Raw genomic sequence first — 57,671 nt, 5'->3', positions numbered from 1 at the left:
CATTTTAGGTACAGGTGATTTTGCCTTACAAATTGGCAACTTTAACTTGGGTGGTATTGGTACTGCTACGTTTGCAGCGTTGTTCTTAAACTGGTTCTTCAGCTTAGGGCAAAAAGATTAATCTATCTGATATTTTGATTATCCATTGTTGATCGCAGCCTTCGGGCTGCTTTTTTTGGTCTAATGCTCTGACTCCTATTACACCTAAAGGTATGTCTCAAAACGCAAAAAGGACTAAGATAAAGCAACATTTTCCGCTTTTACCCTGCCATGCGCCTTGATTTTTTTGATCTGCAATTGTTTATCAATATCCTGAATACAGGCAGTCTGACCAAAGGTGCAGGACGTTCCGCCATTTCTTTACAGGCCGCCAGTGAACGGATTAAAAAATTAGAACAGCATTTTGAAGTCAGTTTATTTACCCGCCATGCAACCGGGGTAAAAGCGACCCTTGCTGGGCAAACCTTTGCGGAACATGCGCAGCACTTACTGCAACAACAGCAGCAATTACGACAGGCCATGTTGTCCTTTGCCCACAGTGCAACGAGCAACATTATATTGTGGTGCAACTCATCGGCACAGAGTGAGTACTTACCGCATTTATTGCCGCAGTATTTAATGGAAAATCCGAAGATTCATATTGAATTAAAAGAAGCCGAAACCAATGACATCATTCAGGCCCTTAGTACAGGTACGGCGCAGTTGGGCCTGATCTCTGGTTTTTTTGATGCAGGGCAGCTTGAAACTCAAAAGTTTGCTGAAGACCCATTGGTACTGATCTGCCCAAGCCAACACCCACTTGCCACTGCGGCTCAACTGGAGCTGGGTGAATTATTGCAACATCCGTTTGTGGGCCTCATGCAATATCACTCCTTACAACAGTCAATAGAAGCTCAAGCCAAACGCTTAGGCTGTGACATCCACTATCGTCTACGGGTGCCGAACTTTGCCGCGATCGCCCAAGTCGTTGCCAATGGCGTCGGCATTGCGATTATTCCCAAACGGGCAGCCCTACGTTTAAAAGTACAGTATGATTTTCAGCAGGTTGAACTCTTAGGCAAATGGGCCAACCGCAAGTTGCTATTAGCGGCACGGTGTTTTGATCAGCTCGCAGTAGATTACCAACGCTTTAGTCAATTCCTCTTGAGCCAACATGACCAACTCATTGCGCATTAAAGCCAGCCCAGTTGATGTAAAACCATATAACTGCCAAATAGCACTAGGCCCACAAAGAACACCTTACGAAAGGCTTGTTCAGGGATGCGGTAGCGAATTTTAGTGCCCAACCACATTCCGAGCAATGCAGGAAGCAGAGCGATCAACGACAGTTGATAGTCAATGGGAGTGTCTTCAACAGGATTTAGATGTAAATACACAGCAAGACATAAAGTTGAAACGGTAAAGGCAAGGCCGAGCGATTGTACCAAATCATCCCGTTTCAAATGCAAGGACTGCAAATATGGCACCACAGGAATCACCACCACTCCAGTCGCCACCGTCAAAGCACCACCCAAATAGCCCATGATCGGTGATAAATATTTTTCATACGGGGCTAAGTTGGGCATGTTTTTGGCAAACAAACCATATAGACCATAAATGGCCAACATCCCGCCCAACAGCGCTTCACTTTGAAATTCGCCATGTCCAAGTGTAGGAAAAACACTCCAAACTGAACCAATGATCATGCCCACCAGCAACGGCCAAAAGCGTTGTACCAATCGCAGTACACGTCCTTCTGCAAACAATTGCCAGAAGTTCGTGACCATGGAAGGGATAATCAGCAAAGTTGCCGCTTGAAATGGACTAATCACCAAAGATAAAAGTCCCATCGACACGGCGGGCAAACCCAGACCAATGGTACCCTTAATCATGCCTGCGACAGCAAAAACAAAAATAACAAAAGCAAGCATGACGCTTCTCTCTAAACACTTAGCGCCATGCTATAAAATTTAAATCTGGGCTCATATCACTGTTTTTAGAAGTAAGCCTCAACCAAAGATTGAGGCTTACTGGAAAGAATGGTCTGGACTCAACTGTTATTGAATCCAGATGTGATGCAGTGTGCTTCTGCTTAGTATTTAAAATTTAAGCTGAAGCGGAAAGTACGTGGATCGCCCCAATTCACCAATTGCGCATTTGGCGTGGTGCCGACTAGATACTCTTTATCAAACAGGTTTTTTACACTGAACTTTGCGCCCCAATTTTTAGCTTCATAGCCAGCACTGACGTCGTACAGCGTATAGCTCGATAGCGGTACATAAGAAGTCCCTCGTTGTGCTGTACGCTCGCCCTGATAATTCGCACTGGCACCAATATTCCAGCCCAGTGGCTCATCAGCAAAGAAGTATTGGGTTGATAAAGAGGCTGCATTTTTAGGCACATGGTTAATCCGCTTACCAATATCACTGCTGGTGGTACTTTCTGTCGTTTCCGCGGTAGGAATATAACTATAGGTTGCAGTCAGGTTCCATTGATCCGTCAATGCAGCGGATAATTCCGTTTCAAAACCTTTGGTTTTTTGTTCACCGATTTGCACAGAATAACCGAGGGTAGAATCCGACTCAGTCACGTTCTGACGGGTTAAATCATAATAAGCCACATAACCTTGCAGTCTTTGATTCAGCCCTTGGAACTTAACCCCAACCTCAAACTGTTCTCCCTCTTCAGGGTCCAATAGTGTTCCGCCAGCGCCAGTGTCGCTCACAGGAAAGAATGAGGTTGCATAACTCACATAGGGCGCAAACTTATCATTGATTTGATACATCAAAGATGCATTACCCGTGAAAGCATTGTCCGAGTTTTTCAGCATCGTATCATTGAAAAGGTCATCGACTTCGACCTGTGTCCAGTCATGACGACCCGATAAGCCTAAGATCCAATGATCATCAATTTTAAAATTATTACGCAGATATACGCCCATATATTGGGTATCTGTTATTTGATGCGATTTGGTCGTGGTCGCCTTTGCGATAGGCGTATAGATCGGATTATTGGCATTAAAGGATGACAAGCTGTTACTACGGCGCTCATAGTCACTGCGCTCATGCATCATGTCCAAACCAACCATCAAATCATATTGGGTTTTGCCCCAATCAAAATGACGCGACAAATTATGATCCAGCGCAAAATTCACATCGTCTTTAATCTGTCTTTCCACCGTCCGTTTGATGGTCGGTAATGTGTTATTACTCCCCGCCAATACCGGATTGTTATCTGCATCGGTTTTGGTGACCGCAAAATTTTGTTTAAAGGTCCAGCCATTATCAAAATAATGCGCATAGTTCGACCCTAAGCGCAAAACATCGACCGTATTACTTAGATTCGGCGCACCAAAAAATAAGGTCTGTGAATAGTTTTTATAAGCGCCATTGCTATAGGGAATCCCCTGCTGGCGAATAAAATCCCGATACTGATAGCTGGCAATCACAGACAGTTCGTCTTTTTCACCTAAGTCAAAATTATAAGACGGTGCAATATAATAATTTTTATAATAAACATAATCAGTTGGATCATCTTGGTCAGAGGCATGACCCACCACACGAAACGCCCCTTTTTCGCTATCATTTGGCGCATAGTTGATATCAAATGTGCCATCCACAAAGGCATTGCTGCCATAGCTCACACTGCCCCGAGAAAAAGTTTCAGCTTCAGGACGTTTGGTGGTTAAGTTAACTAAGCCGCCCGGCAAGGCAAAGCCAAAACCAGTCGATGTCGGCCCTTTGACAACCTCAATTGACTGTAAACCACTGATGTCTTCTGAACGTAGGGCATTATCAGAAGTTTGAATACGCAAGCCATCGACATAGGTCTGTGCGCTGGAAACCTGACCACGAATAATAAAGTCATCCCAACCACGGCGACCATACTGCCCTGCGGTGACCCCCGCTACACCCTGCAAGGCTTCAGACAGTGTTTTTGCTTGTTTCTGTTCCAGTTGTTTTTCACTAATCACGCTGATCGATTGTGCGGTTTCAAAAAGTGGGGCATCTGAACGCAAAACAGCTGATGCTGTTTTTGCTGCATATGCCGCTTTGTCATCAGCACCTTGGGCTTCAAATTGCAAAGTCGGTAAAACTTGGGATGATGCTGTTTCTTGTGTCTCGCCCTGAGCAAACGCTGCTGTAGTCATCACGGCCAGAATGGATAAGCTCAAAGAAGAAATATGAAAACGCATAACATCGATCAACAGACAGAAAGAATGCCAATTATAATCATTTTCATTTGGAAGCCTATTTATTAATAAAATTTAACAATAAATTTAATTGTTAAACCTCATTAACACTATTAATAAGCACTTTAATAACTCAGCCAAAAAACACCATCGGCTTTAGGTTTCATATGTTATTGGACTGTTTTGATCAATAAGAGATATACAAAACTCAGCCTTCGCTTTCATCCACAGGGTCGGTTTTATATTGATCTTCCAGCACATTACTGAAAATACTTTCAATCATCCAGACGCGATACAGACTATTAAAGACATAGCTCTGCCCATCCACGCGCAGTTCAATCACGGGGAAATCAGGCTGGGATTTCATTTCACAGAGCATGTCATTTTCTTGAAGCTTGGCTTCCACATCTTCGGTGATCAATGCTGTGATTTCCAATTCTTGCATCAGTTGATCAAAATGCGATTTAAAGGATAAATCTTTGCCTTGGGTCCAAACGGCTTTCAAAATCCGATACATGGCATCAATACGCTGCTCTTCAGGCACGCTATAAAATAACTGCGCCATCGCCAAAGTGGCTGCTTGCGTCGGACGGCAAAACGGTGTGAATTTGATTTCTGTCCGTTTAGATAAGCGCGTTGCCAAACTCCAATCAAACCCATCTCGACCGTGATAGCTGAGCGGGTAGACATTGAGCTGAATATTATAATAATCAGCCAGTTCTTCTTTAATATAGGCCAATAACAACCATGAAATTGGATCTTCTAGCGCAACGTATAGATCTAACTCTGGATCGAGCGCCTGAATTTCATTTAACTCTTCAGCATCGCTAATCAAATGCTCACGCCAATCAATATGATTGATCAAGAAAATTGGGTTATCGGTAAATAATTTTTGTTGTTTTAACCGGCGCGTTAAACGTAGCAGATCATCGACCGCATGATACTGACGGTCACCGAGTTGGAAGTAACTGGCTAGTACCGCATCATCATTAAAAATACGTTCTGGAAAGTTTTGCTCTTGATGGTGACGGCTGGCCATCGCATATAAGGTGCGCAGCTTACCTTCTTGTTTTTGCCACAGCATGTGAAATACGTCTTCCAGCAAATACAAAAAGTCCTGCCCTCGCAGCGGCGTATGCCGCAAGATGGTTTCCGCTTGGCTCAGCGCCTCAGGACTGGGTTGTTCTGGCGTTTCATGAAAGCTAAAACGATGTTGACGCGACAGAATTTTGGCATCATTTAAACAATAAGTTTGCCACTCCAAAGCCGACATTTGATTCGGGGGGGCAGCAGCCTGACTGGAAATGACCACCTTCAATGGTTTCAGTTCGTCCGCTAAAATTTCTTCAATTTGTGGTAACTGCTGAACCGCTAAATAGCTATATACATCGTCGAGGCGTAAATGAATACTCAAGCCTTGTTCAGTAGATACGACCGTTTGACGAATCGGTTTTTGGTAAAACCAACGCGATCGAATCGGATCGAACCATCGACGCAACAGTGACATGAGCAAAGCCTCTAAATTAAACCCTTGAAAGTACTACAAGGGTTTATATCAATTCACAGCAAAATGATCAATTAGACATCTAAATTTAGATCAGTTACCGCGCCTTTTTCCGCACCAGTGGTCAGTTTTGCAAACTTGGCCAAAGCCCCATAACGATAATTCGGTTGCGGTTTCACCCACGCGGCTTGACGCGCTGCGATCTCTTCTGCCGAAACATGCCATGTCATTTCGCGAGTTTCTGCATCAATCGAGATTTTATCGCCATTTTGCACTAAACCAATTGGCCCCCCTTCATAGGCTTCTGGGGTCACATGACCAATGACAAAGCCATGACTGCCACCAGAAAAACGACCATCGGTGATTAAAGCCACAGATTTACCCAAACCTTTACCAATAATCGCTGAAGTCGGTTTCAGCATTTCTGGCATACCCGGCCCACCTTTAGGCCCTTCACCACGAATCACCACTACCTCACCTGCTTGAACTTCGCCATCTAAAATGCCACGCATTGCGCCGATTTCACCTTCAAAGACACGTGCTGGCCCTTCAAAGTAAAGGCCTTCTTTGCCGGTAATTTTAGCTACAGCACCTGTTGGAGATAGGTTACCCTTGAGCACCACCAAGTGAGAGTCTTTTTTAATTGGCGCGTCGAACGGTAAAATAATCTGCTGACCTTCTGGATAGTCTTCAACCTCTGCCAAATTTTCCGCCAAAGTCTTTCCAGTGACCGTTAAACATGAACCATCCAGCATGCCAGCATCCAGCATGCGCTTCATCAGCGGTTGAATACCCCCAATCGCAATCAGCTCAGACATCAAATATTTGCCAGATGGGCGCACATCAGCCACCACGGGAATATCTTGCCCGATACGGACAAAATCATCCAAACTCAGTTCAACTCCAGCGGTATGTGCCATCGCCAGTAAGTGCAGCACACCATTGGTCGAACCACCCAAGGCAATCAGCACTTTAATTGAGTTTTCAAATGCAGCTTTGGTCATAATGTCGCGCGGCTTTAGGTCTAAGCGCAGCAAATTCATCACCGCTTCACCTGCTTTTTGACAGTCGATCCGCTTGTCATCCGAAACCGCCTCTTGTGCAGAGGAGCCCGGCAAACTCATGCCCAAAGCTTCAATCGCAGAAGCCATCGAGTTTGCAGTGTACATGCCACCACATGAACCCGGCCCCGGCAACGCCACTTCTTCAATCTGTTTGACCTGAATGGCACTGATTTCACCTTTGGCGTGCTGACCCACAGCTTCAAAGACAGAAATCATGTCGGTATGCCCTGCGCCCGGCTTAATTGTACCGCCATAGACAAACAACCCCGGACGGTTTAAACGGGCCAAGCCCATGATGCAACCCGGCATGTTTTTGTCACAGCCACCAATCGCGATCACCCCATCATAGGCTTGGCATCCCACCACCGCTTCTATCGAATCCGCAATAATTTCACGGCTCAACAAAGAATACTTCATACCTTCGGTGCCGTTAGAAATACCATCTGAAATGGTGATGGTATTAAAAATAATACCTTTACCACCTGCTTGATTGACCCCTTTTTCGGCCTCACGTGCCAGTTCATTAATATGCATATTACACGGCGTGACATTGGCCCACGTCGAAGCAATACCGACAAAGGGACGAGTAAAGTCTGAATCTTTAAAGCCTGTGGCACGCATCATGGAACGTGCGGGTGCATTTTCAATTCCTTCATAAACAGGAGCTGAATGTTCGCGGATATTGTCTTTACTCATTGTATTTGTCCTTAGCGATGGCTGCGTATTGCTCTACAGTCTGGGCAATTTTTTCTGTTTTTATTGTATAGAAAGCAGGCTAGACATAAAAGTACAATGAGACTTTTGAGTCAATCCCAATCAAGCTCTTCACGGTCTTAACATATTGATCTTGAATCCATCAGGTTGTCTGATACACGGAAACGTCGTCCGCAACCTGCGTAGCCGATTCAATGGGCGGTTTTTTTCAAGGCATTCTTTTAGATGCAGAAAATAAACAGGTTTTGCGGACGATCAATGGTTTTGCCTACTTTTGCCGAAACAAAAGTAGGTCGAACCGAAGGATATCAACTGCAATTTGAGAAACCTATTTTAAGACTCCATTGTGCTGAACCAATGACTTTTAAATAAAAAGCACCCCAAATGGAGTGCTTTTTCTAACCGGTAAAAAACTACCAATTAAATTTCACGTACTGCACCTTTAGACGCACTCGTGGTATGCATCGCATAAGCTTTTAAGGCTTTAGACACTTTACGTGGACGTTGTTCAGCAGGTTGCCAGCCTTTGGCTTCTTGCACTTCACGGCGCGCAGCCATCGTTGCTTCATCCACGGCTAAGTGAATGCTACGGTTTGGAATATCGATTTCGATACGGTCGCCATCTTCCACCAAACCAATTGCACCGCCTTCAGCCGCTTCAGGCGACACGTGACCAATCGATAGACCTGATGAACCGCCAGAGAAACGCCCATCGGTGAGTAAAGCACAGTCTTTACCAAGGCCTTTCGATTTTAAGTAACTGGTTGGATACAACATTTCTTGCATACCCGGACCACCACGCGGACCTTCGTAACGAATCACCACCACATCACCAGCAGTGATTTTTCCACCTAGAATCGCCTCTACCGCTGCATCTTGGCTTTCAAACACACGTGCCGTGCCGTTGAATTTCAAGATGGAATCATCCACACCCGCTGTTTTCACAATACAGCCTTCAAGTGCGATGTTGCCGTACAGCACAGCCAAACCACCATCTTGAGAGAAGGCATGTGCAGCATTACGAATGACGCCATTGTCACGGTCACCATCCAATCGTGAATAATAACGGTCTTGTGAAAATGCGGTTTGCGTCGGTACACCGCCCGGTGCTGAGCGGAAGAATTGATACACTTCTTCGTCTTCCGTACGAATGATATCCCATTTGTCCAAAGCATCTTTTAAGGTTTTTTCATGCACAGTCGGTACAGACGTATCCAATAAACCGGCACGGTCTAACTCACCCAAGATCGACATGATGCCACCCGCACGATGGACATCTTCCATGTGTACATCTTGCTTTGCAGGGGCAACTTTACACAGTACAGGCACTTTACGTGACAAACGGTCAATATCCGTCATAGTAAAGTCAACTTCTGCTTCATGCGCCGCTGCCAACAAGTGTAGAACGGTATTGGTTGAACCGCCCATTGAAATATCAAGCGTCATGGCATTTTCAAAGGCTGCTTTGGTGGCAATTGAGCGTGGCAACAAACTGTAATCATTTTGTTCGTAATGGCGTTTGGTGATTTCAACAATCAACTGACCAGCGCGCTCGAATAGTTTTTTACGATTCGCATGTGTCGCTAAGGTTGAACCATTGCCTGGAAGGGATAGACCCAACGCTTCGGTTAAACAGTTCATTGAGTTTGCTGTAAACATGCCTGAACATGAACCACAGGTTGGACAAGCTGAACGTTCGTATTCAGCCACTTCTTCATCAGTGAAGCTGTCATCTGCTGCGACAATCATGGCATCGACAAGGTCAATCGCGTGTTCATTGCCACGAATTTTCACTTTACCCGCTTCCATCGGCCCGCCAGAGACAAACACCACTGGAATATTCAAGCGCATAGACGCCATCAACATGCCCGGGGTAATTTTGTCACAGTTTGAAATACACACCATCGCATCTGCACAGTGTGCATTGACCATGTATTCCACCGAGTCTGCGATGAGGTCACGTGAAGGCAATGAATACAGCATGCCATCGTGGCCCATCGCAATACCATCATCAACGGCAATGGTATTAAATTCTTTAGCTACGCCACCTGCTTTCTCAATTTGACGTGCTACAAGTTGACCTAAGTCTTTTAAATGAACGTGACCTGGTACAAATTGAGTGAATGAGTTGACTACCGCAATAATCGGCTTACCAAAGTCTTCATCTTTCATCCCCGTAGCGCGCCATAAGCCACGCGCACCCGCCATATTTCTTCCGTGTGTTGATGTTTTTGAACGATAGTCAGGCATTGTACTTTTCCAACATAGTTGTGCTTGAGATGAATGTCTACATTCACTCTGGCTAAAATCTGAGTTCTGAGAGTGTCAAACTGTCAAAAATTTAAACATAGCATATTCGCATTCTGCGTGAATCTCGTTTTGAGGCATCTCGACCTAAATTACCGAAGGCAGTAAGTTTGCGCGCTACATTTTAACCGATGAGCTGACATTCAATTGCATGTGGAAACTACTATAACCCGTTCAATCGCCTTGCAATACAAAACTTCTATGAATAATTTTTAAATTTTGCATGAGTTTTATTTATATGAAATACAAATTTTGAGCGATAAGCTATGCGCTATTTTTTGAATAAAACTCTCTTACATAATTCAGTTAGAACCGCTCTATCGGCTTTTTATGCAGGATAAATCTGTAGCTGCTCGAGTTTTGCTATAATTGTTTTAATCTTCTCCTTTTTTCCGAGTATTTCTTGAAAATCATCTTTGCAGGCACGCCCGAATTTGCGGCTGTGGCATTAGACGCTCTCCTAAAAACAGAACACGAAATTGTAGCCGTCTATACGCAACCTGACCGTAAAGCAGGTCGTGGGCAGAAAATTACCGCTTCAGCCGTGAAGCAGTTGGCTTTAGCACATGATATTCCTGTGTATCAACCGCTGCATTTTAAGTCTTCAACTGAAGAAGGCTTAGCGGCTCAGGCTGAATTGAAAGCCTTAAATGCAGATGTCATGGTGGTGGCGGCTTATGGTCTGATTTTGCCTCAAGTGGTTTTGGATACGCCTAAATATGGCTGTTTAAACATTCACGGTTCGCTGTTGCCACGCTGGCGGGGTGCAGCACCTATTCAACGCGCAATTTCTACTGGAGATACCGAAACTGGGGTCACCATTATGAAAATGGCCGCAGGTTTGGATACGGGCGATATGATGTATAAAACCTACTGCCCGATTGAAGCTACAGATACCTCTGCAAGTTTGCATGACAAACTGGCACTCCAAGGGGCTGAAGCGACGGTCAAAGTGTTAGCCTCTGAAAGCACATTGCAGCACTATTTAGACAACCGCGAAGTGCAAGATGAAGCTTTGACAGTCTATGCACACAAACTCTCTAAGGCTGAAGCGCAAATTGATTGGACTTCAACAGCGGTGCAAATTGACCGTAATATTCGCGCATTTAACCCATGGCCTGTCGCATTTATCGCACTGGATGAAAGCAATAATCTGCGCGTTTGGGGTTCGATGTTGTCTCAAGAAAATGCCCAAGCTCAAGCTGCAGGGACCATTTTAGCCATTGATAAACAAGGTGTTCATGTCGCTTGTGGCGATGAACATGCGGTGTGTTTAAGATCTCTGCAATGGCCAGGTGGTAAGCCACTGAATGCCGTACAAATTTTACAAACCCAAAAACTGAATATTGGACAAATTTTATAATGAAACAATCTCCCCACGCCTCAGGTAAGACCCTAAACTTACGTGCTCAGGTTGTTAAAACGTTATTGGCTGTCCAAAATGGTCAATCACTGGCATCGGTACTTCAGCAACACATGGCAATTGTGTCTAACAAAGACCGTGCCTTGTACCATGAGTTAGTTCTTGGCTGTTTACGCCAATGGCATGCGCTTAAACAAGTGACTTTACCGTTGTTGACTAAGCCACTGGAAAACCAAGTCGTTGAAACCTGTTTATATGTGGGTTTATACCAATTGCTGTGTACCCGCGTTGCAGCGCATGCCGCGATTTCTGAAACGGTAGAAGCAGCTAAACAATTGGGTATGGAAAACTTAAGCGGTGTGGTGAATGCTATTTTGCGCCGTGCAACACGTGAAACGGAACAGTTCTACGATGTTCTAGAACAAGCCTCGAATCTGCCTAGTTGGTTATCCAAACGTTTGAAAAAGGACTGGGGCGAGCAACTGGCTGAAATTAGCTACGAGCTTAAACAAGTTGCGCCCTTAACCTTAAGAGTGAACACCTTACAAGTCAGCCGTGACGAATATCTTGAAATTTTAGAAGATGAAGGCATTGAAGCACACGCCTGTGAACTTTCAAATGTCGGCATTGTGCTGGATAACAGTCTGCATATCCCAAGCCTACCAGGTTTTGAAGTAGGTGGTTTTTCAGTACAAGATGAACATGCGCAACTCTGTGCAACCTTGTTGCCAGACTTAAATGGCAAATTTGTAATTGATGCCTGTGCAGCACCTGGCGGCAAGACAGCGCATATTTTAGAGATGTATCAACCAAAAAAACTGATTGCACTCGACCAAGATGAAAAACGCTTAAAACGTGTCTCTGAAAACTTAGAACGTTTGGCTTTAAGCGAAGAGCCTGTGGAAATTATCACTGCCGATGCTGTGAAATGGACATCGCCTGAGCTTGCAGATTGTATCGTCCTCGATGCACCCTGTTCTGCCATTGGGGTGATTCGGCGCCATCCCGATATTCGTTTACTGCGTCAGTCAGGGGATATTGCCAAAACAGTACAGCTCCAAAAGCAAATTCTTGAAAATATGTGGCAACAACTTAAAGTCGGCGGCACATTGCTATACATCACCTGCTCGATTTTGAAAGCCGAAAATGAACAGCAAATGGTCGACTTCTTTGCTGAACATACGGATGCGAAAGAAATTAAAATTGATGCCGATTGGGGTATTGAGCAGATTCATGGTCGCCAACTACTCCCACAAGTAGGGCGTGGCGATGGTTTTTATTATTGTCGCATTGAAAAGATTTAAAAATTAAAGGAGCTGAAAGGCTCCTTTTTTAATCGAGAACTGGTATGGGTCCAAATTTTCGGCTTTGTTGCACAAAGATTTGAAATGCAAAGCGCCCCTAATTGAGCCAAATTTAAGGCGTAACTTGGGTAAGTGGTCGACCTAATTCCGTAAATCTGTTAAGGACTGCTACACGTGCATGGATCTCATTCACTTGGCTATCAAAACTCCTTGCACTGAGTTTATCTCCTAATAATTTGATGCAATGCATCTTAGTTTCAACCAAACTTCGCCGATGATAGCCTGACCATTTTTTCCATAGTGTCCTGCCTAAACGTTTAATTGTTCGAAGTAATTCATTTCGCTCTAGCGAGCTACTCTTTGTATCTTTCCATGGTTTCGCATTTTTTCTAGGTGGAATCACCGCATGCCCTTGCCGATCTGCAATGACCTGACGGCATTGCTTGGTGTCATAAGCTCCATCGGTATAAACAGAGTCAATCCGCTCATCTTGTGGAATCTGATTAAGTAAATCACCAAGCACCTGTGAATCACTGACATTATTGGTTGTAAGCTGAACTGCTCGTATTTGTAGGGTTTTAGCATCTATACCAATATGAAGTTTACGCCATTGGCGACGATATTCAGGTCCATGTTTCTTGCGTTTCCATTCGCCCTCACCTAGAAACTTCATGCCTGTAGAGTCCATGAGTAGATGCAGCCCATCGCTACTTTTTTGGTAGCTGATTACAATATCAATATGCTTTTGTCTTCTACAAAGCGTGGTGTAATCTGGAGCTATCCAATTTAATCCGCAAAGTTTAATCAGACTTTGCACAAAGCCAGTGACCATACGTAAAGACAGACGGAATAAGGATTTAATCATTAAGCAGCATTGGATGGCTGCGTCGGAGTAGGTTTGATTTCGCCCTTGTTTGCCTTTTGATGGCGCATACCATTGCGTAGCAGGATCAAACCAAATGGCAATATTTCCGCGACTCATGAGTGCTCGGTTATATGCGGGCCAATTGGTTGTGCGGTAGATTTTGTGTGTAAGCTTCTTCATTTGAAAATTATATCGCTGAAAAACCCTTTACAGATAGGTTTGTGCAACAAAGCCATTTGGAACACTGAAGAGCTCAAAAATTGTGTCTAAAGCCTTAAAGGCGTCCTACTATGCCGAGACTGTTCCCGTAACACCTGGAGTTGTGAAAAGTATTGCGACAGTTAACTTAATCTACGATTAATGAATTGACTCCCAGTACAAACCATTAGATCAGTGTTTACACTATCTCAAAGCCGTCTAATTCTTACTTAGGCCTGTTAAAAACCCATAAAAAAACCGAGCGACATTCACTCGGTTTTTTTATCATTCACTGATCACAAATCAAATCAATGAATTGCCTTTCTCATCCAGTATTACAACGTATGCTGGTCTTTCACTTCTTCAAGAACATCATCGAGCTCTTCTGGATTTTTCATCAAGTGGAGAATAGACAATACGAGTCCTCCCCAAACAAACAACATTGAAATCACCATCATTATGATTGCTGAAGTATTCATTTTTTTCTCCTAGCGATCTTTAACTTTGCTGAGTACGATTGCGACGACAGCACAGAAAATCACACTGCCCCAACCAAATAGCCCTTGCAGACTCATGCTATAGGTATCGTAACCATTTTTCACCAAATTAAATAACGTCATACTCAACGTCGTTAATAACACGAGTGAAGTAATCACGGTCAAGGTAAATGCCCAACCCTTACCGAGTTGAATTGTGGAAATACGGTTTACGTGATCACGCAACTCAATCAATGCTGAACGCTTAAACCAAGTAATACAAAGAATAGAAACAAGTGCGCCACCCACAATGCCAATGTTATTGATAAAGTGATCCACGATATCCACCAGTTTAATCGCGTTCACACTTGAGAATAAGATCACTGAAACCAGTGCACTACCACCACCGATAATGGTAACTGCTTTTTTACGGCTCCATTTTAACTTATCCTGCATCGCTGCAATCGGCACTTCCAAGATACTGACCATGGAAGAAATACCGGCAACAAATAATGATGAGAAGAACAATAGACCGAATAAATCAGCACCTGCTCCAAGGCTTGAAATGATTTTCGGGAAAGCAATAAATGCCAAACCGATACCACCACTCACCACATCTTGAACTTCTTTGCCTGCGGCATGCGCCATAAAGCCCAATGCAGCAAAAATACCAATACCCGCCAAGATTTCAGTTGAAGCATTGGCAAAACCAACGATTAAACCTGAGCCTGTCAAATTGGTCTTTGGCTTTAAGTAAGATGCATAAGTCACCATGATCCCGAAACCCACAGAAAGCGAGAAGAAGGTATGACCATACGCCGCCAACCACACTTTATAGTCCATCATCGCAGACCAGTTTGGTGTAAAGAATGCATTTAAGCCTTCTGCGGCACCGGGTAAACGAAGTGATTGCACCACTAAAATGGTAAATAAAACGAACAATAAAGGCATGAAAATTTTATTCGATAATTCAACACCTTTTTTAACTCCACCAAAGAGGATAATTAAGGTCAGTGCCCAAATTCCCACGATTGGCCAAAATAAATGGCTCACAAACTGAAAATCAAAACCTGTTGCTTTCGACGTTTGTAAGTAGGTATTAAAGAAGAAACTTTCAGGGTCACTGCCCCAAGCCTGACCAATCGAGAAGTAAACATAGCTTCCCGCCCACGTCAGTACGCTGGCATAGTACAAACCAATGATGATACACACACAGACTTGCCACCAACCCAGCGTTTCACCGCCTTTAAACAAAGCCCGATAGGCTTTAGGTGGTGATCCCGAGCTACGGTGTCCCGTTGCATAATCTAAAAATAACAGAGGTAAACCAGCGGTAATTAACGCCAATAAATAAGGAATAAGAAAGGCGCCGCCACCATTTTCATAAGCAACATAAGGGAAACGCCAAATATTACCTAAACCTACAGCCGAACCTACAGCTGCAATAATAAAACCAGATCGTGATGTCCAGTTTTCACGAGTTCCTGACATAAAACACCTAAACCTAGGTCCCTTTTAATTGCTTTTTATTTGGTTATCTCGCAACAAAAAAGAACCATTTAATATTAATCTTGAGTGTTTGATTTAGCTTCGACCTTTTGGGTACAAGGTTCTAAATGACAAACAGAGGAGTTTTCACAAAACCTTGGTTAAAGTGTGTCGATTAAACTTCCCTTTTATATGGTTCAACAATACTCACTTTTATAAAAATATTCTGTAATTTCTACTTCAAATATTCCATTTTTATAATGTGTGCTGATTCAACCGTTCAATTAATCAGCTTATTTATTGTACAAAATTAGTTATAAATTAACAAACTTTTTGGAATGATTTATTGCGCCTATTTTCCTTCATAAAATTTCAAGATCCTGCATCGATACTCAACCTACTAAAAAAATCAATCTAAAAGACGCTAAAGCTATCAATCTCCTGCATAAAAACATTACTTTTCACATTTTTATTCAAATATTCACTCCATCTAGAAAGATTGATCATCTTTCTGATGAACATCACATGCATGAATACAGCTTTTTAATATTGTTCTGTATTTACAGCACAGTCTATTTACAACCGCGCTATACCAGTGATGCTCTATATTTAAAAGAGAACCATCAAAGCCAGTCATTTCGTAGAACATCATCAGTTTCACTCGATCAATCTAGCATTCATCAGACTATTTAAAAGATGCTGATCTAAAGCACTAAGCAAAAATTATATAAGCCATTCACTTTTGTCAGCTTAGGCTTACAAATAGCGTGGTTAAAATGCTGTATGAACAACAACCACCGCCATGTATATTTAAATCATCAGGAAACAGGACGTTCCCCAAACTTAAAACAACAATAATCAGTTTGAGCATCAGGATGTGAGATATGACAGGAGTTGTATCTAAACACTGAAATACAAAGAAACCTCGACAGGATGTCGGGGTTTCTTTTTATCTCTATTCCACAGTTAAAGCTGAATATAAGTCCGAAATCCTCGACTCGCATAGTACGAAGCAGCGCTATTATGATAGGTAAACGTACGACCATAGCGCTGATCACAAAAAATTGCCCCGCCTTGCTGACGTAATTCAGCTGGAGTTTCAACCCAACTGGATGTTTTCAAGTCGAAATTAAAAATCTGCTGTAAAGCATAATACTGTTGTTCCGTCATTAAGCTTAAGTCATAAGCCTGTACCCAATCTAGCACTGTATTTTCAGGCGGATGGTCTTTACGACTCAATAGTGCCTCTCGGTCATAACACATGCTCCGTCGCCCTTTTGGGGACTCAATTGAACAATCAAAAAAATACACATCTTGTGTATTCGGTAAAGCTACGACATCGGGCTCACCACCACTTATTTCCATTTGTTGTAACGCATATAGTTTTTCAGGAGACTGCAAAAGTTGTTCTCGGACAAATGCCCAACTAATTTGCATATGACGTTCAGTATGTTGTTGAAACCGTTGTTCTAAGGTATTGAATAAATGTTTAATTTGCTCAGGTTCGAGTTTTTTCTGCTGCTTAATCATTGTTATTGTGCTGCCCTATTTAATGCTACCTTTAGCATAGCACTCTCCTTCAAACACGACCAAATATCACCCAACGGTACATCTATTTTGAAAAAAATAAAGGCCCTCACAACGAGAGCCTTTTATTTATTTAAGATTTAACTAAGAAGATGCTTTGATTGAACTTGAAACTTTCACCTGAGTTTTAACTGCTTCTTCAGCACTATTTAAACGGATAAAAGAAACCGCTATCGCAGCAAGTACCGCAGGAATCGCCACAGCAATAAAATTCAACTTATGTGGTAATTCCATGCCCAACAATACACCAATGAAAATTGGACCCACGATTGCACCCACACGGCCAATTCCTGATGCCCAACCCAACCCAGTTGAACGAACAGCCAATGGATAATATTGCGCCACATAGCTATATAGTAAAATACTACAACCGATTGAAGCAGCTCCTGCAAGTGCAACCAATAAATAAATTACAGGTTGTGGTGAATTAAAGCCTAAACCCACCAATGCAAATGCCCCGACAGTCAACATGCTAATAATGACAGGTTTCAAGTGGAAACGATCCGCAAGCACACCACCACCAGCAGTGCCAATCACCGCACCAATGTTCAAGGAAAGGAGGAACATTAAACTGCTGCCCATCGAATAACCCGCAGCCATCATCAGTTTTGGTAACCAGCTTCCTAGGGCATAAACCATCAATAAGCACATGAAGAAGCAGCACCAAAATAAAACTGTACCCATACCACGGCCATTTTTAAACAAGGCAGCGACAGATGCATCAGGGACTTTTGCTTCATTCAGCACTAGAACAGTATCTGAAGTTACAGTCTCTTCAGGTACCAGACGTTGAATAATGCTGCGTGCCTTTTCTGTTTGCTGGTCTTTCACTAAAAAAGTGACTGATTCAGGTAAGAATTTCCATAAAATAGGAATAAACAGTAATGGAATACCCGCAATGAAAAACATGATCTTCCAGCCAAAGGTTGGCGTAAACGCAACACCTAGTAGTGCTGCCATAATCCCACCCATTGCATAGCCACTAAACATCGCGGTCACCAAGGTGCTACGAAACTTCTGCGGCGCATATTCCGAAGTTAAAGCGACCAAGTTCGGTAACACACCACCAATTCCAAGACCCGCGATAAAGCGTAAAATACCAAATTCAGTCGGGTTTGAAGCAAAGCCGCCCGCAAAAGTGAACCCACTGAACAACGTAACACAGATAATAATGACTTTCTTACGACCAATTTTATCGGCCAGCATCCCAAATAGCATTGCACCAAACATCATGCCTGCTAGGGCAGTACTGGCTAGCATTCCCGCTTGAACAGCCGTCATACCCCACTCTTTCATTAAAAGCGGTAAAGCAACACCGTTAATTGCTAAATCATAACCATCAAACAAGACGACGAATAAGCACCACAAAACAACCGTTAAATGAAAAGGCTTAAACTTAGCCTGATCGATTACAGCATTTACATTCATTGTTGTCGCTGTCATTTTTCCCTCACCTCCAATTGTGAGCTTTATTATAAAAAGTGAATCCAAATTCACTTTTACATAAAATGAATCATAATTCAGTTTTTGTCTATAAATAAAACAATTGAAACAGCTTTTTTTGGAAAAACTAGACTAAAGTTGTATAAAAATGACGAAAAATAATTTGCACTACATCAAATTCTTTGATAAATAATAGATGTTTCACATAATTTTAATTTATATAAATGTATTTTTGTATAATTTAGCGTGTACTCTCCGCTCTAATTCTCTTCTTTTCCACTTAATAATTCTTTATTTTTATTATTTAACCTTCCTTGCATAAAAAAATCCCCCTCTGCATTAAGCGGAGGGGGATTTAGAATTAATGAGCTGGCGATGACTTACTCTCACATGGATAACTCCACACTACCATCAGCGCTAAGAGGTTTCACTTCTGAGTTCGGGAAGGGATCAGGTGGTTCACTCTTGCTATTGTCGCCAGCACAACTGTTTATGACTATTCGTTGGGTCTAACCTCAGAGCAGTGCTCTTCGTGCCTAACTTTCATCAAATGAGTTATTAACAGGTATATTTGAGTTGGATATTGTATCTAGCTTTATAACTAAATCAAGTTGTTTGCAGTGATTTGAACCACAACACCAACTGTTTGGGTGTTGTATAGTCAAGCCTCACGAGCAATTAGTATTGGTCAGCTTCACATATCACTATGCTTCCACATCCAACCTATCAACGTCGTAGTCTTCAACGGCTCTTTAGAGGACATAAAGTCCTAGGGAAATCTTATCTTGAGGTAGGCTTCCCGCTTAGATGCTTTCAGCGGTTATCCCTTCCGAACATAGCTACCCGGCGATGCGACTGGCGTCACAACCGGTACACCAGAGGTTCGTCCACTCTGGTCCTCTCGTACTAGGAGCAGATCCTCTCAAATTTCCAACGCCCACGGTAGATAGGGACCGAACTGTCTCACGACGTTCTAAACCCAGCTCGCGTACCTCTTTAAATGGCGAACAGCCATACCCTTGGGACCTGCTTCAGCCCCAGGATGAGATGAGCCGACATCGAGGTGCCAAACACCGCCGTCGATATGAACTCTTGGGCGGTATCAGCCTGTTATCCCCAGAGTACCTTTTATCCGTTGAGCGATGGCCCTTCCATACAGAACCACCGGATCACTAAGACCTACTTTCGTACCTGCTCGACTTGTGGGTCTCGCAGTTAAGCGCGCTTTTGCCTTTATACTCTACGCGTGATTTCCGACCACGCTGAGCGCACCTTCGTACTCCTCCGTTACTCTTTAGGAGGAGACCGCCCCAGTCAAACTACCCACCAGACATGGTCCTCGTCCCGGATAACGGGACAGAGTTAGAACCTCAATATTACCAGGGTGGTATTTCAAGATTGGCTCCACCGAAACTAGCGTCTCGGTTTCAAAGCCTCCCACCTATCCTACACAAGTAAGATCAAAGTTCAATGTCAAGCTGCAGTAAAGGTTCACGGGGTCTTTCCGTCTAGCCGCGGGTACACCGCATCTTCACGGCGAATTCGATTTCACTGAGTCTCTGCTGGAGACAGCGCCCCCATCATTATGCCATTCGTGCAGGTCGGAACTTACCCGACAAGGAATTTCGCTACCTTAGGACCGTTATAGTTACGGCCGCCGTTTACTGGGGCTTCGATCAAGAGCTTCGCTTACGCTAACCCCATCAATTAACCTTCCAGCACCGGGCAGGCATCACACCCTATACGTCCACTTTCGTGTTTGCAGAGTGCTATGTTTTTAATAAACAGTTGCAGGGGCCTGGTTTCTGTGGCTGCCAATAGCTCAAGGAGTAAATCCTATCACCGTCGGCAGCGTACCTTCTCCCGAAGTTACGGTACCATTTTGCCTAGTTCCTTCAGCAGAGTTCTCTCAAGCGCTTTGGTCTACTCGACCTGACCACCTGTGTCGGTTTCGGGTACGATTCCTATGTAACTGAAGCTTAGAGACTTTTCCTGGAAGCATGGTATCAGCCACTTCACTGTACAAGTACAGCTTGCTATCAGTTCTCAGCATACAGTACCCCGGATTTGCCTAAGATACATGCCTACAACCTTCCACCTGGACAACCAACGCCAGGCTGACTTAACCTTCTCCGTCCTCTCATCGCATTACATAGAAGTATTGGAATATTAACCAATTTCCCATCGACTACGCCTCTCGGCCTCGCCTTAGGGGTCGACTCACCCAGCCCCGATTAACGTTGGACTGGAACCCTTGGTCTTTCAGCGTGCGAGTTTTTCACTCGCATTGTCGTTACTCACGTCAGCATTCGCACTTCTGATACCTCCAGCATACTTCTCAATACACCTTCATCGGCTTACAGAACGCTCCCCTACCACTTGCAATAAATTGCAAATCCGCAGCTTCGGCATATAGTTTTAGCCCCGTTACATCTTCCGCGCAGGCCGACTCGACTAGTGAGCTATTACGCTTTCTTTAAAGGGTGGCTGCTTCTAAGCCAACCTCCTAGCTGTCTATGCCTTCCCACATCGTTTCCCACTTAACTATAATTTTGGGGCCTTAGCTGGCGGTCTGGATTGTTTTCCTCTTGACTACGGACGTTAGCACCCGCAGTCTGTCTCCCGGATAGTACTCATTGGTATTCGGAGTTTGCATCGGTTTGGTAAGTCGGGATGACCCCCTAGCCGAAACAGTGCTCTACCCCCAATGGTATTCGTCCGAGGCGCTACCTAAATAGCTTTCGGGGAGAACCAGCTATCACCGAGTTTGATTAGCCTTTCACCCCTATCCACAAGTCATCCCCTGGCTTTTCAACGACAGTGGGTTCGGTCCTCCAGTTAGTGTTACCCAACCTTCAACCTGCTCATGGATAGATCACCCGGTTTCGGGTCTACACCCAGCAACTAAACGCCCTATTAAGACTCGATTTCTCTACGGCTCCCCTATGCGGTTAACCTTGCTACTGAATGTAAGTCGCTGACCCATTATACAAAAGGTACGCAGTCACCGAACATGTCGGCTCCCACTGCTTGTATGCATGCGGTTTCAGGATCTATTTCACTCCCCTCACAGGGGTTCTTTTCGCCTTTCCCTCACGGTACTGGTTCACTATCGGTCAGTCAGGAGTATTTAGCCTTGGAGGATGGTCCCCCCATATTCAGACAAGGTTTCACGTGCCCCGCCCTACTCGACATCATCATATCAGCCCTTTCGTGTACAGGACTATCACCCACTATGGTTGCACTTCCCAGAGCATTCCACTAAAACTGATATGACTTAATGGGCTTTTCCCCGTTCGCTCGCCGCTACTGAGGGAATCTCAATTGATTTCTTTTCCTAAGGGTACTGAGATGTTTCACTTCCCCTCGTTCGCCTCGTATGACTATGTATTCATCATACGATACCTGCCTTATGACAGGTGGGTTTCCCCATTCAGAAATCTCCGGATCACAGGATATTTGCCGCCTCCCCGGAGCTTATCGCAGGCTATTACGTCTTTCATCGCCTCTGACTGCCAAGGCATCCACCACATGCACTTAATTACTTGACTATACAACCCCAAACAGTCGTTAATCCCTACAAGTAGGATTAAGACAGTCTATGATGATTTCTCATCACTTCCTTACAGTTTGTTGCTCTGTGTACTTAAACACTGTACAGCTTCAATTCAATTCACATACCAAAACGCTTGATTCAGTTAATTTCGCTAGTAACTCATTTCTTCAACCTTCATCAACTAGTAATAAATCACTGTTAATGTCGATCTTAAAAACAAGTATGAACAAATTATTTCAACTCAAATATATTCTGTTAATGATTTTTCCAGCCTTCGTCAGGTCAGGAAACTGTGATAAATCACAGAAGTTAATAAGCTTCAACTTACTAAATTCTATAATCTATGGTGGAGACTAGGAGAGTCGAACTCCTGACCTCCTGCGTGCAAAGCAGGCGCTCTACCAACTAAGCTAAGTCCCCAGCTTATCAATAAGTCAATGTCTCTGTTTTTCTGTATTCAGCATTTAACAATGCTTGTTAGTCAGATTTGGTGGGTCTGACAAGACTTGAACTTGTGACCCCACGCTTATCAAGCGTGTGCTCTAACCAACTGAGCTACAGACCCTCAGATACATCGTCATGAAGAACAACTTGTTGTGGATTCTTACCAATCGTCAATCTTTCGTTAAGGAGGTGATCCAGCCGCAGGTTCCCCTACGGCTACCTTGTTACGACTTCACCCCAGTCATCGGCCACACCGTGGTAAGCGTCCTCCTTGCGGTTAGACTACCTACTTCTGGTGCAACAAATTCCCATGGTGTGACGGGCGGTGTGTACAAGGCCCGGGAACGTATTCACCGCGGCATTCTGATCCGCGATTACTAGCGATTCCGACTTCATGGAGTCGAGTTGCAGACTCCAATCCGGACTACGATCGGCTTTTTGAGATTAGCATCCTATCGCTAGGTAGCAACCCTTTGTACCGACCATTGTAGCACGTGTGTAGCCCTGGTCGTAAGGGCCATGATGACTTGACGTCGTCCCCGCCTTCCTCCAGTTTGTCACTGGCAGTATCCTTAAAGTTCCCGGCTTAACCCGCTGGCAAATAAGGAAAAGGGTTGCGCTCGTTGCGGGACTTAACCCAACATCTCACGACACGAGCTGACGACAGCCATGCAGCACCTGTATGTAAGTTCCCGAAGGCACCAATCCATCTCTGGAAAGTTCTTACTATGTCAAGACCAGGTAAGGTTCTTCGCGTTGCATCGAATTAAACCACATGCTCCACCGCTTGTGCGGGCCCCCGTCAATTCATTTGAGTTTTAGTCTTGCGACCGTACTCCCCAGGCGGTCTACTTATCGCGTTAGCTGCGCCACTAAAGCCTCAAAGGCCCCAACGGCTAGTAGACATCGTTTACGGCATGGACTACCAGGGTATCTAATCCTGTTTGCTCCCCATGCTTTCGTACCTCAGCGTCAGTATTAGGCCAGATGGCTGCCTTCGCCATCGGTATTCCTCCAGATCTCTACGCATTTCACCGCTACACCTGGAATTCTACCATCCTCTCCCATACTCTAGCTTCCCAGTATCGAATGCAATTCCTAAGTTAAGCTCAGGGATTTCACATCCGACTTAAAAAGCCGCCTACGCACGCTTTACGCCCAGTAAATCCGATTAACGCTCGCACCCTCTGTATTACCGCGGCTGCTGGCACAGAGTTAGCCGGTGCTTATTCTGCGAGTAACGTCCACTATCTCAGAGTATTAATCCAAGTAGCCTCCTCCTCGCTTAAAGTGCTTTACAACCAAAAGGCCTTCTTCACACACGCGGCATGGCTGGATCAGGCTTGCGCCCATTGTCCAATATTCCCCACTGCTGCCTCCCGTAGGAGTCTGGGCCGTGTCTCAGTCCCAGTGTGGCGGATCATCCTCTCAGACCCGCTACAGATCGTCGCCTTGGTAGGCCTTTACCCCACCAACTAGCTAATCTGACTTAGGCTCATCTATTAGCGCAAGGTCCGAAGATCCCCTGCTTTCCCCCGTAGGGCGTATGCGGTATTAGCATTCCTTTCGGAATGTTGTCCCCCACTAATAGGCAGATTCCTAAGCATTACTCACCCGTCCGCCGCTAGGTAATGTAGCAAGCTACATCTCCCCGCTCGACTTGCATGTGTTAAGCCTGCCGCCAGCGTTCAATCTGAGCCATGATCAAACTCTTCAGTTAAAAATCATTAGTAGCTTATGGCTACAAATCTTGGCTCATCAATTTTCTGACAAATATTTCTCAAATAAACTTCGAGTAATTTCTACCATCAATCAATGAAATATTTTCGATCGATCAATCAGTAAAAATCCACACAAGTTGTTCTTCATAATCTCTTAATGATCTTTCTAACACCTCGTCAGTGCTAGAAGCTGGACTCAATATACTTAACAACTCAGCACTTCGTGCTTCGTTCGTTTCCGTCTATCTCGTCGGTATGGGGTGCATTCTAGAGGATTTCTAAAGCTTTGCAAGTGCTTTTAACTGGTTGTTTTATCGGGTGTTGTATTTTTATGCACTAAAAAGGTTCAAAAACATGCAGTCACACACCTAACCTAATAATTTTAAAGCAGAAATATAAATTTAATATTTCTGCTCTCTTTTTTCATTACTTTTGCACTGCTGCTGCTTTAATATTCACACTGAGAATTTTAACAGGTTGTTTCGGTACATCTTGATGTGGCCCTGCACGTCCTGTCGGTACTTTAGTGATCTTATCCACCACATCCATACCTTTAGTGACCTGACCAAAAACCGCATAACCTGCGTTATTGGTACTTCTATCTAGAAAGTTATTATCCACCACATTAATAAAGAACTGACTGGTTGCAGAATGCGGTAGGTTGGTTCGTGCCATCGCCAAAGTGCCACGTTTATTAGATAGACCATTGCTTGATTCATTTTGAATGGCTGGTCGAGTTGGCTTTTCTACAAGGTCCGCAGTCATACCCCCGCCTTGTACCATGAAACCCGGAATGACGCGATGAAAGATCGTGCCGTTATAAAACTTAGCTTTCGTATAGTCTTCAAAGTTTTTTGCTGAGATAGGTGCTTTATCATTAAACAGTTCAATTTCTATGTTGCCCATTGATGTTTTCATTTCAACAATCGTGTTATTTGCCATGACCGCCATACTCATACATGTAGCCGCCACTGCAACTAAACTCTTCTTTAACATTTCTTTACTCACAGCATTCAGATGTTATAGGACTTACGCACTATTATTTATAGATTCTCTGTGGTAGCAGATGATTTTTATCGAGAATAAAGTCATCAATGAAGTTTTTGATAACTGGTCTAAATAATTTCTTCTGCCAACGATATACATTTTCAAAGATCCGCTCAAACTGGTTCTTTTGTATCTCGACGTAGGCCATCAAGGCTGAAAAAATATGATTCAAAATCAGTTTAGATCGTCTTACTTGAAACTTTTCAATATGACAAACCTGTTTAATCACCCGGTGATATTGCTCTATTTTCCAATGACTTGAATGTAATTCATGAAAACCCTCAAAGGACAATAAATCATCTTCATCTTGATGCACAATATAAAACCTCTGCTGTTCTTTTAACTGAGTCTTAAATAATTGTACAAAGCCAAAATCTTTGAGCCAGACCACTTGACCCTGATGGAAATTTGGCAATAAACGCAGTTGAAACCATTGTCCTTTTTCTGGGGAAACCTTACGGTTACAGTCGATACCAAACATAAATCGAATACCATATTTTCTTATGGTTTTTAGATTTCCAGTCGATGAATACCAACTATCACCTGTAATAAATTGAATCTTTGCACCCCAACTGAGTACTTCACTTAACATATCCATAAAGTAATCATTCTTGGTTTTACTTTCAGATTTGTCATAAATTCGGAAATTAATTGGAATATTTTGACCATTCTGATCTGTCGCATACAAGGTAATGAGATTAATACCCTTGACGGATCGGTGGTGTTTGCCTGACCAAAAATAGCTAACCAAGTCCATATGTTGACTATAGGGTTTATCTAAAACAGTATCATCAATACTGACTATAAGTTTATTATTATCAATATGTTGAATTGCTTCTTGATATAGGTCGTGAGGTGTGTAGTCTTCACGTTCTAGAAAGCGATTTACACTATCATGCGAGATGTTATAAGTCTCGGCAAGTTGTGTGCAGCTAATAGAGTTCGGTTCTGTCATGAGAAAGCCCATATAAATGGGTAATGTACAAGTTGCTGTAGAAGCATGTTTAATTCGTCTGATCACAGATACTTTATAAAGTATTTTAATACTTTTTTGAATCCGTCAATGCGTAAGTCCTATGTTATTAGATTTCGGTATATTAATCGTTCAGTTTGACATCCTCCGCGACCTAAAGGCATAGGTATCTACACATCTTGATGTACCTAATGCAATTGTTGCGATTTCATTCAGTTCATCTATTGAATATTCTGAGAGCAGTTGAAGAGTGTTCAGTAAAATCGAAAGTCCTGCCAATATTGCAGGTGCACTTTCCAACTTACCTCTCTTCTGCTGTCGGCCTGAAAGACGGGCCAGAAATATACGAATTTTCTGATTTTGTTCATCTTCAGAACGCTGTATTCGCCAAGTCAGTACACACGCCATACTGCTGATCAGGAGCCGTCTTAAAATCGCTGCAGGTGTGGTCTGAAGCCATGATTCAACGTCATGGCCTGCCTGCTTCAGAAGCTTGAAATAGCACTCAATTGTCCAGCGCCAGTAATACCAGGTGGTTAATTCTACCGCATCAATCTCTGAAGAAACATTGCTGATCAGCGACCATCTCGCGACTGTTTTACCTTGAGCATCTTTCACCACAGCAACAATTAATCTGGCTGTAACTGCCTTGCCTGGCTGGGGAGCAACCCGTTGGCCTAAATCATCTTTTCTCTTCGGTTTTGCTGCACGCGTTATCCGAATATCGGTTTCTCCAACATGCAGCATATGCCTGTTTCCTTTATAAGCAATCGGCTTAACTTGCTGAGTTACTACTTTTTCTGCGACTTCTGCAACTTTGTAGGTTTCCCCTTGATGCTCAATCCGATGGCTTTCTTTGGCCCGAATCAACCATTTGAAACCATGGCTGCTGATTTCCCTCAAGTGGGCAATCGAGTCTCCTTCACGGTCAATGATATGGACTTTTGTTTTCTCAATCGGATACTGTTCAATCGTTTTGATTTGTTCTGCGAGTGAGTCCAAATGGGACTTGCGCTCGCTGTATTGTTCACTGAATGTGGAATAACAGCCGGATGCATCTGTTAGCGTCTGAGCTAATGGCGCAATTGGGAGCCCTGATGACGCATCGACAAGTAAACTGCTTTGCAATTCATAGCCTGAATTCGCCTCTGTTCTTTGAAGACGCCGAACCTTATGACTGTGCTTCACATACTGCAGTTGAGACCAGTCATGAACGATTAATGCATACTGATGCGGTGATGTCTTGATCTGTTCGCATGCAAGAAGCTTAATCGGCTGGTTTAATTGACTAAAAGAGATTTTATTATTATTCAGGAATCGCCAAACAGCCTGTGTAGTTGAGAAACTCGACTTTTGGGTAGAGGCCAGGTCTTTGATTGCGGGAGCAAGTGAAGCAAGAGGATTCATATTGAGTTTTACAAGGCTGTTATAACGTTTGACAAGACGCTGATCCAGACCAGAGATGTTAAATTGAAGAGCATGCTCTTCAATTTAACGCAAAGCTCGGAAATTGTGTAGATACCTATGGGCTAAAGGACGGGGATTCCTACTGCTAGACGCTCATGTCCGAGCGCAAGAATATTCAGTGCGGAATTTATATCCCTATCATGGAATGTACCGCATTCCATGCACTGCCATTCTCTTATTCCAAGTCCCGTTCTACCTTTCGGACTACTACAGCGTGAGCCACAGCTCGAACAAGTTTGGGTGGTATAGGCTTCATTGACTTCTTTATACCATACACTTGCGTTCTCGCATTTATACTTGAGCATGGTTCTAAGTGTTGTCCAACTTGCATCTAATACAGACTTCGCTAGTTTAGTCCGTGCTAATGCCTTTGCATTCACATTACCAACGAAGATGGCTGCATGTTTATTCACCAATTTATGACTGAATTGATGTAGCGTATTTTGACGTATGTTTCTAATCTTGGCATGAATCGCTTTAACACGCTTTTTATTTCTAGCACGTTGAGCAATGCCAAGTTTTTGTTCGTATTGCCGATAGATTTGAGGGGCTTTGAGCTTTACGCCATCTGAACAGGTTGCAAGGTCTTTTAAGCCCAAATCTATACCGATTGAGGTATTACCCTTTGATTTAACTTGTTTTGTCTTATCAACAACTAAACAAACATACCAACGTCCACGACTGTCTTCTACAAATGAGCCTGTTTTGACGTTGTATTTTGATAGTCCATAGCTATCCCATAGCTTGAATTGATGCTTGCCATACTGCACGTAGCCATCAGCATATTTGATTGCAACCTTTTTGAACGGTATCCAACCCAAAGAACGTCTTGCAGACTTCTTATTACTCACCCGCCATTTTAGCTTTGCTTTTTTAAACTGCTTTCTTCGAGTAACCAATTCTTCTGTTATCGCTTGAACAGTTTGACTATGCAGATTGCATTCTTTAGATGTGCCTTTCGTGTATTTAGCAATATCGTAAGCTGAAAGAAATTCACCTTTTCTTTTTAGATGTTTAAATCCTAAATCATTCACATAATTCCAAACAAAATTTACTTCCAATGCGAGTTGGTCTAGTACCTTGTAATGTTTGTCTTTTATGCGTAATTTAAGTGTTTTCATGATTAAAATATATTTGGTCTATGAGCAATAGTCAAGAGATTAGAACAGGTCGCCACTGTGTTTTTAATATGCATGTACATTTAGTCTTTGTGGCTAAATACCGTAGAGATGTTTTTACCAAAGCAATGCTTGAAACAATGCGTGAAGTGTTTGAGCGTATCTGCTTAGACTTTGAAACCGAGTTGGTAGAGTTTGATGGTGAACACGATCATGTTCATTTGCTTGTGAATTATCCACCTAAAATAGCAATTTCTAGCTTAGTGAATAGTTTAAAGGGTGCTTCAAGTCGCATTGTAAGAACCAAACACCCTGAAATTAAAAACAAGCTATGGGGCAGTGCTTTGTGGTCGCCTAGTTACTTCGCTGCTTCATGTGGCGGTGCGCCAATTGGAATTGTTAAACAATATATTCAACAACAGCAAACACCGCATTAATGGCTTACGCCACTCGCTTATATCCTCGGGCTAAACCCATAGGTATCTACACATCTTGATGTACCTAATGCAATTGTTGCGATTTCATTCAGTTCATCTATTGAATATTCTGAGAGCAGTTGAAGAGTGTTCAGTAAAATCGAAAGTCCTGCCAATATTGCAGGTGCACTTTCCAACTTACCTCTCTTCTGCTGTCGGCCTGAAAGACGGGCCAGAAATATACGAATTTTCTGATTTTGTTCATCTTCAGAACGCTGTATTCGCCAAGTCAGTACACACGCCATACTGCTGATCAGGAGCCGTCTTAAAATCGCTGCAGGTGTGGTCTGAAGCCATGATTCAACGTCATGGCCTGCCTGCTTCAGAAGCTTGAAATAGCACTCAATTGTCCAGCGCCAGTAATACCAGGTGGTTAATTCTACCGCATCAATCTCTGAAGAAACATTGCTGATCAGCGACCATCTCGCGACTGTTTTACCTTGAGCATCTTTCACCACAGCAACAATTAATCTGGCTGTAACTGCCTTGCCTGGCTGGGGAGCAACCCGTTGGCCTAAATCATCTTTTCTCTTCGGTTTTGCTGCACGCGTTATCCGAATATCGGTTTCTCCAACATGCAGCATATGCCTGTTTCCTTTATAAGCAATCGGCTTAACTTGCTGAGTTACTACTTTTTCTGCGACTTCTGCAACTTTGTAGGTTTCCCCTTGATGCTCAATCCGATGGCTTTCTTTGGCCCGAATCAACCATTTGAAACCATGGCTGCTGATTTCCCTCAAGTGGGCAATCGAGTCTCCTTCACGGTCAATGATATGGACTTTTGTTTTCTCAATCGGATACTGTTCAATCGTTTTGATTTGTTCTGCGAGTGAGTCCAAATGGGACTTGCGCTCGCTGTATTGTTCACTGAATGTGGAATAACAGCCGGATGCATCTGTTAGCGTCTGAGCTAATGGCGCAATTGGGAGCCCTGATGACGCATCGACAAGTAAACTGCTTTGCAATTCATAGCCTGAATTCGCCTCTGTTCTTTGAAGACGCCGAACCTTATGACTGTGCTTCACATACTGCAGTTGAGACCAGTCATGAACGATTAATGCATACTGATGCGGTGATGTCTTGATCTGTTCGCATGCAAGAAGCTTAATCGGCTGGTTTAATTGACTAAAAGAGATTTTATTATTATTCAGGAATCGCCAAACAGCCTGTGTAGTTGAGAAACTCGACTTTTGGGTAGAGGCCAGGTCTTTGATTGCGGGAGCAAGTGAAGCAAGAGGATTCATATTGAGTTTTACAAGGCTGTTATAACGTTTGACAAGACGCTGATCCAGACCAGAGATGTTAAATTGAAGAGCATGCTCTTCAATTTAACGCAAAGCTCGGAAATTGTGTAGATACCTATGGGCTAAACCCCGAGGTTTTACGCTCCAATGGATAAATAAAACACTACTTCTTCTAAGAAAACGAGAATAACGATGAATGAAGCTTTAGCCCTGTCTCAATTGAGTCAATTTCCACCTTGGCATTTACAAGGTGAAGCCTTTATTTTGAATTATTGGATCAGTCCGCAATTTATCCGACAATATAAAGCGTTTCGTATCGCCCCGTCCCCGATTGGTCGTGTGGTTCAAGTCATGTTGGTGCGTTATCATCAATCCCCTGTTGGACCTTATGATGAACTGCTTTTGCTCGACCACCCTTTACTGAGCAAACGGCGATTAAGCTCGATTCCTAAAATTTATGTGTCTACACAGATTTCAGTTGAACATGGTCAACAACTTTGGGGCATTCCGAAAGAGTTCGCTCAGTTTGACTGGCATACGCAGCACGAAACAACACAATGTCAACTCAGCACTCAAGACCAAACCCTGTGTTTAACACTCACCCAATGCAAAAAGGCACGTCCGTTTTATATTAATAGTCATCACATTCCACGTTCCATGCTCAAAATACAACAAGCATGGCAAGGTCAACGCTATGAGTTTTCTCCACAGTTTCGCGCAAAGCTAATAAAACTGAAAAAATTTGAATGGCAAAACCATACCACCCTCTTCCCAGACTTTGGCCAAGCCAAGGCTCTACAAAGTTTTTATGTCCCGAGTTTTCAGCTCGTTTTTCCAGAAGCCAAAATCCGCCCTAAATAAAAAAAGAATGTTCCACGTGAAACATTCTTTTTAAAATCCATGCTTTTTTATTTGGCATTCTTATCCCAAAATTTTCTAAAATTCTTTGCCATTTCTATGGTAATTTTTTTTGCCCGACGAGAAATGATGGTGAAGTTCACAAACCCATGGGGTTGATCTAGATAATTCTGATAATAAACCTTATTGCTCTGCTGCTTTAATTTGATGGCATAAATTTCACCTTCATCATGCAATAAATCATGACCTGCGGTGATGACAAAAGCGGGTGCGACACTTTTTAATACACCATAAGTCGGCGAAACAATAGGATCATCCAGTGCTACCTGATGTTGTTCAGCATACAACGACGTCACTCTATCGACATCTTGCCCCGTTAAGGTCAGTCCATCTTTATAAGCAAAGAACGATGGATGGCGACTTTTGAAATCGACCACGGGGTAAATTAACAGTTGTGCACTTGGCGCATAAGCTTTTGCAGCAGTTCGCTGCGCCACCACGGCACTGATATTACCACCGGCACTATCGCCAGCCACCGCAATTCGATTTTTCAAAATTTTGAACTGACGACGGTTTTGATAGACCCAAGCCAAAGCATCTTCACAAGATTGAATTAATAAATTCGGGCCAACTTCTGGCGCCAAAGGATAATCAATACTGAGCACCTGCACTTTGGCATGGATCGCCAGTAAGCGACAGACTTCATCATGACTGTCGAGACTGCCGACCACGAAGCCGCCGCCATGATAAAACACCAGCATCGGAAGTTTCTTATTCGGTGCAGGATGATAATGCCGCGCAAACACAGTTCCACTTTGTAAAGGTAGACGTAAATCCTCCACTTGTTTTACCGTGCTGGGTTTGGCGGTCAACATTTGAATTTGATGATCAAACAATTTACGCGAACGGTGGTAGTCTTCAAAAATAAAGCCCGATTTGCCTTGCTTATATTGAGCCGCCATTAAGCATTTAATAAAGGGGTCCAGTTGTTCAAACTGGTGAGGATAACCTAGTGCTTTCACCAGGCCTTCTTGTGCTACTGTCGGTAAGCGATCAATCATACGTGCCGCAGTGCCTTGGCCTTGTTCCATCCATTGTTGTAAAGTTTGATTCAACACGCCCATATCAATAATATCCTTTTATCGTTCTTCATATTCTCTACATGATCATCACTTATGTGACCATTCTCTTATATAAGTCTTCACATCAAGATACATAGCAATACGCCCTATACGCTAATCTTCTTTTCAGAGCTTGTCATTGACAATTTTTATGCCGATTTAGGAGTGTTTTGCTACTCCGTTTTATGAAGGAGACATGCCATGACTAAAAAAATACTCTGTACACGACAAAAATAGATAACTCATTGAAATAATGTCACAATAATTGTTTTCTAACGACGAATACTATGATACATCTCAATGAGTTATATCTTATCTTAAACAAATCTCTAAAATGGAACAAGTCACATTTAAAGTGCTTTGCGCTCATCATGCTTGTGATTATTTTAAAGCAAACATGTAATCTTTCTTCTGCATCTAAAGCCTTGCCCATCAAGTGCTTACCACAATCATTTTATCGACGTATGCAGCGCTTCTTTGCAGGTCAGTATTTTGATTATCGTCAAATTTCTCAGTTGATTTTCAATATGTTTTCATTCGACCAAGTGCAACTGACTTTAGATAGAACCAATTGGAAATGGGGAAAACGAAATATTAATATCCTGATGCTCGCAATCGTTTATCGTGGAATAGCGATACCTATCCTTTGGACATTGCTTAATAAACGTGGAAATTCAGATACGAAAGAGCGCATTGCTTTGATTCAACGCTTTATAGCCATTTTTGGTAAAGACCGTATTGTGAATGTGTTCGCAGACAGAGAGTTTATCGGTGAGCAGTGGTTTACATGGTTAATTGAACAAGACATCAACTTCTGCATTCGTGTTAAAAAAACTTCATTGTCACCAATCATTTAGGAAAGAATCATAAAATTAGTGATTTATTTCGCCATCTTAAAGTTGGTCAAATTGAATGTCGTAAACGACGGATTTTGGTTGGTCGGGTGAAACTATATATAAGTGCACTACAGTTAGAAAATGGAGAGCTTTTACTCGTCGTTTCTCCTCAGTTTAATGCCAATGCTATTCAGGATTATGCATTACGCTGGGAAATTGAAACCTTATTCAGTTGTCTCAAAGGACGCGGGTTTAATCTTGAAAATACGCGCTTGACAGACCCTAGACGAGTGAAAAAATTGATTGCGGTGTTAGCTATAAGCTTCTGTTGGTGTTACTTAACGGGTGAATGGCAACATGATCAAAAAAAAGCGATAAAAATAAAGAAGCATGGACGACTCTCAATGAGTTTATTTCGCTATGGTTTAGACTATGTTCAAATGGCGATTCAGCGTTTAATTGGTTTTGGGAAAAAAGAAGAGTTTAAGGAAATTTTGGCAATTTTAAGAAGGCAGAATCCTGATAGGATAAGGGTTCTGTGAAATTTGTCGTGTACAGAGAAAAAAATAATATTCCTCTCGCTCATCAGCACCTTGTTTGTTGGTTGTGTGGCTTTTCCCGAGGATGGCTATTATGACGGACGCTACGACCACCGCTATGATTATGATGATCGACGCTACGACCAACATGATCGCTATGAACGTGAACGAGACCGCCAACGTTGGGAATACCAACAACGACAAAACCGTATCGAACGCGAACGTCGCGAGGCAGACCGAAACCGCCAAAGACATGCTGAATGGGAACGCCAAAACCGCGAACAAGAACGGCAACGTATTGAAGCTGAGCGCAAACGGATCGCTAACCAACGTCATCACGACTGGCAACAGAAAAAGCGTGATCAAGAGCGATTAAACCAAGAACGTAAACGTTATGATGCTGAGCGTCAGCAACGACAAAATGCCGAACGCAAACGTCGTGAGCAAGAGCGTCAACGGACTGAAGATCGACGCAAACAATCCCATAAGGATCGTAAGCAACGTCCCGATGATCAACGCCGCGATAAAAACAAAGGTTGGGATAACTCACGTCAAGAACGATAAAATCGTCATCGTACATCAGACTGATGAAATAACACGGCTGAACAGCTTCTAATTATTTACCCTTAAAAAAAAGACCTTCACGGCATCCTGTGAAGGTCTTTAACAAAGCGAATGTAAGAGAAGTTCTCTTTTAAGCTTTATTGTTGTGTTGTCGCAGGTGTAGATTGGATGGGTTCAATCTGAGCCGCAGGATCTGCTTGAACCTCGACTCCAGCACTCCCCTCAACGGTTGCTGTTGCATCCGGTGCAGTGGTCACTTGAGCGGACTCAGGCGCTGTATTGGTTTCATTTGAGCTACAGCCCACAATGGCAAATGCTGAACCTAAAAGCGCTAGAGACAATAATGCAGTTTTCTTATTTAACATTCTTTCATTTCCTTTTACGTCATACAAAATAGCAAAGCCAAACTTTACCCTGCCTATCTTTGTCAAATCCGAAAACTTTTACACACGTGCTGAGTTGTAGTTTTTGCAGACTCGAGTACAACTTGTGCAATTTTTTATTAATTGCGCACAAATGCCGCCTTAGCACTACATCTCAACAGCAATGCAAGTTAATGTGCTGATTCTTCATTGTTTCTCTCTTCGATGAGCAGCACAAAAGGAAATCTATACTTGGCCCATCAACTCTTCAGTATTGCAGAACTCTTGTATGCTGATACACGATTAAATAATGTTATTTTTAAAGTTGAAGCAAAAAAAAAAAGCTTAATCCAAGGTAGATTAAGCTCGAGAAAGCATACAAAAATAAAGAAACCACAGCCTTAAAATCGAATTTTGAGCGTAAAGCTCGAAGCATCCTGACAGCATTATACCTTTGCACTGAATAAAGTACTTTTGGGAGACGTACGATTCAAAAACCTAAATCTCTAAATTAGGAGGGTTTCCCCAAACTATCCAAATAGGTCGCAGTCACCATACTTTGCTCTCTCCACAAAGTATGATCACCGCTGATGGACTCATTATGTGATTAAGCGAAAAATTAGTAAAACAGATAAATTTGATTAAAATAATTCAATGTAACGATTAGCCTTTTTCAACATAAAAAAACTAAAGCCAGATTGGAAATGGACCTTCGGACAGAATAAGCACCAAGAAAGCCTGATTTCAGCAATTTTTTACCAAAAATACATGAATTAATCACTGAAGCCGCTTGAATTTTTGGCTGTTGCCCCGACCTTTTGTAGTAATCCTGAATTCAATAACGCATGGCAGTTCAGATTAACCCAGTTAACACTGATGCCTGAAGGACTGTACATGTTTAAGAACCCATTTAAACGGAGTAAATCAATGGCGACTGAGCACAATCAAGAAGCTCAAGATCTAGGGCAAGAGCAAGCGGATTCACAAACAGCGCAAACTCAAGCTGAAACGGAGCAAGCTGAAGTTTCAGTTGAGGATTTACAAGCTCAAATTACCAATCTTGAAGAAAGCTTAAAGCTTGAAAAAGCACGCACTGCAAATGCTGTATACGAAGCACAAAAAAGTGTAGAGCGTATTCAACGTGAATCAGATAAGCATAAAGACACTGTTCTCGAAAAATTCGCAAAAGAGTTACTTGACTCAGTGGATAATTTAGAACGTGCCATTAGTGCATCGGGTGAAGAAAAAACACCAATGTTTGAAGGTGTGGAACTGACGTTGAAATCGTTACTGACTGCACTGGAAAAATTTGGTGTGGTTGCAGTTGATACAGCAAATGGTTTCAATGCGGACTTGCATCAAGCAGTCGGGATTGATCCAAATGCGAAAGCCAACGAGATCGGAACGGTATTACAAAAAGGTTATACCTTAAATGGTCGTTTGCTCCGTCCAGCAATGGTCATGGTTGGCGCATAAGCCCTATAAATTCGAGAGTTTTTGAAATTTTTTCGTGATTATCACTTGAAAAAAATTGAACGGCTCTCATATCGAATAACAAGCAAAAACATTGCAAAAATTTTTGAGGAATCATCCAAATGGCTAAAATCATTGGTATTGACTTAGGTACAACAAACTCTTGCGTCGCTGTACTTGAAGGCGACAAAGTTAAAGTGATCGACAACGCTGAAGGTGCACGTACAACACCATCGATTATTGCGTATAAAGATGGCGAAATCTTGGTGGGTCAGTCTGCAAAACGTCAAGCAGTGACTAACCCTAAAAACACATTATTCGCAATCAAACGCTTGATCGGTCGTAAGTACCAAGACCAAGCAGTTCAAAAGGACATCGGTCTTGTCCCTTACAAAATCATTCAAGCGGACAATGGCGATGCTTGGGTTGAAGTAAACGACAAGAAACTTGCACCACAACAAATCTCTGCTGAAATCTTGAAAAAGATGAAGAAAACAGCAGAAGATTACTTAGGTGAAACGGTTACTGAAGCCGTGATTACGGTTCCTGCTTACTTTAACGATGCACAACGTCAAGCGACTAAAGATGCAGGTAAAATTGCAGGTCTTGATGTTAAACGTATCATCAACGAACCAACGGCTGCTGCACTTGCGTTCGGTATGGACAAAAAAGAAGGCGACCGTAAAATCGCGGTTTACGACTTAGGTGGTGGTACTTTTGACGTATCAATCATTGAAATCGCAGACCTTGATGGCGACCAACAAATCGAAGTGTTATCAACCAATGGTGATACCTTCCTTGGTGGTGAAGACTTTGATAACGCATTAATTGAATTCTTGGTTGAAGAATTCAAGAAAGAACAAAGTGTGAACTTGAAAAATGATCCACTTGCGTTACAACGTTTGAAAGAAGCCGCTGAGAAAGCAAAAATTGAGCTTTCTTCATCAAATGCAACTGAAATTAACCTTCCGTACATCACGGCTGATGCGACTGGTCCTAAACATTTAGTGATCAACGTAACGCGTGCAAAACTTGAAGGTTTAGTGGCTGATTTGGTTGAACGTACAATCGAACCTTGCCGTATTGCACTTAAAGATGCAGGTCTTTCAACGTCTGAGATTTCTGATGTGATCTTGGTGGGTGGTCAGTCTCGTATGCCTCTTGTACAACAAAAAGTACAAGAGTTCTTCGGTCGTGAACCACGTAAAGACGTGAACCCTGACGAAGCGGTAGCAATGGGTGCTGCGATTCAAGGTGCGGTATTGTCTGGTGACAAAACTGACGTACTTCTTCTTGATGTTACTCCGTTGACACTTGGTATCGAAACCATGGGTGGCGTGTTAACAGCAATTATTGAGAAAAACACCACGATTCCTGCGAAGAAATCTCAAGTGTTCTCAACTGCTGCGGACAACCAACCTGCTGTAGACATTTCTGTGTTCCAAGGTGAACGTAAAATGGCACAGCAAAACAAATTGTTGGGTAACTTCCAATTGGGCGACATTCCACCTGCTCCACGTGGTGTGCCACAAATTGAAGTATCGTTCGACATTAACGCTGACGGTATCTTAAAAGTATCGGCTAAAGATAAGAGCACTGGTAAAGAGCAATCAATCCAGATTAAAGCAAACTCAGGTTTGTCTGATGCTGAAATCGAAGCAATGATCAAAGATGCTGAAGCGAATGCTGAAGAAGACCGTAAGTTTGAAGAACTTGCGAAAGCACGTAACGAAGCGGATGCATTAGTGTCTTCTGCTCAAAAAGCAGTGAAAGATCTAGGCGAGCAAGTAACTGCTGACGAAAAAACTGCTGTTGAAACTGCAGTCGCTGAGCTTGAAACTTCGACTAAAGAAAATGATGTAGAAGACATCAAAGCGAAAACTGAAGCACTTCAAAACATCATCATGCCGATCACGCAACGCGCTTATGAAGCTGCGCAAGGTCAAGGCGGTGCTGAAGGTTTCGACCCGAATGCATTCGGTGGTGACGCTGGTCAACAACAGAAAGCGGACGATGGCGTTGTAGATGCTGAGTTCACTGAAGTAAAAGATGACAAAAAATAATTTGTCTCTTTAATAAAAAAACCGCGCTTAGGCGCGGTTTTTTTATTACCTAAATATTGTTGTTTCACATTCCACTTTTACATTAGGCTGATAAAAAATTTAGATCTCAGCCTTCAATGAAAAATTTACAGTTGGGACTCATCGTCCTCATTACAACCTTCGGTTCCGCGTGTACCACAATAAGCCCCTCCGTAGAAACAGCTAAAAACCAACAGCAACAAAGTGCGCAGCAGCAGATCCAACAGGGCTTCGATCAACTCCAAACCACTGGGGTGATTTTCATTAAGGATAAGTATGGCTTACACAGCTACGGCAATGACTTGAGCCGTGCTCAGACACCCTATGTACCCGCCTCTGCCTTTAAAATGCTGAATGCCTTAATCGGACTAGAACATGGTAAAGCAACCAGCACCGAGGTGTTTAAATGGGATGGTCAAAAGCGCAGCTTCCCTACTTAGGAAAAAGACATGACTTTAGGGCAAGCCATGCAAGCATCTACCGTTCCTGTTTATCAGAAGCTAGCACGGCGCATTGGCCTAGACCTAATACAAAAAGAAGTACAACGCATTGGATATGGCAATCAACAGATTGGCATCGTTGTCGATAATTTTTGGTTAGTCGGTCCACTGCAAATTACGCCTCTTCAAGAAGTCCTTTTTGTAGAGAAGCTGGCCAATACACAACTCGCTTTTAAGCCAGATGTGCAACATACAGTACAAGATATCCTACTGATTGAACAAAAACCGAATTATAAACTCTATGCAAAATCAGGTTAGTGCATGGACCTAGAACCGCAAGTGGGCTGGTGGACAGGCTGGGGCGAAACAGCAACAGGTGAAAAAGTGTATTTTGCTTTGAATATGCAAATGAAAACAGGGATTTCAGCCAGCGTGCGTGAGCAACTGATCAAACAAAATCTGACAGCACTGGGAATAATTTAAGCCCATAGAGAAGACGTATTTTTTATGTTGCAAAGGTATTTTTTACGCTAAAGTAGCTAAAAATAAAGATATATGAATGAAATATGCGTCAAAGTCTCTTGTTTGCTTTACTGTGCTTTTTAGGATTGATTCTGTATCAAAATATGCAACAGCCCCAGCTGCGTCTCAATCCACTGCTGGATCGACTCACCCATCCATTCGATCAGCGTATTCGCTATCGTATTGCGGAAGTCGATCCGCGTTTTGGTCTCAGTGAACATGAGTTAAAGTACATTAGCCAGCAAGCCACGGATATTTGGAAGCAGGGTTTGGGCCAAGACTACTTTGTCTATGACCCCAATGCTCAGCTCAGTATTCGACTCATTTATGACCAGCGTCAAGATGAGTCGTTACAACGCCGTGATCAACTGTCTAAACTGACACAAAATGAACACGGGCTGAATCAAAAAAATAATGAACTCAAAGCCATGCAGCAAAATCTGGCACGTCACTCAGGGGCTTTAGATGTGCAAAAACAGAGTCTACAAGACCTTAGCCAAAACTATAATGCCATGATCCGTCAGTATAACCAGCACGGCGGAGTCCCTGCTTCGCAGCAAGCTACAGTACAACAGAGTTTGGTGCAGCTGCGTCAACAGCAACACGTTTTAGACCAACAAATTGCCAGCTTTAACCTGCAAGTGAATGCCTACAATCAAAAGGTAGATGAACTGAACCGTTTGGATCAAGGCCATAATCTGGCCATCGACCAGTTCAACCAGCGCTTTCAACCCCGTCTATTTGATAAAGGACTGTTCAATGGGCGTGAAATTCATATTTATGAGTTTGAGTCCAAAGAAGACTTACGTCTGACTTTAGCGCATGAATTTGGCCATGCCCTCGGAATGAAACATCATAATGATCCGAAAGCCCTGATGTACCCAATGCTAGAAGAGCAAAATATGCAGAATTTTCGTTTACAAAGTGCTGATATTGCGTTATTTAATGCCCGTTGAAGTGATGGATTACTAAAAATAATCCCCTAATTTTAATGGGTGTATGAAATACAATCACAGCACATCTTGACTCGGGTTCGTGTTATTGTAAATAATTGAATATCCACTAGAAGCTTTGGAGACGAATGTGAGTTACTACCATATCTTAATCGAAGTAAATGACCACATCAGTACGATTGAAGAAACTCGTGATATCGAAATCTTTGATATTGTTGAGATTCAACCTTATCTCCATTCTATTCTATTGCCCTATTTCAACGAGCAACTGTTAGAACTTGAAGATGAAAATTTAGAGTTTAAGGATGTTTTACATCTGGAAGTGAAACAGACGCTTTTACCGATCAATGACTTGATCGAAGAAGAACAGAAACTGTTACCGAGTGACACCGATGTCACCATTACTGCCTATGAAGTTTTTAATAACCGTGACTTAAGCCAAGATGTCACCACGATTATTTTTGACTTACTCGATGCAATTAAACTCGATTGAAAGCGAATGATTGCATATAAAAAAAGCCCTGCATATGCAGTAATGCTGATCAGTTAAGACAAAATAGCTGAAATGCGGTAAAAATGAGCGTATCCAGATACGCTCATTTTTTTATGACTTTTTCTCAGAATTTAAGTTCAGCATTTCAGCAGACAGCTCCTTCACTTTCTAATTTTAGCGAATTAATTGATTTAAACTGGATTGAAGACTGTTTAAAACGGACCGGGAAAGCATCGGTCAGAAAAAGAAAACTCCCCGCAGAGCATGCTGTATGGCTAGTTATTGGACTTGCATTGTTCCGCGACCAGCCCATCTGGTATGTTGTTCAGCAGCTGCAGCTGGTTTTTGGCACGGCTGAAAGCTGCGCCCCAAGCGCATCAGTGCAGGCCAGACAGCGCTTGGGTCTGGAGCCTTTAAATGTCCTGTTCAATACACTGAGTCAGACATGGTTTGAAGATTCTCAGCCGCAATATTCCGCCTTTCATGGCCTAAGCATCTGCGCTGTAGATGGAGCCGTCTGGTCCATGCCCCACACAGATGAGAACTTCAGGCACTTCGGTTCTTCCAAAGGCAAAACGATAGCAGCACCTTGGCCGCAAGCCAGAGCGGTTTGCCTGATCAACACCAATACTCATGAAGTGATTGATGCCGGGATTGGAAGTATGGATCAAGGCGAGCTGACTTTAGCGAAGAAATTGAAAGTGCCTGCAAATAGCCTGACTTTATTTGACCGGGCCTACTTCTCTGCTGATTTCTTATCAGGGTGGCAGTCTCGGGAAAACTGCCATTGGCTTATGCGGGCTAAAGACAATCTGCGCTATGAAATTATCAGGAAAAACTCAGCGCATGACTTTCAAATCAGAATGCCTGTTTCTCCAAGAGCGAAGAAACTGAATCCGGATTTAGGTGACTATTGGGAAGCCCGCCTGATTGAAACTGAACAGTCTGGAAGGGTTAGACGATACGTTACATCATTATTAGATTCAAAGGCTTATCCTCTGGAAGAGGTCAGTACGCTGTATGCTCAGCGCTGGGAAATCGAGATGTGCTACCGTGAAATCAAGAGCGACCTGCAAGATGGGATGCATTTAAGAAGCAAGCAGCCTGAATTGGTGTATCAGGAATTATGGGGTGTATTGATTGCTTATAATATTCTTAGAAGGCAAATGAAATTTATGGCTCAACGGGCGAAAGTCAGCCCTTTGCGTATCAGTTTCCATATTGCTTCAATCAGCATTATCAATATATTAAGGCATACTCCGCTGGAATCGGCAGGGAATTTGCCCAAGCATTTAGAGCGTTTGCTGGAACAGTCTAAAATGTTTGTTTTGCCTGAAAGAAGATCAAGGCAATGCCCTAGAGTCGTCAAAATAAAGCCTCAAAAGTACCCAAGAAAATGCCAGTCAATTTCTTAACTGACTGGCATTACTCATCATGAGGGCTTTTTTAATCAGATCAGGTTTAGATCGAGAAAGATGAACCACAACCACAGGTCGTGGTTGCATTTGGATTTTGCACGATGAAACGTGATCCTTCTAAACCTTCAATATAATCCACCACTGAACCGACCAAATATTGATAACTCAATGAATCAACCAACATTTTCACATCACCATTGATAAATTCTGCGTCGTCTTCATTTTGGTTTTCAGCAAAGTTAAAACCATAAGAAAAACCTGAACAACCACCGCCCGTGACATATACACGAAGCATTAAATCTTGATTACCTTCACTGTCACGTAATTGACGTACTTTATTTGCGGCATTGTCGCTTAGTTCAAGTGCTTGGGCATTCATCTTAGATTCCTCAGTTCGGTTCAGCTGTCTTTCAAATCAAAAAGACCATATTTCGAGTATAGCATACTCAATATATGGTCCCTATTTGAATATTTAAAGTCAAATCAGACTAATTTTCTCAAGATTGTTTGTAATTTTCATCCTGTAATCCACATTCAAAGTTTTTCGCCGCTTGCTTACAACGGAATTGCCATAACAGTTTCATCATTCGCTTATCGTAAATACCGCGGTTGGTGAGATCAATTCGTGCTTCCCGCATCATCTTTTGATAACCAGGTTGATCTGCAGCGGGCACCTGCATCCAATATTTTTGCGGAATTTCAGCTTTCATTTTACCCAAGATACCGAATGCACGCTGCAGCTGGCCTTTAACCCATTCCCGTGATTTTTGTCCATAACCTGCAGGGAATTTATCTGGACGAATAATGATATTACCTGTGACCTGTAAAATCGGATAATTCACAATCGCCCCTTTCGTTCCCAAGCCTTTATGTAACTCTAAGGGCTTAAAAACCGCAGCAGGCGCACCAATAATATCGACTTGACCGTTATTGAACTTTGCACCAAAGTTCGTGACATCGGCACTCACAGCTTGCGCACCAATTTGTTGAACCATGACTTTTTGCGCTTGGTCATAGTCCAAAACCGCAATTTTCTTGCCTGCAGCTTTCGCTACAGTATTGATGCTACGATCATTCACCATTAAAAAAGCATCCCCCACAGGAATAACACCTGCCACTTCGTACTTGCCATTGACCATATGTTTAGCAAAAGTTGGGCTGGCCAAACCTTGCATCACTTTAACCGCTAAATTGAGATCGGGAATCGCGCCAATCGCGTCAAGTGAACCCGTAAACGAATTAAATTGACGCCCGCGCATGCCTGTAACACTAATGGCATCACATTTTCCTGCTTTAAAATCCTCAGCAATCACGGCTTCATTTTGTCCGACCCGCAGTTCAATATCCGCGCCCCAGTTTTTAGCCGCCAACTGATAATCTTTCATCAGGCTATACACATCACCATTTTTACCGACTAAGTCGAATACACAAACCACTTGTTTGGCCTGTGTCATCGCTGTTGCAGAAATGACTAATGTCCCGACACTGAGGCTTTTCATCCACTGTTTCATGTATCTTCCTTTTGACTTATTGTTGTTTATTGTGATGAGCCATTCACTTGTGCTCTTTGTTATTTTTTAATGCCCCGAATGACACTTCATTCGGTTCAAAACCACTCATTTCCTACGCGCTATACAAATTGGCCGCTTCAAGAGCATTTAAATCGGTCGATTAAAAGCAAAAAAGAAAGCTCAATTAAACTGAGCTTTCTTTGATTACACTCGTCAAATTACTCACCGCCCAGTGAGCATTCAAAGTTGGCTTTATCCACCGAGCAACGGGCTTTTTTCAAGACTGACATCATCGCTGGGTCATAAATGCCTCGTTTGGTCATATCCATCCGGCCATCACGCAACATTTTTTGATATTTGGTTTTGTCTTCTGCGCTGAGATTCATTTTGTATTTTGCAGGAATGCCTGCTTCTAAACGGCCTATCATCGCGATGCTTTTCGGTAGGTTTTTCACAAACCAATCTCGCGATTTTTGTCCAAAGCCTGCGGGGAATTGATCTGGGCGAATCACAAAGTCAGCTGTCACTTGTAGTACAGGGAAGTTAAACATGGCGCCGTTCGTGCCTAAACCTTTATAAATTTCTAGGGGCTTATAGGCATAAGCCGGTGCGCCGACCATATCGACTTGACCATTATTAAACTTCGCCACAAAGTTAGACACATCGGAAATCACCGCTTGCGCACCGACGCGTTGTACCATGATTTTTTGGGCATCGTCATAGCCCAAGACTGCAAACTTTTTACCTGCCGCTTTTTCAATGGAATTAATACTTTTATCGCGTACAAAAATAAAAGCTGAACCTAAAGGTGCAATCCCTGCCACTTCATATTTTTTACCTCCAAGATTGGTCACCATTTTGGTCGCATTACGCTGATCCAATGCAAAAGGGCGAATTCAAACATGAGGTGCGACAGTTTGAAAAGTCTTATGATAATCAACAAGCTGAGCAAATTTCTCTAATGGTGTAAGCCAATCTAACGCTTTTCTAGGACGAGTATTCAGTGACATGGCAACTTGATTTAAATAATGCTGATCTGCCTGATTTAAATCAATCCCTTTAGGTAAATATTGCCTAATTAAACCATTCATATTTTCGCATGTGCCTTTTTGCCAGGGTGAATGTGGGTCACAGAAATATACATCTATGCCTAAATCTTCTTCAAGTATTTTATGTTCTGCCATCTCGCGTCCACGGTCATAGGTCAACGTTTTACGCAGTTCTGCAGGTAAATATTTCAGAGCTTCAGTTAAAGCCTTGCGCACTGATTCTGCCTTTGCATCAGGTAATGTTGCCAAGATACAGAGCCGTGTATTTCGTTCAATAAGTGTTGCTATCGAACTTTTATTGTCTTTACCTTTAATTAAATCAGCTTCCCAATGACCCGGTATTTTTCTTTCTTGAACTTCGGCTGGGCGCTCATGAATAGTTTTAATATCCTGTAATATAGAATCTTTTTTAGGTTCACCGTTAGCTTTTCGCTTTTTATTTTCATGACGCAGACAGGATAATAAGTCTTTTTTCAACTCACCCTTTGGTAATGCTCGTATCGTTGAATAAATCGTTGTATGGCTTACATTCATTGTTTGATCCAAATCAGGAAATGTCTTTAAACGCTTTGCTATTTGCTGAGGAGACCATAAACAACGGATCGCTTCAACAATAAATTTCCAGAGGATTGAATCGATTTTGAGTTTTCTGTGACCGCGTCTACGTCTAGCGAAGGTGTTATCAGAAGCATATTGAGCTTGATAAACGTCATTGATGCTATTTCTTTTAAGCTCACGATAGATCGTACTCGGATGTCTTTTAATGAGTTCAGCAAATTTTCTTGGTGAAAAGCCTTCTTTTCTTGACTCAAGCATTAATGCAGTACGATCTTCAAAGTTAAGATGATGGTATGACAATTTTATATACTCCATAAACCCTTTAAATTAATTAGGTGGTTTATGTCGCACTTCAAGTTTTACTCTGCCAAGCCAATGCCTGCCACTTCATAACTGTCCCCTTGCAGCGTGGTGGTCATGCGTTTGGTATTTCTTGGATCGAGTACATATTCCACCGCCTTTTGTGCAATTTTATTGCTCGGTACCCCGCCTAAGGCATTAATCGAACCTGCGAACTTGTTATAAGTGCGTGCACGCATTGAAGTCATGTACACCGCATCGCATTTATCATTTTGAAAGGCTTTATCGGCCAAGTCTTCGTCCTGAAACGAAATCAACTGTACCTGTGCGCCCCATTTTTTACTGACCAAAGCCCATTCTTCTAAGAATTTATAAGATTCACCAGCTTTACCCAGTAGATCAAACACACACACCTGCTGCTTCGCCTGCACCATACTGGAGAAAGCGCACAGTGCGAGCGTCGATAAAATAAAAATTCCTTTCCTTTTCATTATTATCCGTTATTTAAAACCTACTTAAACCTACTTAAACCTACTTACGTGGGTTTAATGTTTAATTCCTACTTCATCATCAAGAACCAATTGCTATTGCGCTTGGGATTACCTCAATTCCATAGGCTGTCACGGTGTAACTCACCGCCATTGGTGGCTTATGTAGCCACCAATTCTTTATCTGCATGTTTTAGAATATTGATGGCAGCATTAATATCCCTGTGATGCAGGGTGTTACATGAACATCGCCACTCACGCATTGCAAGTGTCAGGTTTTGGTTTAATTCACCACAATTCGAACACATCTTGCTGCTTGGAAAGAATCGTCCAACAGAAAGTATTGATTTGCCATGCTGTTTAGCCTTGTAAATCAACTGTCGCTTGAACTCATAAAAGCCCATATCCGATATGGCTCTTGAGAGCTTACGGTTTTGTACCATACCTTTCACATTTAAATCCTCAATCGCAATCAGATCGAATCGCTTAACTAAATCAGATGTGACTTGATGAAGATTGTTTTTTCTCAAGCATGATATTTTGTAGTGCAAACGAGAGAGCTTGGTTTTCGCTTTTTCTCTGTTTTGACTACCTTTCTTTTTACGGCTAAAAGACTTAGCAAGTCGTCTTAACTTGGCAAGCTGTTTCTTTAGTGGCGCACTTGATGGAACAACCTCGCCATTAGATAAAGTGGCAAGACTGGAAACACCTAAATCAATACCAACAGATAAACCTGTTTTGGGGTGAAGTTTCTCAGGCTGATTTAATTCAACAGCAATCGAAGCAAACCACTTACCACCCTGTTTAAATATTTTCGCTGATAATATTTTTCCTTGATAACGCAAATCCTCAGTCATTTTTACCCAACCCAAGTTTGGGATACTAATTTTTCTATCTTTAATGCTGAATTGGTCATTTGATAATGAGAAGCGATCATCTACGCCTTTTTTTCTAGGCTTTGGATATTTGGATTGACCATTAAAAAAACGATCAAATGAACTACCCAATTGCTTAATCGCAAGTTGTGGCGCACATTTGGTCACTTTAAGCATGAAAGGGTATTTCTCACGCTTGAACGAGTTTAAGTGCTTTCTTATTTTAGCTTCGGATGGTTTATTTAGAAGTTTTTTATCCACCTGAACGCCATAATAGTCACACTGATCTCTATATTCCTTATCTGCTTTATATTGACGTTGCCATTCTTTTAAAGCCCAATTATACGACAAACGAGCAACACCACTCGCTTGAGCGAAATGACTTGCTTGCTTATTATTTGGCAGTAATTGGATTACATGCCCTCGTATGAATCGGCTCATAGTGCGTCTTTGACTGCCTGTATTAACTTTTGGTTTTTCTTACTACGACTACCATATAATCTTGCCGAAAACACTGTAATGATTTCCAAAACATCTTGAGCAAGTTCTTCCTCAAAAGACAAATTTTCACCCTTATTAAGAATGACGATCTCCACGCTTTTAGCTTCACATAAGGCAAAAACCAACTCAGCACCAAACCGCAATAAGCGATCTTTATGCGTTAAAACCAAACGTCCGATTTCATCATTCATGATTGCTTCTAGCAGCTTATTTAAGCCTTTTTTTCTATAGTTCATACCCGAACCAAGATCGGAGATTAATTCAAACGTCCAACCTTGATTTGCACAGTACATTTCAAGAACTTGTTGCTGTCGAATTAAATCTTCTTTTTGGTCATGACTCGATACCCTTGCGTATGCAATGGTTTTCCTTTGAAGTTGACTATCGGGCTTGTGTATTTGCTCAGGCGTGATCTTACTCAGATCATATCGTCTATGATTTTTAGGGGTTCGATCTGCAACCAAAGTGCCTTCTTCATCCCAACGCCTTAATGTTTGAATGGAAACACCTAATGTTTTAGCTGCAACGCTAATGCTTACATATTTACTCATGTTGTATATAATAGTATAGAAATAAGTAGATTTCAATTAGCAGTTACAAACCCTTCATGTTTTTTGTTTTACTGGGGGAAATATATCTGTGTGCTATTCCTCAATATAGGTCAAAAAAGGTCAACTTTTAGCTTTCCGACCAAAGGTCAAATGGTTTCATCCTCCCCTTATAAAGAAACCCTTAGAGATTTCAGTTCAGATAAATTTTGAATGTTTAGTCTTTTGCTGACGCATCCATTAGAATAGGCGCACCTTTTTCTGATATTTGATAGTTCCATGATTCAGCTTGATCAAGTTTCATTGCGCCGTGGTGGACGAGTGTTATTTCAAAAAGCCTCCATGCAAATCCATCCGGGTTGGAAAGTTGGTCTCACCGGTGTCAACGGTGCTGGAAAATCAACCCTGTTTGCTGCTCTCTTAGGCTCGATAGGTCCTGATGATGGCACCCTGAGCCGCCCTGCCGTATGGACGGTGGCACACATGGCGCAGGAAGTAAAAGCCTTAGATATGGCTGCGATTGATTTCGTCCTGACCGGTGATGAAGAATATTGGAACATTCAACAACAGCTCAACCATCCTGAACAGTTAACTGACACTGAACTGGCTGATTTACATGGCCGATTCGACGAAATTAATGGTTATTCCGCACCCGCTAAAGCCGCTCAGCTTATGGCCGGTCTGGGTTTTATGGAACATCAAAACCAACTCTTGGTTTCGAGTTTCTCTGGTGGATGGCGGATGCGTTTAAACTTAGCGCGTACCCTGATGAGCCGTTCGGATCTATTATTACTGGATGAACCGACCAACCACTTAGATCTCGATGCTATTTTATGGTTAGAAGATTGGTTAAATGCCTATACGGGCACCCTAATTTTAATTTCGCATGACCGCGATTTCTTAGATGCGATTACCAACCGTATTTTACATATCGAAAATCAAGAACTCACCCTCTATAGCGGTAACTATTCCACCTTTGAAACCACTCGTGCAGAACGTTTAGCACAACAACAACAAGCCTATGAAAAACAGCTCGAAACACGGGCACATATTCAAAAATATATTGACCGTTTTAAAGCCCAAGCCACTAAAGCACGTCAGGCACAAAGCCGAATTAAACAATTGGAACGGATGCAGCTGCTTGCCCCTGCGCATGTCGATACCCCATTTACCTTTAGCTTCCGTGAACCCACTAAAATGAGTTCACCACTGCTCACTCTAGAACAGGCTGATATTGGTTATGGCGACAAACTGATTGCCACCAATATCAACATACAAATCACCCCGACGAGCCGAATTGGCTTATTGGGGATGAATGGTGCAGGTAAATCAACCCTAATCAAATCCTTAGTCGGCGATTTACCTTTATTGGCAGGACAACGCAAAGCCTCAGAGCTACTCAATATTGGCTATTTTGCACAGCATCAAATGGATTCACTGGATGAGTCGGCCAGCCCAATGCTGCAATTGGCACGGATTGCGGATAAAAAAATCAGTGAAGCGACCTTACGTGCCTTTTTAGGCAGTTTCGGCTTTAGTGGCGAGCGAATGGATACCCCTTGCGAGAGCTTCTCTGGTGGTGAACGTGCACGTTTAGCACTGGCTTTAATCGTATGGTTACGTCCCAATGTCTTAATTCTAGATGAACCGACCAACCATTTAGACTTAGATATGCGCCATGCGCTGACCATGGCTTTACAAGACTATGAAGGTGCTGTGGTCTTGGTTTCGCACGAACGCCAACTGATTGCCAGCGTATGTGATGACCTCATTTTAGTCCATGCTGGAAAATCGACCGAATTTGAAGGCGATCTACACGATTATGCCAACTGGTTACGCCAAGCGCGCCTAGAAATGATTAAACAAGGCGGAATCGTAGCGCCGATCGTGTCTAAAGTCAGCACTCAAAAAACCATCGTTTCAAAGGTTGATAAAGAAGCGCAGCGTAAATTAGCTGCACAGCGCCGTGAACAAACGCGCCCGATTCGTAAAAATATCGAAAAATGTGAAAGCCTACTGGCAAAACACCAACCACGTTTACTCGACATCGAAAGTTTACTCGGTGATGCTGGCCTATATGACGCTGCACGCAAAGATGAACTCATGAAACTGATGAATGAGCAAACCGAACTTAAAAACCAAGTCAGTGAAGCTGAAGAACAAATGCTAGAGCTGATGATGGAACTTGAAGAGCTCGAAAGCTCATTCGAAAACGAATAATCTTTCTTCATACACCCTGCCCGCTCTGTTTATGCATGGCGGGCATTTTTATGTCCTAACCATTTTGAACTATTTACTTTGCTGCAACACCAATCGATTTCCAAAAACGTGCCTTTTCGGTCTATACATGTAATTCAATAAGACACGCATAGTCTGAGCATTTTAAAAATATAAGTGATTGAAATTAAAATTATTGCTTAATAAATAAAGCGATAAATTGATGGATTTTTATTGTTTAGATATTCTTAAAAAGTGAAAAATAGGATTGTTTAATTTAGCTTAATTAATTGAATATTCAGCTATATACAGCCCTATTTACATGCATTTCACAACATAAAACCAAATACAACCTTCACAACAGACAGCGAATATCCATCATGTGCAGACATGCACCTTTCAGCACAATAAGTTTTGAATTTAAAAAGAGGAAATAAATTTAAAAGATCTGATTTAAATTTAAAAAATAAGGCAGGGTTTTAAATTTAAAGACCGCACTTAAAACATCTGTGGATAAAATTATACGTATTTTAGCAGCTGATATAAAGTGCTATTTTTATTTATCCACAGGCCAGCGCTGTTTATTTATTCAGTTGTTTTAGGCAAATCCATCCTCTTTTTTGCGCTCTTTTTCCTTAATTTAATACGGCTCTTTGCGCCTTTAAAAAACGTAATTCTTGTATTTTCCACCCCTGATCAAAGACCCATGTTTCTTGGATTTGTTGGCGATTTTCAACCAAACCAATCAAGACCTGACAGCGTGTTTGGTCACGGTTAAACTCAAATTCTTCAAATTCGACATCGGGTTTTTGAGGTTTCCAAACCCCATTTTTCACAGCATGTGCGATCTTTTCATAGCGGGTATAGTTACTCTCCACACGATCAGCTTGCTCATAGACCACCTTAAAATGCTCATCTTCATATTGAGCTAAAACTTCATAATTGCCCGTAAAAAATGCATTCACCCAAATGTCGCGTACTTGTTCTAGTTGGTTATCCATCATAATGACCTCACATTTTGCACTGTGCAAAAGACTTGATACTCACATCATGACATCGCTATAAGTCAGTTTAATAACAGTGTACATTGCTTATATTTTATTCAAAAGCATAAAAAATGCTGTAAAAAAAAGCACCCCGTAGGGTGCTTTTATGGCTTATTTTGTAAAGCGCTTAGGCATCAATATCCGCATTCAATGCATTTTCTTCAATGAATGCACGACGTGGTTCCACGTCGTCACCCATCAAACAAGAGAACATACGATCGGCTTCAATCGCATCCTGAATGGTAACTTGCAACATGTTGCGGTTTTCAGGATCCATAGTGGTTTCCCAAAGCTGGTCCGCATTCATCTCACCCAAGCCTTTATAGCGTTGAATCATCATGCCACGACGCGAATCAGACAAAATATGCTGCCATACCTGATGGAAGTTAGTGACTGCAATCTTGCGATCACCTTTTTGTAGGTATGCGCCATCTTCCAACAACGTGAACCAACTCTTGGAGTTTTTCAACAAACGTGCATATTCACCAGAACCCAATAAGCCTGCATCTAATAAGTAGCTGTGCGGCAGATTGTGTACATAGATGGTGATACGGGGTAAGTAAGTCTCGATCTTTTGACCATCTGCCAGTTCTTTCTCAAACGTTTCTAAGCTTAACTCAGGACGCAAGCTCGGTTGAATCTCTGCCACAGCACTGCGCACTTGTTCAGCCCACTGCTCAACATAAGCTCGGTCATGGTTTTGATCAAGCTTAAAGCCTTCAACCGAAATCAACGCATCTAAGACACTGGCAGGATAACGTACAGTTAAACGCTGTAAGCTCTTCTGAGACGTTTGATAGTCCGCAATCACATTCGCCAAAGCTTCACCACGGATCGCAGGTGCAGCATCGCTGATGTGCAATTCAAGCTCATCAATCGCGTTTGAAATTAAATAGGTTTCAAGCGCATCATTATCTTTCAGATATTGCTCTTGCTTGCCTTTTTTCAGCTTATACAGCGGTGGCTGAGCAATATAGATATAACCACGCTCCACCAGCTCAGGCATTTGACGGAAGAAGAAGGTCAACAACAGCGTACGAATGTGCGAACCATCCACGTCAGCATCGGTCATGATGATGATTTTGTGATAACGCAACTTGTCCGGATTGTACTCTTCACGACCAATACCACAACCCAATGCCGTGATCAGCGTACCGACTTCTTGAGATGAAATCATCTTGTCAAAACGCGCACGTTCCACGTTTAGGATTTTACCTTTCAACGGTAAAATCGCTTGCATCTTACGGTTACGGCCTTGTTTAGCTGAACCGCCCGCAGAGTCACCCTCGACCAGATACAATTCAGATAATGCTGGGTCTTTTTCTTGGCAATCCGCAAGTTTGCCTGGTAAGCCTGCAATGTCTAACGCACTTTTACGACGCGTCATTTCACGCGCTTTACGTGCTGCATCACGAGCACGTGCCGCATCAATGATTTTGCCTGCAATTGATTTTGCAGCTTGCGGGTTTTCAAGCAAATATTCAGAGAATGATTTATTCATTGCCTGCTCAACCGCAGGTTTCACTTCACTTGAAACCAACTTTTCTTTGGTCTGAGAAGAGAACTTCGGATCAGGCACTTTCACTGAAACAATCGCAGTTAAACCTTCACGGGCATCATCACCAGAAACCGCTACTTTCTCTTTTTTGAGTAAGTTTTCGTTTTCCATGTAGCTGTTTAGACCACGCGTTAATGCCGCACGGAAACCCGCTAAATGCGTTCCACCATCTTTTTGTGGAATGTTGTTGGTAAAGCAACGTACATTTTCTTGATAGGTATCATTCCACTGCAACGCCACTTCAACACCAATGCCATTTTCAGCCTGTACGGTGAAATGGAAAATGTCGTTCAGATGGGTTTTGCCTTGGTTAATATATTTCACAAACTCAGACAGACCACCTTCGTAGTCAAACACATGTTCTGCATGAATACGCTCGTCACGCAAAACAATGCGCACGCCCGCGTTTAAGAAAGACAATTCACGTAAACGACGCGCTAGAATATCGACATTGAAAATGGTTTGGCTAAAAGTTTCAGCACTTGGCCAAAAACGGACAGTTGTTCCTGTCGTATCCGTATTCCCCACAACAGTCAGTGGGTAAACCGGATCACCGTGTTTATATTCTTGTTGATGAATATGACCTGCACGATGAATCGTCAGTTCCAACTTACGCGACAAGGCATTTACAACCGATACACCTACACCATGTAGACCACCTGAAACCTTGTAGCTATTGTCATCAAACTTACCACCTGCGTGCAGAATGGTTAAAATCACTTCTGCGGCAGAAACCCCTTCTTCAGGGTGAATATCGGTCGGAATACCGCGCCCATTGTCCGATACACTTACAGATTCATCTTCGTGAATCGTCACCAAAATTTCATCACAGTGACCTGCAAGCGCCTCATCGATCGCATTATCCACCACCTCAAACACCATATGGTGTAAGCCTGAACCATCATCCGTATCACCAATATACATACCCGGACGTTTACGTACTGCGTCCAATCCACGTAATACTTTGATACTAGAGGAATCATAAGCTTTTTCTGTGGTTTGTTCCGTTTGAGAAGCAGCTTGTTGATCTTCTGAACTCATGGTTTCTCCCTAGCGAAAAATAGGTCTATCCCGTGATGGGTAAAATCTAAAATCATTGTGCGACAACTTGAACTTGACCGTTTTCAACACAGAATAATTGATAAGAAATAGATAAATCATGTAAGTGATTTTTGACTGATTCATACTCTAAAGTGGTAATAAAAACTTGACTACCCAGTTGGCTCAATCGCTCAATTAAACGTTGTTGTGCTGTTAAATCTAATTCTGCTGTCAGATCATCTAATAATACCACAGTTTCCTTATTACAAGCATGCAGCATTGCAATCTGTGACAGTTTTAAGGCTATGATTAACAGCTTTTTTTGTCCACGTGACAGTACGACATCGGCATCGCCAAGGCTTGTTTTTAAACGCAAATCTGCCTTGTGTGGACCATACTCGGTATAGCGCCGTTCAAGGTCTTTTTGATGATGACTTTGCAGGTCATGCAGCAACCCTACCTCGGTATGAAAGCCAGGGCTATATTCTAACTGAACCTCGATATCTGGCAGCAGGTGTTTTAAATCTTGCTCAAAAAAGCCCTTCCACTGCTCCACAATGCTGACGCGCTGCGAATGCAGCATTTCCCCATAATCACCAAGCATTTTGTTCCACGGCTCCAAATCTGCCAGACTTAGATTCCGTCGTGTTTTCAGTAAACTATTACGCTGTTTTAATGCCCGTGAATAATATTGCCATGCATGATAAAACTCAGGTTCCACGTGGAACATCAGCCAATCTAATAGTTGCCGTCTAGGCTTGGCACCATGATCAATAATATCGGTACTTTGCGGATCAATCAGTTGCAAAGGAAGAATCTTAGCCAACTGGCCTTGAGTGGCAATGTTGTCGCCATTGACCTTGATGAGCTGTTCACCAGACAACAGCTTTTGCATCCCTATTTTTTCAGAACTGGATTGGGCAAAGACAATCGCGTCTTGGGTGTCGGTTTGAATATAGTGTTTCGGAATATGGGTCCGAAAGGAACGCCCAGTCGCCAACAGATGAATGGCTTCTAAAATTGAGGTTTTACCTGAACCATTTTGTCCATAAAAAACATTAAACGGTTGCAATCCATGGAGAGCAACCGTTCTGAGATTTCGAACACGTTCGATGTTTAAACGCGTGATTTGCATGCCTGAACCTAGGGCTTAAACACGCATTGGCATGACCACATAGGTCTGATCTTGATGGGCTGGATCTTGCACTAGAACCGATTGATTTGCTTCGGTCATCGTCATTGATACATCATCACCATCCAATGCACCTAAAACTTCCAAGATGTATTGGGCATTAAAAGACATTTCCATTGGCGCATTATTATATTGAATCGCCAAATCTTCTACGGCTTCGTCTTGCTCTGGGTTATTGGCACGTAGCTGCAAAGTATCTGCGGCAAAGTTTAAGAACACACCACGTAGTTTTTCATTACTTAAAATCGAAACACGTTGTAAAGATTGCTTAAAGACATCATGTGCAATTAACACATTTTTATCCCCACCACGTGGAATCACACGACGATAATCAGGGAATTTACCGTCAATCAGTTTAGTGGTGAAACGAACCGTTGTATCCCCTTGTTCTTTGTCACGGCTGGCAATAGAAATGGTCACATTCAATAGTTCACGACCAATCAACAACGCCAATTGTTCATCTTCAATGCTCAATAAACGCTGTAGTTCACCCACCGCTTTACGTGGAACAATCGCTTGAATCAATTGAGTGGCATTTGAGCTAGCAACAGTTTCACACAGAGCTAAACGGTGGCCATCTGTGGTCACTGCACGCAGTTGATTATTATCAATTTCGAGCAAGGTTCCTGTGAGATAAAAACGTACATCCTGCACCGCCATAGCAAATGCAGTTTTTTCAAATAGACGCTTTAATTCACGCTGTGTCACCGCAACTTGCGTGCCTTGCGTGTTCTCTGTGGTCAATAACGGGTAATCTTCAGCGGGTAAAGTCCCCAACACAAAACGGCTATTACCGGACTTTAAGATACAACGTTGATCTTCAGTAATTTGTAGGTCTATCAGTGCTGCAGTCGGTAAAGATTTGCAAATATCCATCAGCTTACGTGCAGGAACTGTGGTTTCACCCGCTTGCAAACACGCCCCTTCCGCAAGCGTGGTACTTGCAACCAATTCGACCTCTAAGTCCGAACCTGTAATCGTCAACGACGCTTGGCTCACTTGCACTTTAACATTTGAAAGAATGTTTAAAGTATGGCGACGTTCAACCGCTCCTACGACATGTGATAGAACATTAAGTAAGCTTTCTTTCGCGATTTTTAAACGCACGATACATTCCTCGAAAAACTGAAGATAAAATAATAAATAAATGTGTTTTTAGCAGTGTACTATGCGGCAGAACATGCCGCATTGCAAGAATAGAATTTGAGCAATTTTGCTTAACTTTGCAGCAAGCGTTGCAAGTTTTTATAGTCCTCATTGAAGATCGGATCTTCATCGCGCAGACTTAAAACTTTTTCACAAGCATGCATGACGGTACTGTGATCTCGACCGCCAAAGGCCATACCAATTTCAGGGAAACTGTCTCCGGTTAGCTCCCGTGCCAAGCCCATTGCCAATTGGCGTGGACGAGCATAAATACGGGTCCGTTTAGGCCCAACCAACTCTTTGAGTGGGATTCTAAAGTACTCACTCACCACACGTTGAATATTTTCAGTACTGATGGTTCGTGCACGAATGGCCAAGACGTCTTTTAATGACTCACGCACAACATCCAAATCAATAGCTGTACCCTTAAAGCGTGAAATGGCCACCACTTTATTCAGCGCACCTTCCAATTCACGTACGTTTGCAACCACTTGTTGCGCAATAAATAACGCACAGTTTCGTGGTAATTCCACATCATTGCTTTCTGCTTTTTTCAGCAAAATTTCAATACGGGTTTCAATATCTGGTGGCTCAACCCCAACCGACAAGCCCCAAGAAAAGCGTGAAACCAAACGTGGATCTAATTCCGTTAATTCTTTTGGATAACGATCAGAAGTCAGAATAATTTGTTTTGATTCATCCAAAAGTGCGTTAAAAGTATAGAAAAACTCAACTAAACTCGCCTCTTTACCCGCCAGCAAATGAATATCATCGACCAACAATAGATCTAAAGATCGGCAATTTTTCTTAAATTCTTCTACTTTGCCTTGTTGTAAAGAACTAACAAAATCTTGAACAAAGCTTTCTGCCGTCATATACATGACACGTGCATTCGGTTTGGCTTGCAACAAGGCATTGCCCACTGCTTGCATTAAGTGTGTTTTACCCAATCCAGTCGGGCCATATAAAAATAAGGGATTGTGCTGAGAAGCACCTAACTGGGTTAAAACCTTACGACACGTTTCAGCAGCCATTTGGTTTGAACGACCTTCCACAAAAAGTGAGAAGGAAAATAAAGGATTTAACTGGCGTTTACGGCTGTTTTTAGAATTCCCCTCTTCTTTTTCTTTTTTCGGACGTACAACAGGTGCTGGAGCAGACTCTAAAGCCGCAGTCGTCGTTGCAGGTTGCTCACTCGCAGATAAAATTGCACCTGGGCGTGAGTCGACTAAAATTTCAACTTTACGTACACGCCCTTCAGAGAGCTGCTCCACTAAAATTGTAATCAGCTCTAGGTGATGTTCTTGAATGTAACGTGTCCAATAGGGATTCGGAGCATAAAGACGTAGTGTGTCATTTAACTCTTCTGCAACTAAAGGGCGTATCCACATTGTAAAGACATTCCCAGAGAGCTCTTGTCGCAAGCGAGTTAAGCAGTCCGTCCAAAGCAT

The 57,671-nt window shown here is 42.6% G+C and carries 41 protein-coding genes, 2 tRNA genes, 3 rRNA genes and 3 pseudogenes (1 of these 49 running past the window's edge); 15 read left to right on the top strand and 34 right to left on the bottom strand.

Features of this window, described 5'->3' with window-relative positions:
* Positions 1-121, top strand: the 3' portion of a protein-coding gene (locus tag AC4MDD_RS00245; RefSeq protein WP_114837490.1) for a solute carrier family 23 protein. 1,181 nt of this gene lie to the left of the window's left edge; the window shows 121 of its 1,302 coding nt (coding positions 1,182-1,302); its start codon lies beyond the left edge, outside the window; it ends in the stop codon at positions 119-121.
* Positions 122-270: 149 nt separating this feature from the next.
* Positions 271-1,176 carry a LysR family transcriptional regulator gene (locus AC4MDD_RS00240; protein WP_491882156.1) on the top strand — a complete coding sequence of 302 codons (906 nt, stop codon included), beginning with the start codon at positions 271-273 and terminating at the stop codon, positions 1,174-1,176.
* Here AC4MDD_RS00240 and AC4MDD_RS00235 read toward each other — a convergent pair.
* From AC4MDD_RS00235 to ilvD (AC4MDD_RS00215), 5 genes are all read right to left on the bottom strand, one after another.
* Positions 1,173-1,910, bottom strand: a complete 738-nt coding sequence (locus AC4MDD_RS00235; protein WP_062031789.1) for a sulfite exporter TauE/SafE family protein — start codon at positions 1,908-1,910, stop codon at positions 1,173-1,175. The two genes, AC4MDD_RS00240 and AC4MDD_RS00235, sit on opposite strands and share 4 nt — an antisense overlap.
* Before the next feature lie 161 nt (positions 1,911-2,071).
* A complete protein-coding gene (locus AC4MDD_RS00230; RefSeq protein WP_491882155.1) occupies positions 2,072-4,174 on the bottom strand; it encodes a TonB-dependent siderophore receptor in 2,103 nt (700 codons plus the stop codon).
* 205 nt (positions 4,175-4,379) lie between these two features.
* A complete protein-coding gene (locus tag AC4MDD_RS00225) occupies positions 4,380-5,678 on the bottom strand; it encodes a hypothetical protein (RefSeq protein ID WP_491882154.1) in 1,299 nt (432 codons plus the stop codon).
* A 71-nt stretch (positions 5,679-5,749) separates the two neighbouring features.
* Positions 5,750-7,435 (bottom strand): dihydroxy-acid dehydratase, encoded by a 1,686-nt coding sequence (gene ilvD, locus AC4MDD_RS00220; RefSeq protein WP_490747280.1) that lies wholly within the window; start codon positions 7,433-7,435, stop codon positions 5,750-5,752.
* Between the two features lie 438 nt (positions 7,436-7,873).
* A complete protein-coding gene (gene ilvD / locus AC4MDD_RS00215) occupies positions 7,874-9,703 on the bottom strand; it encodes a dihydroxy-acid dehydratase (protein WP_131230917.1) in 1,830 nt (609 codons plus the stop codon).
* A gap of 460 nt (positions 9,704-10,163) precedes the next feature.
* Between ilvD (AC4MDD_RS00215) and fmt the strand changes: the two genes are divergently transcribed.
* Positions 10,164-11,123 (top strand): methionyl-tRNA formyltransferase, encoded by a 960-nt coding sequence (fmt, locus tag AC4MDD_RS00210; RefSeq protein ID WP_491882153.1) that lies wholly within the window; start codon positions 10,164-10,166, stop codon positions 11,121-11,123.
* On the top strand, positions 11,123-12,427 hold the full coding sequence (gene rsmB / locus AC4MDD_RS00205; protein ID WP_491882152.1) for a 16S rRNA (cytosine(967)-C(5))-methyltransferase RsmB: 1,305 nt from the start codon (positions 11,123-11,125) through the stop codon (positions 12,425-12,427). Before fmt ends, rsmB begins: the two co-directional genes overlap by 1 nt.
* Before the next feature lie 112 nt (positions 12,428-12,539).
* Here rsmB and AC4MDD_RS00200 read toward each other — a convergent pair whose 3' ends face one another.
* From AC4MDD_RS00200 to AC4MDD_RS00135, 14 genes are all read right to left on the bottom strand, one after another.
* Positions 12,540-13,472 carry an IS5 family transposase gene (locus AC4MDD_RS00200; protein ID WP_491882151.1) on the bottom strand — a complete coding sequence of 311 codons (933 nt, stop codon included), beginning with the start codon at positions 13,470-13,472 and terminating at the stop codon, positions 12,540-12,542.
* A 353-nt stretch (positions 13,473-13,825) separates the two neighbouring features.
* Positions 13,826-13,969 (bottom strand): methionine/alanine import family NSS transporter small subunit, encoded by a 144-nt coding sequence (locus AC4MDD_RS00195; protein WP_005401426.1) that lies wholly within the window; start codon positions 13,967-13,969, stop codon positions 13,826-13,828.
* Positions 13,970-13,978: 9 nt separating this feature from the next.
* Entirely contained in the window at positions 13,979-15,457 is a 1,479-nt protein-coding gene (locus tag AC4MDD_RS00190) for a sodium-dependent transporter (RefSeq protein ID WP_063454350.1), read from the bottom strand.
* A gap of 963 nt (positions 15,458-16,420) precedes the next feature.
* Positions 16,421-16,984, bottom strand: coding sequence for a DUF4256 domain-containing protein (locus tag AC4MDD_RS00185; protein ID WP_491882150.1), 564 nt, complete (start codon positions 16,982-16,984; stop codon positions 16,421-16,423).
* 141 nt (positions 16,985-17,125) lie between these two features.
* Positions 17,126-18,484 (bottom strand): MFS transporter, encoded by a 1,359-nt coding sequence (locus AC4MDD_RS00180; RefSeq protein ID WP_176536833.1) that lies wholly within the window; start codon positions 18,482-18,484, stop codon positions 17,126-17,128.
* Between the two features lie 367 nt (positions 18,485-18,851).
* Positions 18,852-18,966, bottom strand: a 5S ribosomal RNA gene (rrf, locus tag AC4MDD_RS00175).
* 175 nt (positions 18,967-19,141) lie between these two features.
* Positions 19,142-22,035 (bottom strand): 23S ribosomal RNA (locus AC4MDD_RS00170).
* Between the two features lie 349 nt (positions 22,036-22,384).
* Positions 22,385-22,460: transfer RNA gene (locus tag AC4MDD_RS00165), tRNA-Ala, on the bottom strand.
* Between the two features lie 68 nt (positions 22,461-22,528).
* A tRNA-Ile gene (locus AC4MDD_RS00160) sits at positions 22,529-22,605 on the bottom strand.
* Between the two features lie 61 nt (positions 22,606-22,666).
* A 16S ribosomal RNA gene (locus tag AC4MDD_RS00155) occupies positions 22,667-24,204 on the bottom strand.
* Together the 16S, 23S and 5S rRNA genes with 2 tRNA genes alongside form the textbook arrangement of a ribosomal RNA operon.
* A gap of 427 nt (positions 24,205-24,631) precedes the next feature.
* Entirely contained in the window at positions 24,632-25,201 is a 570-nt protein-coding gene (locus AC4MDD_RS00150) for a peptidylprolyl isomerase (protein ID WP_005402030.1), read from the bottom strand.
* A gap of 43 nt (positions 25,202-25,244) precedes the next feature.
* The gene (locus tag AC4MDD_RS00145) at positions 25,245-26,273 is read right to left on the bottom strand and encodes an IS701 family transposase (RefSeq protein WP_007116247.1); all 1,029 of its coding nucleotides are present in this window, start codon (positions 26,271-26,273) and stop codon (positions 25,245-25,247) included.
* A gap of 84 nt (positions 26,274-26,357) precedes the next feature.
* A complete protein-coding gene (locus AC4MDD_RS00140) occupies positions 26,358-27,632 on the bottom strand; it encodes a transposase (protein WP_491882149.1) in 1,275 nt (424 codons plus the stop codon).
* 122 nt (positions 27,633-27,754) lie between these two features.
* Positions 27,755-28,813 (bottom strand): RNA-guided endonuclease InsQ/TnpB family protein, encoded by a 1,059-nt coding sequence (locus AC4MDD_RS00135; RefSeq protein ID WP_058951462.1) that lies wholly within the window; start codon positions 28,811-28,813, stop codon positions 27,755-27,757.
* A 20-nt stretch (positions 28,814-28,833) separates the two neighbouring features.
* Here AC4MDD_RS00135 and tnpA point away from each other — a divergent pair, with 20 nt between their 5' ends.
* Positions 28,834-29,247: an IS200/IS605 family transposase gene (gene tnpA, locus AC4MDD_RS00130; protein WP_279732650.1), complete on the top strand. Its 414-nt coding sequence runs from the start codon at positions 28,834-28,836 to the stop codon at positions 29,245-29,247.
* 17 nt (positions 29,248-29,264) lie between these two features.
* On the opposite strand, the gene AC4MDD_RS00125 is transcribed toward tnpA, so the two are convergent.
* Entirely contained in the window at positions 29,265-30,530 is a 1,266-nt protein-coding gene (locus tag AC4MDD_RS00125) for a transposase (RefSeq protein WP_491882148.1), read from the bottom strand.
* 192 nt (positions 30,531-30,722) lie between these two features.
* Here AC4MDD_RS00125 and AC4MDD_RS00120 point away from each other — a divergent pair, with 192 nt between their 5' ends.
* Positions 30,723-31,391 carry an acetoacetate decarboxylase family protein gene (locus AC4MDD_RS00120; protein WP_005401739.1) on the top strand — a complete coding sequence of 223 codons (669 nt, stop codon included), beginning with the start codon at positions 30,723-30,725 and terminating at the stop codon, positions 31,389-31,391.
* A gap of 47 nt (positions 31,392-31,438) precedes the next feature.
* Here the strand turns inward: AC4MDD_RS00120 and AC4MDD_RS00115 are convergent, their stop codons facing one another.
* Positions 31,439-32,512: an alpha/beta hydrolase gene (locus AC4MDD_RS00115; RefSeq protein WP_126034728.1), complete on the bottom strand. Its 1,074-nt coding sequence runs from the start codon at positions 32,510-32,512 to the stop codon at positions 31,439-31,441.
* A 284-nt stretch (positions 32,513-32,796) separates the two neighbouring features.
* On the opposite strand from AC4MDD_RS00115, the gene AC4MDD_RS00110 reads away from it, so the two are divergent.
* Both AC4MDD_RS00110 and AC4MDD_RS00105 read left to right on the top strand, forming a co-directional pair.
* Positions 32,797-33,887, top strand: a protein-coding gene (locus AC4MDD_RS00110) for an IS4-like element ISAba1 family transposase (RefSeq protein ID WP_100607965.1) whose coding sequence is annotated in 2 segments (ribosomal slippage) — positions 32,797-33,337 and positions 33,337-33,887 — 1,092 coding nt in all. Because the reading frame shifts where the segments join, the coding sequence is not laid out codon by codon here.
* Positions 33,888-33,953: 66 nt separating this feature from the next.
* Positions 33,954-34,448, top strand: a complete 495-nt coding sequence (locus AC4MDD_RS00105) for a hypothetical protein (RefSeq protein ID WP_491882147.1) — start codon at positions 33,954-33,956, stop codon at positions 34,446-34,448.
* 137 nt (positions 34,449-34,585) lie between these two features.
* Here AC4MDD_RS00105 and AC4MDD_RS00100 read toward each other — a convergent pair whose 3' ends face one another.
* Complete coding sequence (locus AC4MDD_RS00100; RefSeq protein ID WP_039890835.1) at positions 34,586-34,813, bottom strand: hypothetical protein; 228 nt, start codon at positions 34,811-34,813, stop codon at positions 34,586-34,588.
* Between the two features lie 924 nt (positions 34,814-35,737).
* On the opposite strand from AC4MDD_RS00100, the gene grpE reads away from it, so the two are divergent.
* The 6 genes and pseudogenes from grpE (at position 35,738) to AC4MDD_RS00070 (ending at position 42,187) form a co-directional block, all read left to right on the top strand.
* Positions 35,738-36,286: a nucleotide exchange factor GrpE gene (gene grpE, locus AC4MDD_RS00095; protein ID WP_168159922.1), complete on the top strand. Its 549-nt coding sequence runs from the start codon at positions 35,738-35,740 to the stop codon at positions 36,284-36,286.
* A 119-nt stretch (positions 36,287-36,405) separates the two neighbouring features.
* Positions 36,406-38,346 (top strand): molecular chaperone DnaK, encoded by a 1,941-nt coding sequence (gene dnaK / locus AC4MDD_RS00090; RefSeq protein WP_491882146.1) that lies wholly within the window; start codon positions 36,406-36,408, stop codon positions 38,344-38,346.
* Between the two features lie 116 nt (positions 38,347-38,462).
* Positions 38,463-39,287 (top strand): annotated as a pseudogene (blaOXA, locus tag AC4MDD_RS00085) (OXA-211 family carbapenem-hydrolyzing class D beta-lactamase).
* 83 nt (positions 39,288-39,370) lie between these two features.
* Positions 39,371-40,282, top strand: a complete 912-nt coding sequence (locus AC4MDD_RS00080; protein WP_201952982.1) for a matrixin family metalloprotease — start codon at positions 39,371-39,373, stop codon at positions 40,280-40,282.
* 115 nt (positions 40,283-40,397) lie between these two features.
* The gene (locus tag AC4MDD_RS00075; RefSeq protein ID WP_005401765.1) at positions 40,398-40,772 is read left to right on the top strand and encodes a hypothetical protein; all 375 of its coding nucleotides are present in this window, start codon (positions 40,398-40,400) and stop codon (positions 40,770-40,772) included.
* A 113-nt stretch (positions 40,773-40,885) separates the two neighbouring features.
* Complete coding sequence (locus tag AC4MDD_RS00070) at positions 40,886-42,187, top strand: IS4 family transposase (protein WP_039891156.1); 1,302 nt, start codon at positions 40,886-40,888, stop codon at positions 42,185-42,187.
* A gap of 46 nt (positions 42,188-42,233) precedes the next feature.
* Here AC4MDD_RS00070 and erpA read toward each other — a convergent pair whose 3' ends face one another.
* The 7 genes and pseudogenes from erpA to AC4MDD_RS00035 all read right to left on the bottom strand — a co-directional run bounded on the left by erpA (position 42,234) and on the right by AC4MDD_RS00035 (position 48,023).
* Entirely contained in the window at positions 42,234-42,569 is a 336-nt protein-coding gene (gene erpA / locus AC4MDD_RS00065) for an iron-sulfur cluster insertion protein ErpA (protein WP_004697409.1), read from the bottom strand.
* A 118-nt stretch (positions 42,570-42,687) separates the two neighbouring features.
* Entirely contained in the window at positions 42,688-43,689 is a 1,002-nt protein-coding gene (locus tag AC4MDD_RS00060; protein ID WP_005401766.1) for a putative solute-binding protein, read from the bottom strand.
* Positions 43,690-43,919: 230 nt separating this feature from the next.
* Positions 43,920-44,588: pseudogene (locus tag AC4MDD_RS00055) on the bottom strand (putative solute-binding protein); the annotation flags it as partial.
* Positions 44,589-44,597: 9 nt separating this feature from the next.
* The gene (locus AC4MDD_RS00050) at positions 44,598-45,623 is read right to left on the bottom strand and encodes an IS30-like element ISAba125 family transposase (protein ID WP_171479084.1); all 1,026 of its coding nucleotides are present in this window, start codon (positions 45,621-45,623) and stop codon (positions 44,598-44,600) included.
* A 59-nt stretch (positions 45,624-45,682) separates the two neighbouring features.
* Positions 45,683-46,099: pseudogene (locus AC4MDD_RS00045) on the bottom strand (putative solute-binding protein); the annotation flags it as partial.
* 158 nt (positions 46,100-46,257) lie between these two features.
* A complete protein-coding gene (locus AC4MDD_RS00040; protein ID WP_005402020.1) occupies positions 46,258-47,412 on the bottom strand; it encodes an RNA-guided endonuclease InsQ/TnpB family protein in 1,155 nt (384 codons plus the stop codon).
* Positions 47,409-48,023 (bottom strand): IS607 family transposase, encoded by a 615-nt coding sequence (locus AC4MDD_RS00035; protein ID WP_005402019.1) that lies wholly within the window; start codon positions 48,021-48,023, stop codon positions 47,409-47,411. Before AC4MDD_RS00035 ends, AC4MDD_RS00040 begins: the two co-directional genes overlap by 4 nt.
* Before the next feature lie 276 nt (positions 48,024-48,299).
* Between AC4MDD_RS00035 and AC4MDD_RS00030 the strand changes: the two genes are divergently transcribed.
* On the top strand, positions 48,300-50,240 hold the full coding sequence (locus AC4MDD_RS00030; protein WP_005401769.1) for an ATP-binding cassette domain-containing protein: 1,941 nt from the start codon (positions 48,300-48,302) through the stop codon (positions 50,238-50,240).
* 632 nt (positions 50,241-50,872) lie between these two features.
* Here the strand turns inward: AC4MDD_RS00030 and AC4MDD_RS00025 are convergent.
* The 5 genes from AC4MDD_RS00025 to dnaA all read right to left on the bottom strand — a co-directional run bounded on the left by AC4MDD_RS00025 (position 50,873) and on the right by dnaA (position 57,671).
* Complete coding sequence (locus AC4MDD_RS00025; RefSeq protein ID WP_005401770.1) at positions 50,873-51,241, bottom strand: hypothetical protein; 369 nt, start codon at positions 51,239-51,241, stop codon at positions 50,873-50,875.
* Between the two features lie 169 nt (positions 51,242-51,410).
* Positions 51,411-53,882 (bottom strand): DNA topoisomerase (ATP-hydrolyzing) subunit B, encoded by a 2,472-nt coding sequence (gyrB, locus tag AC4MDD_RS00020; RefSeq protein ID WP_005401771.1) that lies wholly within the window; start codon positions 53,880-53,882, stop codon positions 51,411-51,413.
* A 52-nt stretch (positions 53,883-53,934) separates the two neighbouring features.
* The gene (recF, locus tag AC4MDD_RS00015) at positions 53,935-55,017 is read right to left on the bottom strand and encodes a DNA replication/repair protein RecF (RefSeq protein ID WP_005401772.1); all 1,083 of its coding nucleotides are present in this window, start codon (positions 55,015-55,017) and stop codon (positions 53,935-53,937) included.
* 15 nt (positions 55,018-55,032) lie between these two features.
* A complete protein-coding gene (gene dnaN / locus AC4MDD_RS00010) occupies positions 55,033-56,181 on the bottom strand; it encodes a DNA polymerase III subunit beta (protein ID WP_004977721.1) in 1,149 nt (382 codons plus the stop codon).
* 110 nt (positions 56,182-56,291) lie between these two features.
* Positions 56,292-57,671, bottom strand: a complete 1,380-nt coding sequence (dnaA, locus tag AC4MDD_RS00005; RefSeq protein ID WP_004697428.1) for a chromosomal replication initiator protein DnaA — start codon at positions 57,669-57,671, stop codon at positions 56,292-56,294.

The sequence above is a fragment of the Acinetobacter sp. CAU_H_29a_1 genome (genome assembly GCF_058599505.1).
This window is presented reverse-complemented; position numbering and strand designations above follow the sequence as displayed.

Bases quoted from the DNA above. Each gene is read 5' to 3' on its own strand.
- AC4MDD_RS00150 (WP_005402030.1), bottom strand. From the start codon at position 25,201: ATGTTAAAGAAGAGTTTAGTTGCAGTGGCGGCTACATGTATGAGTATG.
- gyrB (WP_005401771.1), bottom strand. From the start codon at position 53,882: ATGAGTTCAGAAGATCAACAAGCTGCTTCTCAAACGGAACAAACCACA.
- AC4MDD_RS00080 (WP_201952982.1), top strand. From the start codon at position 39,371: ATGCGTCAAAGTCTCTTGTTTGCTTTACTGTGCTTTTTAGGATTGATT.
- recF (WP_005401772.1), bottom strand. From the start codon at position 55,017: ATGCAAATCACGCGTTTAAACATCGAACGTGTTCGAAATCTCAGAACG.
- grpE (WP_168159922.1), top strand. From the start codon at position 35,738: ATGGCGACTGAGCACAATCAAGAAGCTCAAGATCTAGGGCAAGAGCAA.
- AC4MDD_RS00240 (WP_491882156.1), top strand. From the start codon at position 271: ATGCGCCTTGATTTTTTTGATCTGCAATTGTTTATCAATATCCTGAAT.
- AC4MDD_RS00200 (WP_491882151.1), bottom strand. From the start codon at position 13,472: ATGAAGAAGCTTACACACAAAATCTACCGCACAACCAATTGGCCCGCA.
- AC4MDD_RS00060 (WP_005401766.1), bottom strand. From the start codon at position 43,689: ATGAAAAGCCTCAGTGTCGGGACATTAGTCATTTCTGCAACAGCGATG.
- AC4MDD_RS00120 (WP_005401739.1), top strand. From the start codon at position 30,723: ATGAATGAAGCTTTAGCCCTGTCTCAATTGAGTCAATTTCCACCTTGG.
- AC4MDD_RS00050 (WP_171479084.1), bottom strand. From the start codon at position 45,623: ATGGAGTATATAAAATTGTCATACCATCATCTTAACTTTGAAGATCGT.
- AC4MDD_RS00230 (WP_491882155.1), bottom strand. From the start codon at position 4,174: ATGCGTTTTCATATTTCTTCTTTGAGCTTATCCATTCTGGCCGTGATG.
- AC4MDD_RS00025 (WP_005401770.1), bottom strand. From the start codon at position 51,241: ATGATGGATAACCAACTAGAACAAGTACGCGACATTTGGGTGAATGCA.
- AC4MDD_RS00125 (WP_491882148.1), bottom strand. From the start codon at position 30,530: ATGAATCCTCTTGCTTCACTTGCTCCCGCAATCAAAGACCTGGCCTCT.
- AC4MDD_RS00135 (WP_058951462.1), bottom strand. From the start codon at position 28,813: ATGAAAACACTTAAATTACGCATAAAAGACAAACATTACAAGGTACTA.
- AC4MDD_RS00040 (WP_005402020.1), bottom strand. From the start codon at position 47,412: ATGAGCCGATTCATACGAGGGCATGTAATCCAATTACTGCCAAATAAT.
- AC4MDD_RS00070 (WP_039891156.1), top strand. From the start codon at position 40,886: ATGACTTTTTCTCAGAATTTAAGTTCAGCATTTCAGCAGACAGCTCCT.
- AC4MDD_RS00185 (WP_491882150.1), bottom strand. From the start codon at position 16,984: ATGATTAAGCAGCAGAAAAAACTCGAACCTGAGCAAATTAAACATTTA.
- AC4MDD_RS00100 (WP_039890835.1), bottom strand. From the start codon at position 34,813: ATGTTAAATAAGAAAACTGCATTATTGTCTCTAGCGCTTTTAGGTTCA.
- AC4MDD_RS00140 (WP_491882149.1), bottom strand. From the start codon at position 27,632: ATGAATCCTCTTGCTTCACTTGCTCCCGCAATCAAAGACCTGGCCTCT.
- rsmB (WP_491882152.1), top strand. From the start codon at position 11,123: ATGAAACAATCTCCCCACGCCTCAGGTAAGACCCTAAACTTACGTGCT.
- AC4MDD_RS00195 (WP_005401426.1), bottom strand. From the start codon at position 13,969: ATGAATACTTCAGCAATCATAATGATGGTGATTTCAATGTTGTTTGTT.
- AC4MDD_RS00225 (WP_491882154.1), bottom strand. From the start codon at position 5,678: ATGTCACTGTTGCGTCGATGGTTCGATCCGATTCGATCGCGTTGGTTT.
- AC4MDD_RS00030 (WP_005401769.1), top strand. From the start codon at position 48,300: ATGATTCAGCTTGATCAAGTTTCATTGCGCCGTGGTGGACGAGTGTTA.
- dnaK (WP_491882146.1), top strand. From the start codon at position 36,406: ATGGCTAAAATCATTGGTATTGACTTAGGTACAACAAACTCTTGCGTC.
- erpA (WP_004697409.1), bottom strand. From the start codon at position 42,569: ATGAATGCCCAAGCACTTGAACTAAGCGACAATGCCGCAAATAAAGTA.
- ilvD (WP_490747280.1), bottom strand. From the start codon at position 7,435: ATGAGTAAAGACAATATCCGCGAACATTCAGCTCCTGTTTATGAAGGA.
- AC4MDD_RS00190 (WP_063454350.1), bottom strand. From the start codon at position 15,457: ATGTCAGGAACTCGTGAAAACTGGACATCACGATCTGGTTTTATTATT.
- AC4MDD_RS00235 (WP_062031789.1), bottom strand. From the start codon at position 1,910: ATGCTTGCTTTTGTTATTTTTGTTTTTGCTGTCGCAGGCATGATTAAG.
- tnpA (WP_279732650.1), top strand. From the start codon at position 28,834: ATGAGCAATAGTCAAGAGATTAGAACAGGTCGCCACTGTGTTTTTAAT.
- AC4MDD_RS00180 (WP_176536833.1), bottom strand. From the start codon at position 18,484: ATGACAGCGACAACAATGAATGTAAATGCTGTAATCGATCAGGCTAAG.
- AC4MDD_RS00035 (WP_005402019.1), bottom strand. From the start codon at position 48,023: ATGAGTAAATATGTAAGCATTAGCGTTGCAGCTAAAACATTAGGTGTT.
- AC4MDD_RS00115 (WP_126034728.1), bottom strand. From the start codon at position 32,512: ATGGGCGTGTTGAATCAAACTTTACAACAATGGATGGAACAAGGCCAA.
- ilvD (WP_131230917.1), bottom strand. From the start codon at position 9,703: ATGCCTGACTATCGTTCAAAAACATCAACACACGGAAGAAATATGGCG.
- dnaA (WP_004697428.1), bottom strand. From the start codon at position 57,671: ATGCTTTGGACGGACTGCTTAACTCGCTTGCGACAAGAGCTCTCTGGG.